This window comes from Streptomyces sp. NBC_01508, from assembly GCF_045040315.1.
Taxonomy (GTDB): Bacteria; Actinomycetota; Actinomycetes; order Streptomycetales; family Streptomycetaceae; genus Streptomyces.
The window spans coordinates 7,884,328-7,940,491 of sequence record NZ_CP109419.1 but is presented as its reverse complement, the minus strand read 5'-3'; the positions used below and the strand labels follow the sequence as shown (position 1 = coordinate 7,940,491).

General features: G+C 70.5%; 50 protein-coding genes and 2 pseudogenes (2 of these 52 running past the window's edge). 19 read left to right on the top strand and 33 right to left on the bottom strand.

The window, feature by feature from the left end:
- On the top strand, positions 1-142 hold the 3' portion of the coding sequence (locus OG700_RS36515; RefSeq protein ID WP_405621211.1) for a PRC-barrel domain containing protein. Its footprint begins 212 nt before the window's first position; 142 of the gene's 354 nt are visible here — the last part of the coding sequence; its start codon lies beyond the left edge, outside the window; it ends in the stop codon at positions 140-142.
- An 81-nt stretch (positions 143-223) separates the two neighbouring features.
- Here OG700_RS36515 and OG700_RS36510 read toward each other — a convergent pair whose 3' ends face one another.
- Complete coding sequence (locus OG700_RS36510; protein ID WP_107014974.1) at positions 224-427, bottom strand: cold-shock protein; 204 nt, start codon at positions 425-427, stop codon at positions 224-226.
- 324 nt (positions 428-751) lie between these two features.
- Between OG700_RS36510 and OG700_RS36505 the strand changes: the two genes are divergently transcribed.
- Positions 752-1,501, top strand: a complete 750-nt coding sequence (locus tag OG700_RS36505; protein WP_405621208.1) for a class I SAM-dependent methyltransferase — start codon at positions 752-754, stop codon at positions 1,499-1,501.
- Between the two features lie 12 nt (positions 1,502-1,513).
- On the opposite strand, the gene OG700_RS36500 is transcribed toward OG700_RS36505, so the two are convergent.
- From OG700_RS36500 to OG700_RS36480, 5 genes are all read right to left on the bottom strand, one after another.
- Positions 1,514-2,143, bottom strand: coding sequence for a DUF6629 family protein (locus tag OG700_RS36500; RefSeq protein ID WP_405621206.1), 630 nt, complete (start codon positions 2,141-2,143; stop codon positions 1,514-1,516).
- Between the two features lie 181 nt (positions 2,144-2,324).
- Positions 2,325-2,645 carry a hypothetical protein gene (locus OG700_RS36495; protein WP_405621204.1) on the bottom strand — a complete coding sequence of 107 codons (321 nt, stop codon included), beginning with the start codon at positions 2,643-2,645 and terminating at the stop codon, positions 2,325-2,327.
- A 65-nt stretch (positions 2,646-2,710) separates the two neighbouring features.
- Complete coding sequence (locus OG700_RS36490; RefSeq protein WP_405621202.1) at positions 2,711-4,102, bottom strand: carbohydrate-binding protein; 1,392 nt, start codon at positions 4,100-4,102, stop codon at positions 2,711-2,713.
- A 175-nt stretch (positions 4,103-4,277) separates the two neighbouring features.
- Positions 4,278-5,291, bottom strand: a complete 1,014-nt coding sequence (locus OG700_RS36485; RefSeq protein WP_405621200.1) for a LysR family transcriptional regulator — start codon at positions 5,289-5,291, stop codon at positions 4,278-4,280.
- A gap of 101 nt (positions 5,292-5,392) precedes the next feature.
- Positions 5,393-5,914 carry a GH36 C-terminal domain-containing protein gene (locus OG700_RS36480; RefSeq protein ID WP_405622236.1) on the bottom strand — a complete coding sequence of 174 codons (522 nt, stop codon included), beginning with the start codon at positions 5,912-5,914 and terminating at the stop codon, positions 5,393-5,395.
- Between OG700_RS36480 and OG700_RS36475 the strand changes: the two are divergent.
- Positions 5,804-7,037 (top strand): annotated as a pseudogene (locus OG700_RS36475) (SGNH/GDSL hydrolase family protein). The gene OG700_RS36480 and the pseudogene OG700_RS36475 sit on opposite strands and share 111 nt — an antisense overlap.
- A 19-nt stretch (positions 7,038-7,056) precedes the next feature.
- Here OG700_RS36475 and OG700_RS36470 read toward each other — a convergent pair.
- The 7 genes from OG700_RS36470 to OG700_RS36440 form a co-directional block, all read right to left on the bottom strand.
- Entirely contained in the window at positions 7,057-7,572 is a 516-nt protein-coding gene (locus OG700_RS36470) for a GNAT family N-acetyltransferase (RefSeq protein WP_405621198.1), read from the bottom strand.
- Positions 7,573-7,633: 61 nt separating this feature from the next.
- Positions 7,634-8,680 carry a cytochrome P450 gene (locus tag OG700_RS36465; RefSeq protein WP_405621196.1) on the bottom strand — a complete coding sequence of 349 codons (1,047 nt, stop codon included), beginning with the start codon at positions 8,678-8,680 and terminating at the stop codon, positions 7,634-7,636.
- 151 nt (positions 8,681-8,831) lie between these two features.
- Positions 8,832-8,912: a tryptorubin family RiPP precursor gene (locus OG700_RS36460; protein WP_405622234.1), complete on the bottom strand. Its 81-nt coding sequence runs from the start codon at positions 8,910-8,912 to the stop codon at positions 8,832-8,834.
- A 223-nt stretch (positions 8,913-9,135) separates the two neighbouring features.
- Positions 9,136-9,564: a pyridoxamine 5'-phosphate oxidase family protein gene (locus tag OG700_RS36455; protein WP_405621194.1), complete on the bottom strand. Its 429-nt coding sequence runs from the start codon at positions 9,562-9,564 to the stop codon at positions 9,136-9,138.
- A 50-nt stretch (positions 9,565-9,614) separates the two neighbouring features.
- Positions 9,615-10,607 carry an aldo/keto reductase gene (locus OG700_RS36450; RefSeq protein WP_405621192.1) on the bottom strand — a complete coding sequence of 331 codons (993 nt, stop codon included), beginning with the start codon at positions 10,605-10,607 and terminating at the stop codon, positions 9,615-9,617.
- Positions 10,608-10,667: 60 nt separating this feature from the next.
- Positions 10,668-11,030, bottom strand: a complete 363-nt coding sequence (locus OG700_RS36445) for a VOC family protein (protein WP_405621190.1) — start codon at positions 11,028-11,030, stop codon at positions 10,668-10,670.
- A 163-nt stretch (positions 11,031-11,193) separates the two neighbouring features.
- Entirely contained in the window at positions 11,194-11,949 is a 756-nt protein-coding gene (locus OG700_RS36440) for a VOC family protein (protein ID WP_405621188.1), read from the bottom strand.
- Positions 11,950-12,074: 125 nt separating this feature from the next.
- On the opposite strand from OG700_RS36440, the gene OG700_RS36435 reads away from it, so the two are divergent.
- On the top strand, positions 12,075-12,647 hold the full coding sequence (locus OG700_RS36435) for a DUF4352 domain-containing protein (RefSeq protein WP_405621186.1): 573 nt from the start codon (positions 12,075-12,077) through the stop codon (positions 12,645-12,647).
- 33 nt (positions 12,648-12,680) lie between these two features.
- Here OG700_RS36435 and OG700_RS36430 read toward each other — a convergent pair whose 3' ends face one another.
- Positions 12,681-13,202, bottom strand: coding sequence for an SRPBCC family protein (locus OG700_RS36430; RefSeq protein WP_405621184.1), 522 nt, complete (start codon positions 13,200-13,202; stop codon positions 12,681-12,683).
- A 347-nt stretch (positions 13,203-13,549) separates the two neighbouring features.
- Between OG700_RS36430 and OG700_RS36425 the strand changes: the two genes are divergently transcribed.
- The 4 genes from OG700_RS36425 (at position 13,550) to OG700_RS36410 (ending at position 17,904) form a co-directional block, all read left to right on the top strand.
- Complete coding sequence (locus tag OG700_RS36425) at positions 13,550-14,029, top strand: hypothetical protein (protein WP_405621182.1); 480 nt, start codon at positions 13,550-13,552, stop codon at positions 14,027-14,029.
- Between the two features lie 239 nt (positions 14,030-14,268).
- Positions 14,269-15,867, top strand: a complete 1,599-nt coding sequence (locus OG700_RS36420) for an aminotransferase class V-fold PLP-dependent enzyme (protein WP_405621180.1) — start codon at positions 14,269-14,271, stop codon at positions 15,865-15,867.
- A gap of 134 nt (positions 15,868-16,001) precedes the next feature.
- Entirely contained in the window at positions 16,002-16,472 is a 471-nt protein-coding gene (locus tag OG700_RS36415) for a RidA family protein (RefSeq protein ID WP_405621178.1), read from the top strand.
- 88 nt (positions 16,473-16,560) lie between these two features.
- Complete coding sequence (locus OG700_RS36410) at positions 16,561-17,904, top strand: amidohydrolase/deacetylase family metallohydrolase (RefSeq protein WP_405621176.1); 1,344 nt, start codon at positions 16,561-16,563, stop codon at positions 17,902-17,904.
- Positions 17,905-18,807: 903 nt separating this feature from the next.
- On the opposite strand, the gene OG700_RS36405 is transcribed toward OG700_RS36410, so the two are convergent.
- The 3 genes from OG700_RS36405 to OG700_RS36395 form a co-directional block, all read right to left on the bottom strand.
- A complete protein-coding gene (locus tag OG700_RS36405) occupies positions 18,808-19,755 on the bottom strand; it encodes a sugar kinase (RefSeq protein ID WP_405621174.1) in 948 nt (315 codons plus the stop codon).
- Positions 19,756-19,759: 4 nt separating this feature from the next.
- On the bottom strand, positions 19,760-20,416 hold the full coding sequence (locus OG700_RS36400; protein ID WP_405621172.1) for an RraA family protein: 657 nt from the start codon (positions 20,414-20,416) through the stop codon (positions 19,760-19,762).
- 86 nt (positions 20,417-20,502) lie between these two features.
- On the bottom strand, positions 20,503-21,843 hold the full coding sequence (locus tag OG700_RS36395) for an MFS transporter (RefSeq protein WP_405621170.1): 1,341 nt from the start codon (positions 21,841-21,843) through the stop codon (positions 20,503-20,505).
- Between the two features lie 236 nt (positions 21,844-22,079).
- Here OG700_RS36395 and OG700_RS36390 point away from each other — a divergent pair, with 236 nt between their 5' ends.
- A complete protein-coding gene (locus OG700_RS36390) occupies positions 22,080-23,012 on the top strand; it encodes a LysR family transcriptional regulator (RefSeq protein ID WP_405621168.1) in 933 nt (310 codons plus the stop codon).
- Positions 23,013-23,180: 168 nt separating this feature from the next.
- Here OG700_RS36390 and OG700_RS36385 read toward each other — a convergent pair whose 3' ends face one another.
- The 4 genes and pseudogenes from OG700_RS36385 to OG700_RS36370 form a co-directional block, all read right to left on the bottom strand.
- The gene (locus tag OG700_RS36385; RefSeq protein WP_405621166.1) at positions 23,181-24,149 is read right to left on the bottom strand and encodes a LysR family transcriptional regulator; all 969 of its coding nucleotides are present in this window, start codon (positions 24,147-24,149) and stop codon (positions 23,181-23,183) included.
- 81 nt (positions 24,150-24,230) lie between these two features.
- Positions 24,231-24,734: a 2,4'-dihydroxyacetophenone dioxygenase family protein gene (locus tag OG700_RS36380; protein ID WP_405621164.1), complete on the bottom strand. Its 504-nt coding sequence runs from the start codon at positions 24,732-24,734 to the stop codon at positions 24,231-24,233.
- A gap of 121 nt (positions 24,735-24,855) precedes the next feature.
- Entirely contained in the window at positions 24,856-25,680 is an 825-nt protein-coding gene (locus tag OG700_RS36375; RefSeq protein WP_405621163.1) for an SDR family NAD(P)-dependent oxidoreductase, read from the bottom strand.
- A gap of 73 nt (positions 25,681-25,753) precedes the next feature.
- Positions 25,754-26,194 (bottom strand): annotated as a pseudogene (locus OG700_RS36370) (hypothetical protein); the annotation flags it as partial.
- A gap of 198 nt (positions 26,195-26,392) precedes the next feature.
- Between OG700_RS36370 and OG700_RS36365 the strand changes: the two are divergent.
- Together OG700_RS36365 and OG700_RS36360 are read left to right on the top strand one after the other, a co-directional pair.
- A complete protein-coding gene (locus OG700_RS36365; RefSeq protein WP_405621376.1) occupies positions 26,393-27,559 on the top strand; it encodes an IS701 family transposase in 1,167 nt (388 codons plus the stop codon).
- 220 nt (positions 27,560-27,779) lie between these two features.
- Positions 27,780-28,946, top strand: a complete 1,167-nt coding sequence (locus tag OG700_RS36360) for an IS701 family transposase (RefSeq protein WP_405621376.1) — start codon at positions 27,780-27,782, stop codon at positions 28,944-28,946.
- A gap of 183 nt (positions 28,947-29,129) precedes the next feature.
- Here OG700_RS36360 and OG700_RS36355 read toward each other — a convergent pair whose 3' ends face one another.
- Positions 29,130-30,005 carry a family 16 glycosylhydrolase gene (locus OG700_RS36355; protein WP_405621160.1) on the bottom strand — a complete coding sequence of 292 codons (876 nt, stop codon included), beginning with the start codon at positions 30,003-30,005 and terminating at the stop codon, positions 29,130-29,132.
- A 370-nt stretch (positions 30,006-30,375) separates the two neighbouring features.
- Between OG700_RS36355 and OG700_RS36350 the strand changes: the two genes are divergently transcribed.
- The 4 genes from OG700_RS36350 to OG700_RS36335 all read left to right on the top strand — a co-directional run bounded on the left by OG700_RS36350 (position 30,376) and on the right by OG700_RS36335 (position 35,342).
- Positions 30,376-31,224 (top strand): endonuclease I family protein, encoded by an 849-nt coding sequence (locus OG700_RS36350; protein ID WP_405621158.1) that lies wholly within the window; start codon positions 30,376-30,378, stop codon positions 31,222-31,224.
- Positions 31,225-31,413: 189 nt separating this feature from the next.
- Complete coding sequence (glsA, locus tag OG700_RS36345) at positions 31,414-32,826, top strand: glutaminase A (protein WP_405621156.1); 1,413 nt, start codon at positions 31,414-31,416, stop codon at positions 32,824-32,826.
- A 379-nt stretch (positions 32,827-33,205) separates the two neighbouring features.
- On the top strand, positions 33,206-33,739 hold the full coding sequence (locus OG700_RS36340; RefSeq protein ID WP_405621154.1) for an SRPBCC family protein: 534 nt from the start codon (positions 33,206-33,208) through the stop codon (positions 33,737-33,739).
- Positions 33,740-33,926: 187 nt separating this feature from the next.
- A complete protein-coding gene (locus OG700_RS36335) occupies positions 33,927-35,342 on the top strand; it encodes a SpoIIE family protein phosphatase (protein WP_405621152.1) in 1,416 nt (471 codons plus the stop codon).
- Between the two features lie 71 nt (positions 35,343-35,413).
- On the opposite strand, the gene OG700_RS36330 is transcribed toward OG700_RS36335, so the two are convergent.
- Positions 35,414-36,904 (bottom strand): hypothetical protein, encoded by a 1,491-nt coding sequence (locus OG700_RS36330; protein ID WP_405621150.1) that lies wholly within the window; start codon positions 36,902-36,904, stop codon positions 35,414-35,416.
- A gap of 231 nt (positions 36,905-37,135) precedes the next feature.
- Here OG700_RS36330 and OG700_RS36325 point away from each other — a divergent pair, with 231 nt between their 5' ends.
- On the top strand, positions 37,136-38,254 hold the full coding sequence (locus tag OG700_RS36325) for an aminoglycoside phosphotransferase family protein (protein WP_405621148.1): 1,119 nt from the start codon (positions 37,136-37,138) through the stop codon (positions 38,252-38,254).
- 59 nt (positions 38,255-38,313) lie between these two features.
- Here OG700_RS36325 and OG700_RS36320 read toward each other — a convergent pair whose 3' ends face one another.
- The 6 genes from OG700_RS36320 to OG700_RS36295 form a co-directional block, all read right to left on the bottom strand.
- On the bottom strand, positions 38,314-41,451 hold the full coding sequence (locus OG700_RS36320; protein ID WP_405621146.1) for a ThuA domain-containing protein: 3,138 nt from the start codon (positions 41,449-41,451) through the stop codon (positions 38,314-38,316).
- Between the two features lie 42 nt (positions 41,452-41,493).
- Positions 41,494-42,375, bottom strand: a complete 882-nt coding sequence (locus OG700_RS36315; RefSeq protein ID WP_405621144.1) for a sugar phosphate isomerase/epimerase family protein — start codon at positions 42,373-42,375, stop codon at positions 41,494-41,496.
- Positions 42,375-43,601: an ABC transporter substrate-binding protein gene (locus OG700_RS36310; RefSeq protein WP_405621142.1), complete on the bottom strand. Its 1,227-nt coding sequence runs from the start codon at positions 43,599-43,601 to the stop codon at positions 42,375-42,377. Before OG700_RS36310 ends, OG700_RS36315 begins: the two co-directional genes overlap by 1 nt.
- Positions 43,598-44,701 carry an ABC transporter permease gene (locus OG700_RS36305; RefSeq protein WP_405621140.1) on the bottom strand — a complete coding sequence of 368 codons (1,104 nt, stop codon included), beginning with the start codon at positions 44,699-44,701 and terminating at the stop codon, positions 43,598-43,600. Before OG700_RS36305 ends, OG700_RS36310 begins: the two co-directional genes overlap by 4 nt.
- Positions 44,698-45,648 (bottom strand): ABC transporter permease, encoded by a 951-nt coding sequence (locus OG700_RS36300; protein ID WP_405622232.1) that lies wholly within the window; start codon positions 45,646-45,648, stop codon positions 44,698-44,700. Before OG700_RS36300 ends, OG700_RS36305 begins: the two co-directional genes overlap by 4 nt.
- A 110-nt stretch (positions 45,649-45,758) precedes the next feature.
- Positions 45,759-47,297, bottom strand: a complete 1,539-nt coding sequence (locus OG700_RS36295; RefSeq protein WP_405621138.1) for a sugar ABC transporter ATP-binding protein — start codon at positions 47,295-47,297, stop codon at positions 45,759-45,761.
- A 185-nt stretch (positions 47,298-47,482) separates the two neighbouring features.
- On the opposite strand from OG700_RS36295, the gene OG700_RS36290 reads away from it, so the two are divergent.
- Both OG700_RS36290 and OG700_RS36285 read left to right on the top strand, forming a co-directional pair.
- Positions 47,483-48,694, top strand: a complete 1,212-nt coding sequence (locus OG700_RS36290) for an ROK family protein (RefSeq protein ID WP_405621136.1) — start codon at positions 47,483-47,485, stop codon at positions 48,692-48,694.
- 373 nt (positions 48,695-49,067) lie between these two features.
- Positions 49,068-51,068 (top strand): N-acetylmuramoyl-L-alanine amidase, encoded by a 2,001-nt coding sequence (locus OG700_RS36285; RefSeq protein WP_405621134.1) that lies wholly within the window; start codon positions 49,068-49,070, stop codon positions 51,066-51,068.
- Positions 51,069-51,141: 73 nt separating this feature from the next.
- Here the strand turns inward: OG700_RS36285 and OG700_RS36280 are convergent, their stop codons facing one another.
- From OG700_RS36280 to OG700_RS36265, 4 genes are all read right to left on the bottom strand, one after another.
- On the bottom strand, positions 51,142-52,257 hold the full coding sequence (locus tag OG700_RS36280) for a chemotaxis protein (protein ID WP_405621132.1): 1,116 nt from the start codon (positions 52,255-52,257) through the stop codon (positions 51,142-51,144).
- Between the two features lie 224 nt (positions 52,258-52,481).
- On the bottom strand, positions 52,482-54,842 hold the full coding sequence (locus tag OG700_RS36275) for a glycosyl hydrolase family 95 catalytic domain-containing protein (protein WP_405622230.1): 2,361 nt from the start codon (positions 54,840-54,842) through the stop codon (positions 52,482-52,484).
- Between the two features lie 180 nt (positions 54,843-55,022).
- Positions 55,023-55,523, bottom strand: a complete 501-nt coding sequence (locus tag OG700_RS36270; protein ID WP_405621130.1) for a hypothetical protein — start codon at positions 55,521-55,523, stop codon at positions 55,023-55,025.
- An 88-nt stretch (positions 55,524-55,611) separates the two neighbouring features.
- Positions 55,612-55,854, bottom strand: a complete 243-nt coding sequence (locus tag OG700_RS36265; RefSeq protein WP_023543626.1) for a DUF397 domain-containing protein — start codon at positions 55,852-55,854, stop codon at positions 55,612-55,614.
- A gap of 296 nt (positions 55,855-56,150) precedes the next feature.
- Here OG700_RS36265 and paaK point away from each other — a divergent pair, with 296 nt between their 5' ends.
- Positions 56,151-56,164 carry the 5' portion of a phenylacetate--CoA ligase PaaK gene (paaK, locus tag OG700_RS36260; protein WP_405621127.1) on the top strand. Its footprint extends 1,273 nt past the window's final position, so only the first 14 of its 1,287 coding nucleotides appear in the window; its start codon is at positions 56,151-56,153; its stop codon lies off the right edge, out of view.

Sequence of the window (56,164 nt, the reverse complement as noted above, 5' to 3'; positions counted from 1 at the left end):
GGCCGCGCGGGTGATTGAGGTCGGCTGTACGAAGTCGACCGCGAAGGGCGCTCCGGTGTTCGAGCGCGATCACGACACCAGGGATCCGGCCTACCTCGGCGCCCTCAGCACCTACTACACCTCTTTGGTCACCGCTTCCTGACAACCCGTCGCGACGCACCGGCGCCCCGGCAGAACGGTGCCGGGGCGCTGGCGGACACGAGGTGTCCCCGGGCTGGACGTCCTAGGCGGGGACGATGTTCTCCGCCTGGGGGCCCTTCTGGCCCTGCGTGACGTCGAAGGTCACCTTCTGGCCCTCCTGGAGCTCACGGAAGCCCTGGGTGGCGATGTTGGAGTAGTGGGCGAAGACGTCGGGGCCTCCACCGTCCTGCTCAATGAATCCGAAGCCTTTTTCCGAGTTGAACCACTTGACGGTACCGCTGGCCATGTGTCCTCCAAAGGACTCATAACGGTTCCCGCACCGTGCGGGAACCGGAGGTGATCGCCCTGGTCCTCAGAGACGTTGAACAGCCGAATCGCCCGCGACTGTGATCACGGGCGACAAAGTACTTCGGAACCACGACAGCTAAGCCTGACGCTACACGTCTCCTCGCTCCCAGACCACAGAAACGATCAAGCGTGACGCCCGACAACACCCGCACAGTGCAGTGACAGTGCGCCGCGAGCCGCATTATGTCCCCCGAGAGAGGGAAGCGTCACGAATGTCCCCCCGCCGCGTCGCGTGTCGGAACTGTCGGTACGCTGACCGGTGATGTTCACCTCACAGGGCCCGACCCTTCGCGAACTGACCGTGCAGGCGCTCTCGTCGACCGAGCGCGGCTACGACCTGCTCGCGCCCAAGTTCGATCTGACCCCGTTCCGTACGCCGGACAGCGTGCTGGACGCCGTCGCCGACGCGCTCGGCCCGCTCGGCCCCTTCCGCGCCGGTCTGGACATCTGCTGCGGCACCGGAGCCGGTGTGGACGTCCTGCGGGAGGTGTGCGTCGAGCGGGTCACCGGCGTCGACTTCAGCGCGGGCATGCTCGCCACCGCCAGGTCCGCCCTGCTGCCGAAGGACGGGGCGCGCGAGGGCGGTTCGGGCGGGCCCGCGGTCGATTTCGTACGGGCCGACGCCCGCGCCCTTCCCTTCCGCGCCGCCTTCGACGTGGCCGTGAGCTTCGGCGCGTTCGGCCACTTCCTGCCGTCGGAGCGGCCCGCGCTCTTCACCCGGGTCCGTGAAGTCCTGCGGCCCGGCGGGGCTTTCGTCTTCCCGGTGCCCGCGCCGCCGCGCGTCGGCTCGCGGCTGTACTGGACTCTCTGGGGCTTCGACGCGGCGATGCGGGCGCGTAACGCCGTGTGGCGTCCGCCCTTCGTCATGTACTACCGCACCTTCCGGCTCGCCGACGTGGTGGACGAGTTGACCCGTACGGGCTTCGAGGTGGATCTCGTCGCGCTCGACGGCCTCGGGCTGCTGCCGGACGGGAGTCCGCGCTGTCGCGTGGTGGTCGCGCGCCGGCCGTGAGGCGTCGGGCCGTCAGGCGGCCGGTGAGGTCGTTGCCGTACGCCGCCGGGCCCAGCCGAGCAGGACGACGGAGGCGAGCGCCGCGAAGGCGCACCAGGTCGAAACGTACTCCAGTCGCCAGACCACCGCGCAGACCACCGCGCCGACGGCGACCAGCACACCGAGCAGCCGCACCGTCCGGTCGCCGGCGAGCAGCAGGGCCCCGACGGTCGCGAGGAGATAGCCGGCCACGACGATCGCCGGCTCCGGCAGATGGACCGCGTATCCGATGGTGTGGCCGCGGATATCGGCCGTCACGGTGCGGGTGGCGAGGTAGTACGAGAGCGCGGCGGCGGTGACGACACCGGAGGCGACGGGTACGGCGAGCCGCCGCCGGGTCCCCGGCCGCGAGGCCGACAGGACGGCCAGCGGGACCCAGAGCGCCAGCAGGGGCAGCGCGATGACGGCCCAGGCCGTGGTGGCGGGTCCCGCACCGCCGCCCGAGTCCCAGACGACGGACTCGACGATCTGATGGGCACCGAGCAGCAGGGGCAGCGCGGCGAGCGGCAGATCGCGGATCCGGCGTACGTGGGCGACGCAGGCCACTCCGATCGCTCCGACGCAGACGCCCGCGGTGAGGTCGGCGGTCGCGCTCCAGCACATCACGTCATCCAGGGACCGAAGAGGGACGGTGTTGGTGTGATCACCGCGTAACGGGTCCGATCGTACGGCCGCGAAGAGCGTCCGGGCGGGTGACACGGCTGTCACCCCGGGGCCTCGGTGACAGCGGGACGGAGGGCCGACGGCAGTCCGTCGGCCCTCCGTGGTGACGCTGTCGGCGTGGTCAGATCCGGCCGCCGGTGAGCCGGGTGAGGGGGCCGCGCCCCGCCCTGGCCGTCCGCCGGCCCAGGGCGAAGGCGGCGCCCGCCAGGGACAGGACGCCGGCGGCGGTTCCCGCCGATACGGCCTTCCGCCGCTTGATCGCGGTCCACGCGGTGGCGGCCGTGGTGGTGGCCGTGGAGGCCGCGCCCGCCGAACTCGCCTTGGCGCGGTGCGCGACGGTGCCGGTGGTCCGCCGTACCTTGGCGGCTGCCGACCTCGTGCTCGCGCCGACCGCCGTCGCCGTGCCGTTCCAGATCTTGTTCGCTTCGCTCTCCGTAGTCATCAGGTGCGTGTTACCGCTCGACGTGGTCTGAAACGCGCGGTCCTGACGACGGGGAATGCCTCGCGTCACACTTGCTGCCAGAGCGCGGGGACGTTCGGGGGCTGCCAGCCGGGCTGCGCCTGGTGGGGCTGGAGGCAGCGGTAGGTGGCTCCGCCGTAGGTGACCTGGGCGCCCGCCGCGTAGACGGTGCCGGCGGCCCATGTTCCGCCGGGCTCACCGGGATCGCCGGGGCCGGGGCCGGTGGTGGTCTTGAGGGTGAGGGCGTACGCCTGGAGCAGCGGGTTGATGGGCTGGTGGAAGGTCGTGCCGCCGGACGAGCAGTTGCCGGAGCCGCCGGAGGTGACTCCCTGGGCCTGGCTGCCGGAGATGTACGAGCCGCCCGAGTCGCCCGGTTCGGCGCAGACGGAGGTGCGGGTCACTCCGGAGATGGTGCCTTCGGGGTAGGTGACGCTGGTGTTGTGCTGCTGGATGACGCCGCAGTGCCAGCCGGTGGTGGAGCCCGAGCGGCAGACCGAGGCGCCCACGGGTGACTGGGTGGAGCCGGTGACCTGGATGTTGGCGCCGCCCTGGCCCTTGACGTACGGGGTCGAGGTCCAGTTGGTGTTGGTGGCGACCCAGGCGGTGTCGCGGCCGGGGAAGGTGGAGGCCTGGAAGGATCCCTGGGCGACCTGGTTGAAGCCGGTGGTGGTGGTGCCGGGGCGACCGCAGTGGCCGGCGGTGGCGAAGCCCTGCTGGGTCCCCTTGGTGACGGCGAAGCCTACGGAGCAGCGCCCGGAGCCGTTCATGTAGTACGCGTCGCCGCCCCGGATGTCGTAGAGCGCGCGGGGCCGGTCGGCCGATGTCTCGACGCGGACGAGGTCGCGGTCGATCCCGGCGGCGGCGAGCAGGTCGTGCGCGGCGGCGGGCCGGACGGCCTGGACGACCAGGGTGTTGGTGCGGACGTCGACGTACCGGACGGGCGCGTCGACGGCGGTGGTCCGGGCGGTGGTTCGGGCCGCGGCCCGCTCCAGTGTCCGCTGCGCCGTTTCGAGTGCGGCGAGCGTGTGCGGTACGACGGTGGCGGTGGCGCCCGTGGCCTCGATGGCCGGGACGTCGGCGGCGTCGGTGGTGGCGACGGTGAGCCGGGCGGATTCGGCGCCCTGTACCCAGGCGCCGGCGTAGCTGCGGCCGAGTTCGAGGTGGAGCCGGCCGGCGGTCGCGCCCGCCTCCGCCTCATTGACCACCCGGTGGCGGGCCTGCGCGTGGGTGAGGCCGAGGTCGCGCCGCATCGCCGTCAGCAGGGCGGGGGAGGTCTCGGCGGCGCCCAGGGTGTCGGCCGCGGAGCGGGGGGCGGCGGCGGACCCGGTGGTCTGGGCCGACGCCGTGCCCGGCAGCCCGGCCAGCACGAGTGCGCCGATGGCGGCGAGGGCGGCACACGCGCTCGCCGCGTGTCGGTGGAGCGTGGGTCTGTGGAGCATGGGGAAGTCTCCTCGGTTTCGGTGAGGGGAGCGGGCGGGGCAGTATCGAAACCGTAGGAGCGTCAACTTCCGTTCATAAGATGCCAGTTCTCCCCCTGCCCGGCGTTATGGAACGCGCCCGGCACACGGACGGCTCCGGCGCACGGGCGGCCCTGGCTCCGGGAACGCGTCCGGCTCAGGGAAGGCGCGCGGCGTCGCGAAGGCGCCCGGCGCTGTGGAGGCTGCCGGGCGGCAGGGAGGCGAGGGGGCCGCGACCGCCGTCGAGCCAGTCGGCGTAGCTCTCGCTGCGGGCCGCCGCCTGGGCGTGGGCGGTACGGGCCTGTTCGAAGACGGCGGGCGCGCTGTCGGCGGCCCGCGCCGCCGGGTGCCAGCCGAGCAGGTGGCGCCAGTTCAGTGGGCTGCCGGCCAGGGGTCTGGTGACCAGTCCGGCGGTGGTGGGGAAGGTGGCGCGGCAGAGTCCGACGGCGCGGCCGACCTGGACGAGATGGACGCAGGAGGCGGTGTCCGTCTCGTAGACGCTGCTGGGGGTGAAGCCGGCGCGGGCGCAGGCGGCGGTGAAGCAGTCGCTGAAGCAGCCGTCGCCCGGCACGTCGGTCCATGCCTCGTCGGCGAGTTCGGCGAGGCCGATCTCCTGGCGGCCGGCCAGTGGGTGGCCGGCCGCGAGCATCACGAAGACGGGGTCGCTTGCGATCTCGCGCCACTCCAGCCGTTCGCCGGCGGGCGGCGGGCTCGCTCCGCAGCAGCCGATCAGGGCGTAGTCGATCCGTCCTTCGGCGACCGACGCGGCGATCTCCCGTTCGGACCAGGAGGTGTACGTGGTGACGGGGACGCCGGGGTGGGCGGAGACGAGCCGGTCGACGAGCCCGCCGAGGAGCGGGCCGTGGGTGCCGCCGAGGCGGAAGCGGCGGGTCTCCTCCAGGGTGCGGGCGAACCGGACGGCGTCCTGCTGGAGTTCGCTCACCGCGGGCAGCACAATACGGGCGCGGGCCAGGACCAGTTCGCCGAGGGGAGTCGTACGGACACCGTGCCGTCCGCGGTCGAACAGCCGCCCGCCCAGGGCGCTTTCGATCCGCTTCAGCTGCGCGCTGAGGGCCGGCTGGGCGAGGCCGAGGACGGACGCGGCCTTGGTGAGGCTGCCCGCGTCGGCTATGGCCCGGATCGTCTTGAGATGCCGCAACTCCAGCTCCATGACGTGAGCTTGGCCGTCGGCCGGTTCGAGGGCAAGGGGCCGGTCCAGACCAATAGCGGCACCGTCCGGACCAGCCCCGGGCTGAGGCGCCGACCACGGCGTCAGGGGGACACCCGGATCAGATGGATCGCGGCGCTGGCCCAGTCCCCCGCCGGCAGGCCCAGCGGCAGTCCGTGCTCCATCAGGACGGTGGCGTGGTGCGAATCCCCGGTCGCGGCGTCCCGGTAGACCGCCGCCGGTTCGAGCCCGGCGAGGTGGACGGGCAGCTCCGGCCGCCCCCGGCGCGGCGCCCGCTGCCAGGCCAGCACCAGCGCCTGAGTGCGGTCGGCCGACGTGTACTGCACGACGGTGGGCCCGTCCTCCGCGGGCGCGCGCAGCCGGTGCTGGACGCCGTGCTGCACCAGTCGGCGGACCCGCTTGTACGTGGCCACGAACCCGGCGCCCGCGGCGAGTTCGCCGTCCGACCAGCGGGTGAGGTCACCGCCCACGGCCAGTACCCCGGCCGTCGCCACATGGAAGCGGAAGGCCAACGGCACGGTGCGCGCGCTGAGTTCGTTGGGTACGTCGGTGCCCCAGGCGGCCGTGGTCGACGCCGGGTAGAGCTGGCTGTAGCCGTGCTGGATGGCGACGCGGTCGGCCGCGTCGTCGTCACCTGGGCGGCGAGCGCGGACCGGATGGGTGACACGGTCGGCGACCGGAGTTACCGGCTGGTCGTGCGCACGAGCGTGGGCGGCACGGGACTGCGGGTCCGGGTCTCCAACGCGTTCGGCGACCGGCCCCTGGTCATCGGTCGCGCGTACGCCGGGCTCCGCGACAGCGGTGCCCGGCTGCGCCCCGGCAGCAACAAACGGCTCGCGTTCGGCGGGTCCGCCTCCGTGACCCTGGCACGGGCGAGATCCGCTACAGCGATCCGCTGCCCGGCCGGGTCGCGGCGATGAGCGATCTGGCGGTGAGTCTGTACGTGCGAGACGCGGGCGGGCCCGCGACCGGGCACGGGATGGCTCTCGCGACGTCGTACGCCACGAGCGGCGACCAGCGGCGCAAGAGGACGACGGCGCGTACACGGAGCGGCTGGGGTCGTGGTTCTACCTCGACGCGGTCACCGTGGACGCGGACCGCGGCGCGGGCGCGGTCGTGACGCGCGGGGACTCCATCACGGACGGCTGGCAGTCCAGCACCGACAAGAACCTGCGCCGGCCCGACTTTCTCGCCCGCCGGCTGCACGCTGCTACGGGCGGCACCGTGAAGGGCGTGGCGAACGCGGGGATCTCGGGCTACCAGGTGTTGGCGGACGGCGCCGCGCAGAGCGCGCTCAAGCGGCTCGACCGTGACGTGCTGTCACTGCCGGGCGTGCGGACGGTGGTGCTGTTCGAAGGCGTCAACGACATCAAGCCGCACACCGGTGTCACGGCCGCGTCCCTGACGGCGGGCTACCGCGAGATCGTCGACCGGGCGCACGCGGCGGGCCTGTGTGTCGTCGGTGCCACCGTCATGCCGTTCAAGGGCTGGTCGGAGTGGGACCCCTGGGGTGAGGCCGTGCGCACCGAGGTGAACGAGTGGATCCGCACCAGCGGGGAGGTCGACGCGGTCGTGGACTTCGACAAGGTGGTGCGCAGCCCGTACGACGCGGAGCGGATCCTGCCCACATTCGACAACGGTGACCATCTGCATCCCAACGACAAGGGCATGCAGGCGATGGCCGACTCACTCGCGCTGAAGTCCCTGGAGTGCGACGGCGGTCGGTGAGGTCTCGATCGGTCAGGTCTCAATCGGTCAGGTCGGCGGCGAGGAGGTCCATCAGGAGTCCGTCGTGCCAACTCCCGTCGGGGCCGCGCTCGTAGTCGCGCATGATCCCGACGGGCCGGAAGCCGACCTTGCCGTAGCACCTGATCGCCGCGGCGTTGTCGGCGGCCGGATCGATCACGATGCGGTGGTGGCCGAGGTCCTTGATCAGGTGCCTGGCCAGGGTCCGTACGGCGTCGGTGCCCACGCCGCGGCCGTGCGCGGCCGGGGAGACGTAGATGTCGATGTTCGCGTGCCGGTAGTCGGGTTCCTCCTCGGCGCCCCACTGGACGGCGCCGACGGTGGCGCCGTCCAGTTCGATCACCAGTGAGGTGGTGTCGGGGTCGTCGAGATCCTCGGTCACGTCCGTGAGCAGGTCGTCGCCGCCGCGCCACGTCGCGTAGACCTCGGGCGTGGCGCGGATGGTGGCGAGTGCGGGGATGTCGTCGGGGACGGCGGGGCGCAGGACCACGAGGGCGCCCTTCAGTGTCTTCTCCATGAGAGCACGCTATTGGATCAGCGGTTCGAGTTCCCGTGTTTTGTGCCCTGGGTCCGGCCGGTCACGCCGGCTTGACCAGCCGGACCTCGTCCACTCCGAGCAGCCCCAACAGCGGAACCCTGGCGGTGCGCTGCTTCGGGTCGATCACCAGGCCGGCGGTGCGGATCCGGTCGAGGAGGAGCTCTGCGAGCGGCATGACCAGGTGGCGTCCCCAGCAGCGTTCCGAGGCGTGGCCGAAGGGGAGATAGCCGGGGGTGTTGTCGGGGTCGAGTTCGTCCCAGCGTTCCGGGCGGAACTCGTCCGGGGCTTCCCACAGCGCCGGATCGCGGTGCGAGAGCAGCGGAAGCAGCAGTACGTCGTCGTCAGGACCGATACGGCTGTCGATGGCCGGGTACTCCGGCGAGGCGTTGCGCAGGAGGTTCCACGACGGAGGCAGCAGTCGCAGGGACTCGTAGATGATGTTGCGGTGGGAGGTGTCCTCGTCGAATGCGGCACCGAGCCAGAGGGCGTTCGCGACGAGCGTCGAGACGGTGAAGCAGACCGGGCTGGCGGCCCTGCGGTAGATGCCCATCGCATAGCGGCGCTCCTGGTAGCCGGTGGCTTCGGCGGCGCGTGCCGCGAGACCCGTCAGCGCGTCACCGGGCCGGGGCCAGCCGGGTAACGCGGCACCCACCGCGATCACCGACCAGGTGAGTTTGGGGGTGAGTTCGAGGTTGCGGCTCATCAGGAGGCGCAGCCGGCGCGGGTCCGCGCCGAGAATCAGGTCACGCAGGAAGAGGTGGCCGGTGAGGGGCCAGGGGCCGGTCAGGTCGACATCCTCGGGCAGGGGGCGCTTGAGGGCGTCGCGTACGTCAGCGCCGATGGTCCGCATCACGGAGGAGCCCTCCGTCCGGGAGATGGAACGCCCTTGCAGCGGTTTGAAGGTGGGCCGTTCGGTCTCCGTGGCACGCCGGGACGCCAGGATGCGGTCGGTGACTTCGGGGCCCCCGACGCCGATGGTGTCCGGTTCGAGCCGGAAGACGTCGTGGCCGACGTGGTCCCGGAGCAGGGCGGCCAGCCGCGGGGAGAGCACAGTGGTGCGGGACTGTGGCAGGGAGAGCGGAGACATGGCGTACTTCCGGAGTTCTCAAAGACGGCTCGGACGCTTCCGGGGAAGGCCCGCCTGGTTCCCGGAGGGATACGGGAGAGTTGAGACGCCCCCGTCGTACGGCGGGCGAAAAGCCACCGGCCACACGACGGGGGGTTCAGGAAGTAGCGGCCTAGTACCAGATGTACCAGGACTTCGACTTCAGGCTCTGCCGTTCGGACACCGCGTTGCGGATGGCGAAGAGAAGCTTCATCGCTAAACACCTCCTTGGGGCACGTCATCACCGAAAATGTGATGCAGTGAGGCCATTTCCCATGGCGACGCACACTCAGTCGACGGCTGTGCCCGTTCACACCAAAGAGGGTTCACCGCTCGAATGAGCTTTCCCTGACAGGGAAGTCGAGGGCGCAGGTGTACGAACACACCGGCTCACCGAAACGCCCGGTCATACCTGTCGGCGGCGGTGTCGCCCCGGTTCAGAACCCGCCGAGGTCCGACGACACCCAGCGCTGGGGCCGCATCCGGATGACGACCTGCTCGCCGTGGTCGCCGGTCGCCATGGTGACGTAGCCGTCGACCTTGTCGGCGGGCAGATAGCGGGAGGCCAGCTCGACGAGCTGGTCCCGTGTGGCGGGGATCCGTTCCGTCACCGGGCCCTCGACGGAGACGTACCGCACCGTGGGGGTCACCCGCTCGACCAGCAGCGAGAACCGGCCCGCCGACGTGATGAGCTTGTCCTTGCGGGAGTCCGCGCCGGTCATGATCCAGATGTCGCCGCCCGGCGCGTACTGGTACCAGATGGGAACGGCGAGCGGCGCCCGGTCCTCGGCGCCGGAGTCGACGGCGAGGGCCGCGATGTGCGGCTCGGCGAGGAACTGCTCGCGCTCTTCGGTGTTCAGGGCCACAGGAAGTCTCCTTCGTAGAAAGTACGGAGCACGGGTATGTCCCGTCCTCCTTACCAGCGGTGGTGGATCTCCGCACGGATGCGGCGGTCGTACAGGTCCCGCACGGCGTCCAGCGTGGCCTCGGGCAGTGGCGCGAGACGGGCCGCGGCGGCGTTGGCCCGCGCCTGCCCGACGGAGCGGGCGCCGGGGATGACGCTGCTGACACCCGGCTGCTGGATGATCCAGCGCAGCGCCGTCTGGGCCGCCGTGGCGCCTTCGGGTGCCAGCCCGGAGAACTCGGCGGCTGCCGCGAGGCCCGTGGCGTAGTCGATGCCGGAGAAGGTCTCGCCCTGGTCGAACGCCTCGCCGTGCCGGTTGAAGCTGCGGTGGTCGTCGGCGGCGAAGACCGTGTCCTTCGTGTACTTGCCGGACAGCAGACCGGAGGCGAGCGGGACGCGCGCCACGATGCCGACCCCCGCTTCCCGGGCGGCGGGCAGCACCTCTTCGAGCGGCTTGAGCCGGAAGGGGTTGAGGATGATCTGTACGGAGGCGACGCCGGGCCGGGCGATGGCGGTCAGTGCCTCGGCGCAGGTCTCGACGCTCACGGCGTAGGCCGCTGTCCGCTTCTCGGCGACCAGGGTGTCGAGCGCGTCGAAGACGGCGTCGCGGGAGTAGACGGCGGAGGGCGGGCAGTGCAGTTGCACAAGGTCCAGGGTGTCCACACCGAGGTTGGCGCGCGAACGGTCGTTCCAGGCACGGAAGTTGTCCAGGTGGTAGTTCTCGGGCCGCTGTGCGGCGCGGCGGCCCATCTTCGTCGCGACGACGACATCGGTGTCCGGGCGGTTCTTCAGGAACCGGCCGATGAGCTGTTCGCTGCGGCCGTCGCCGTACACGTCCGCCGTGTCGAAGAAGGTCACCCCCGCTTCGAGCGCCGCGTCGAGGACGGCGAAGGCGTCGGCCTCGGCGACGTCACCCCAATCGGCTCCCAGCTGCCATGTGCCCAGTCCGACGACGGAGGCCTCGCGGCCCGTTCTGCCCAGTGCGCGCTTCTCCATGCGGATCATGCTACGGCGGGCCGTGCGGCGTGACCGGGCGGGGCGGAGCGGCCCGCGAGGGCCTGAACCTCAGAGCTGCTGGGTGAGGTTGACGGTGTTGCCGTCCGGGTCCTTGATGTGGGCGACCCGCTGGCCCCACGGCATGTCGTTGGCCGGCCCGCGCACCTGTCCGCCCAGCTCCTCGACATGCCCCACCAGCTCGTTCACGTCGGCGACGGCGACGCTCAGCAGCATGCGCTGCGCCGTCCCCAGCTCGATGTCCGTGTCCGACACCAGCCCGAGATCGGAGTCGCCGACCCGCAGGTTGATGAAGAACGCGGGTCCCTCGTCGGGGGTGCGGGACGTCTCCACGGCACCGAGCAGTCCCTGGTAGAACGCCAGCAGCCGGTCGATCCCGGGGGTGATGAGCAAGGGCTGGATCGTGGCAGACATAGGTCTCCTCCTACTGATGGCCGCCCGGCTTCCCGAAGGGAGCCTCGGTGGCGGACCGTGAATGGTTTCCCTCTGGTGACCGGCGGCGGTCCCGTGAGTCATCGGTCGGCCGCCGGCCCGCTCCCCCGGTGATTCTCACCGGGCGGTGCCCACCGCGCGATCGCTACGGCGCCGTACCCACCGAGAACACCGCGCCCGCCGGGTCGGTGACAGTGGCCATCCGCGCGTACGGGGTGTCCTCGGGGTCGGTGGACGAGCCGCCGGACTCCGTGGCACGCCGCGCCACCGCGTCGGTGTCGGACACCGCGAACAGCGTCTCCCAGGCGGACGAGGGAACGCCGGGGCTGCCGATGATCCCGCCGATCTCGTGCCCGTCGGGGCGGCGCAGGAAGGTGAAGTCCAGCTCCGGCACTTCCTTGTTGCGGTCCGGCGTGAAGCCGAAAAGCGCCGTGTAGAACGCGCGGGCCCGCTCGGGGTCGGGGGTGATCAGGTCGTTGCGGATCAGCGAGTCGGGCTCGTTCACGATCTCGCTGCCGAGCCGGGAGCGGCCCTGCCACAGCCCGAACCGGGCGCCGACCGAGTCCGTCGCGACGGCCGTACGGGCGTGGTCGGCCAGGTCCGCCGGGGGCTCGATCAGCCGCCCGCCCCTCTCCGTCACGCGCCGGGCGGTGCCGTCGCAGTCGTCGGTGGCGAAGTACATGGTCCACACCGCGACGGTCCGGTCCGGGTCCGGGACGATCCCCGCGACCGGCCTGCCGCGCAGCAGACAGCGGGTCCCCTGAACGTCGCCGGTCGGGTACGGCTCGTACTCCCAGCCGAAGAGGACCTGGTAGAACGCGAGTGCGCCGGCACGGTCGGGGGTCCTGAGATCGATCCAAGTGGGGGTGCCTTCGGGCTGGTTGCCGCTGAGTACGCTCATGTTGTGCTCCTTGGTCGGGCGTCGGCGCGATGACCCCAACGTAGAGAGCGTCTAGGTCAGAAGATGTCCTAGAAACACCTGCGGATGAGCGGCGGATCCCCGATCGGGCGCTCCATCATTCGGTCATGACACGCTCATCGAGGCGCCGCCCCCTTGGCCGGACGGTTCTCGCCGTCGTCGTCGGTGCCGTGTGCACCCTCACCGGCTGCGTGGCGGCGCCGCCCGACACGGAGTCCGACGACGGGCGGACCGCCCGGACCGCGCGGCCCGCCCGGACCGCCGTACCGCTGGGCGACACCGTGCTGGTGAACCATCCGGACGGCCACGACGACGCCATGCTGGCCCTCGCGGTGACGGCCGTCGTGGACGAGGCGTCCAGGGCGAAAGGCACGGGTGCGCCGGACGGCAGGAAGTGGGTCGCCGTACTCGCCGAGGTGAACAACGCGGGCGCGCGGCCGTACGGGCACGACGTACCGCACAGCTTCACGGCCGTGGACACGCTCGGCCGCAGATATGTGCCGCTGCCCGCGTCGGCCGAGCTCACGGTGGGCCCGGTCATGACCTGGCGGGTGCCGCTCGCCGCCGGGCGGTCGGCGCGTGGGTGGCTGGTCTTCGATCTGCCGGCGGACGCGGCCCTGACCACGCTGGAGTTCGGCCGTACGCGCACGTCGGCGGCCTCGGCCGACTGGGCGCTGTGACGGATTGGTGCGGGCGGGGCGACCCGCGCCCGGCTACTCGGCCGTCAGCCCCTCGAAGTACGCCTTCTGCGCCGGGTAGTAGTCCTCGAACACGGGCCGCGGCATGCCGTCGAGGGAGGCGGCGAGCGTGTCCAGGTAGTACTCCCAGCCCGCGCCGATCTCACCGAGACCGGCCTCCGTGTCACGGTGCTGGATGAACGTCAGTTCCGTACCGCCCGCGCCGGGCGCCCCGGCGGACGTGCCCGACAGCTTCAGCTCCAGATTCCAGCTGCCCGCCTCGTCGACCGTCGAGACGGCGAGCCGGTGCGGTGCCTCGCACGCCTCGACGCGCATCTCGGTCCAGGGCTCCCGCTCCTCGAAGACCATCCGCACGCGCACGGTGCGGCCGGGGGCGCCGTCCCCCTCCCACGCACCGAACCACAGGGCGGTGCGCGCCGACTCGGTGACGGCCGCCCACACCTCTTCGACCGGGAGGCGGAATGTGCGCGTGAGGACGAGATCGACTCCGTCAGGTGTGCGCAGCAGCCTGCCGGTCGGGATCGGGATGGTGGCCATGGGGATCTCCTCCTGGGGGACGGCCGGACGGCCGGACAGGCCCGGTCTACCACCTGCCACTGACAGCGGCCGCTCGTCCGCCCCACGGCGGCCCCACGGCCGGAAGCCACTGCCGGAACAGGACGACCGGCGCCTCGCGGGAACATTCGATGACCGGTGCCCGTTGAGACGTATGTGGGTGTGGATGGAACAGTGTCCCCGGGCCCCATCAAGAAATGCCCGCAGGGAAGATCGTTCGGCTGAAGCCCTGTGGAGCCCATCGCCGCGAGGCGACCGCCGTCCGCACCCCGCACAGACGGCCCCGACCGGTCTCCCCCGTCCGGTCGGGGCTCCTTTACTGTTCAGGCATGACGGCTGAGGGGGACGCGGCACGGCCCGGCGGTTTCGCCGCCGCGACCGGTGACGGCCCGCCGTCCGCCCTCGCTCCGGACGTCCGTGCCGCCGAGGTCCGCGTCGCCTTCGGCGGCCTGGTGCAGATCCGCCGCCTCACCAACACCACCGCCGCCGATCCCGCAGCCGTACCGGCCGCCTGGGAGCGGAACCAGCCGGTCCGTGCCGTCGCCCTGGCCCTGGAGGCCGCCGCAATCGCGCCCTCCGCGCTGGACGGCGAAGGCCGGCGTACGGCCACGGGATTCCGCGTCGCCGAGGGCGAACGGCCGGGGACGGTACGGGTGGAGTGGCTGGGCCCGCACGGCAGCGGCGCCGCCCAGGACGAGGAACGCCGGCTGACCGGCTGCGCCGCCGCTCTGACCCCGCTGGGCTGGGAGGCCCTGCTCTACCGGGGCCCCCGCCGCCGACGGTTCCTGGAAGTGGAACCGGCCCCCTGACACCGCCCCTTCTCCGGGCGGCTGCATCCGGCCCCGGCGGCCGGAATCCGGGGTACTCCCCCACCCCGTACGTAATCCGGCGGAAAATTGTTCAATGCTCAGTCTGAATTATTTAAAACCGCAGGTCAGACCCCAATCCGGATAACGAATACTGTCATCTGGAAGACGGGCTTAACACTTGCCCCCCATCTCCTTACCGTGGTGCGCACATTGACTCACAAGGCGACACGGGAGCCGGAATGCCAAGTAATGCTCTTTCCCGTCGTGCGATTCTGCAACGCAGCGCGGTGGCGGGCGGTGTCCTCTCCCTGGGGCCGCTGCTCGGCGGCGCGACCGAGGCACTGGCGCAGTCCACCGGGGAGACGGCGACGGCCGCCGGCAGAGGCAAGAAGGACATCTACCGGCGGATCGGCGTACGGCCGCTGATCAACGGGCGCGGCACCTACACCATCCTCAGCGGTTCGCTGATGCTGCCCGAAGTGCGGGAAGCGATCGACGCGGCGGCGAGACAGTACGTACACCTGGACGAACTCGCCGACGCGGTGGGCAAGCGGCTGGCGAAGATAACCAAGACGGAGCACGGCCTGGTGGCGTCCGGTTGCCATGCCGCGCTCACCCACGCCGCCTCGGCGTGCGTCTCGGGCGGCAACCCCGACCTGCACGTGCGGCTGCCGGACCTGACGGGCTTCCAGAAGACCGAAGTCATCATCCCGGCCCACTCGCGCAATGTGTACGAGGCCGCGGTCAGCCTGGTCGGTCTGAAGGTCGTCGAGGTGACGACACCCGACGAACTGAAGGAGGCCATCGGCCCGCAGACCGCGCTGATCTACATCATGGCGGGGCCGCGGGTGGACGAGAGCGAACTCCCCACGGATGTCATCGCCTCGATCGCCGGCCCCAAGGACGTGCCGGTGCTGGTCGACGCCGCGGCGGAGATCCTGACCATCCCCAACGTGCACCTGGAGCGTGGCGCCGACCTCGTCGCGTACAGCGGCGGCAAGGCCATCCGCGGCCCGCAGTCGGCCGGTCTGCTGCTCGGCCGGGAGGACCTGGTACGGGCCGCGTGGGTCAGCAGCGCGCCCCACCACGGCGTCGGCCGGGGCTACAAGGTCGGCAAGGAAGAGGCCATGGGGATGCTGGCCGCGGTGGAGATGTGGGTCCAGCGCGACCACGACGCCGAGTTCGCGCGGTGGGAGTCCTGGCTGAAGACCATCGCCCGCCGGGTCTCCGCGATCGGGAGCGTGAAGACACAGGTCACACAGCCGGACAGCCTGTCGAACCGCACCCCGTCACTCTCCATCACCTGGAACGAGAAGAAGCTCGGCGTGTCCGGAGAAACGGTGATGGACACGCTGTACGACGCCGAGCCGCGTATCGCGCTCAACACCGCGGGCAGCGACGACCCGGAGCGGACGGGTGTGTCGATCACGCCGTACATGCTCCAGCCCGGCGAGGAGAAGGTCATCGCCGACGCGCTCGTGCGGATCCTCACCGACCCGCCCGCGCCGCCCGCTCCCCCGCGCCCGCCGTCGGTCGACGCGACCGGTGAGTGGACGCTCGACATCGAGTATCTGGCGGGCAGTTCGAGCGCGCACCGGCTGGAACTCACGCAGGACGGCGCCGAGATCACCGGCACCCACACCGGCGAGTACGTGTCCAGGAAGGCGACCGGATCGGTCAGCGGCAAGACGGTGACCGTGCGCAGCACCCTCAGCGAATCGTCCGGCGACTCGCTCGACTTCACGTTCACGGGGACGCTCAAGGGCGACTCGATGAGCGGCGAACTCAACATGGGCGAGTACCTGAAGGCCACGTGGAAGGCCGAGCGCGGCGGCTGAGCCGCGCGTCCAGGCCTCGGCCCAGATCTCTCAGCCCGCTCAGCCCGCTCAGCTCTCTCAACTCTCCCCAGCAGCAATCCCATTGACGTTCCGTGCCCGCGCCCGCGCGTGCGGGCACGGACGAAGGAGAACGCATGACGAACCGCAGGGACTTCATCCGCAAGGCTCCGGTCGTGGCGGCCGTGGCGGCGACCCCGGCACTGGCCGTCAAGGCCACCGAGGACCGCAAGCGCCCCAAGCCCGAGAAGGAGATCCACTACCCGGGCGGCGGCGAGCCGCCGGAGAACCCGCTGTTCAGCCCGGTCGTCAGCTACGGCGATCTGGTCTTCATCTCGGGCATCGGCGCGCATTTCGAGGGTGACATCACCGCCCACACCGAGCATGTGCTCAACGAGGTGGAGAAGTACCTCGAAGCCGCCGGGTCGTCCATGGACCGGGTGCTCAAGGTCAACGTCTACCTCAACACCCTGGACGACTACGACGGGATGAACGCCGTCTTCCTCGGCCGCTTCGGCCCCGAGCCGGGCGTACGCACGACGATCGCCGCGCAGGCCGGTATCCCCGGGGACTCGCTCGTCGAGATCGACTGCATCGCCGTGCGATGAGCCACGCCACGCGGCACACGGCCACCGCTCGTACAACATCCACATCCACCGCTCGCACTTCGCGTCACCGGACGAAATTGGGGTTGGCATGTCACTGAGATCACGGGCCCCCTGGGTCGTGCTCCCCGCGGTTCTCACCCTCGTGGTGGGGGCGTCGGCCGCCAGCAGCGCCGCCGGTCCGCCCTCGGACGACCCGGCGCCGGGCTCGGACGCCTCGGCGTCCGCCGTCACGTACGACCTGCTGCTGCGCAGGGGTCATGTCATCGACCCCAAGAACAACCGCGACAAGGCCATGGACATCGCCGTGAAGAACGGCAAGATAGCGGCGGTCGGATCGAAGATCGACCCGTCCCGTGCCAAGCAGACGATCGACGTCAAGGGGAAGTATCTGACCCCCGGTCTGATCGACATGCACACACATCTGTTCAGAGGCCCTGAGGACGCGTACTCCAACGGTGTTCTCGGCCTGCCGCCGGACGGATTCACCTTCCGGGCCGGGGTGACGACGGCGGTTGACACCGGCTCGGCCGGCTGGGAGAACTTCGACCTGTTCAAGAAGAACATCGTCGACACGTCCAAGACCCGCGTGCTGTCCATGCTGAACATCGTCGGCAAGGGCATGGCCGGCGGCGCAAAGGAGCAGGACCTCGACAACATGGACGCGGCCGAGGCCGCCAAGGTCGCCAAGAAGTACCCGGAGATCATCCGGGGCATCAAGACCGCGCACTACGAGGGCCCGTCCTGGGAGCCGGTCGAGCGCTCCGTGGAGGCCGGCAAGATCGCGGGCATCCCGGCGATGATCGACTTCGGGTCGACCACCCCGGAGCGGACCACCGAGGAACTGCTCACCAAGAAGCTGCGGGCCGGCGACATCTACTCGCACGTCTACTCGGGCTTGCGCGGCGAATTGGGCGAGGACGGCAAGCTCAATCCCGCCCTGGCGGCGGGGCGTGAGCGCGGGGTGCTCTTCGAAGTCGGCCACGGCGGCGGAAGCTTCGACTGGAACGTCGCCATGGCGGGGAAGAAGGAGGGCTTCTGGCCCGACACCATCTCCACGGACCTGCACGTGACCAGCATGAACGGGGGCATGAAGGACATGTCCAACGTCATGTCCAAGTTCCTCACGATGGACATGCCGCTGAAGGACGTCATCGAGGCGTCCACCTGGAAGCCGGCGCAGACCCTGGGCCGTAAGGACCTGGGCAATCTGTCCGTCGGGTCGCCGGCCGACATCGCGGTCTTCGGCCTGGAGAAGGGCAAGTTCGGGTACACGGACAGCTTCGGTCTGCGGGTCGACGGCAAGGAGAAGCTGGTCGCGGAGGTGACCGTGCGCGCGGGTGCGGTCGTGTGGGACCTCAACGGCAAGGCGGCGAAGCCGTGGAAGCCGGGCGCCGTGGGCAACAAGACCAACACGGAGCACGCGGCGCCGTAGGCAGGGCGCCGGAGACAACGAACAGAGCCGCTTCCGACCGTGCAGGTCGGGAGCGGCTCTGCCGGTTTCTGCCGGTTCTGCCCAACGGCCCCCTACGGGGAGGGACGGCTGCCGCAGAGGCATCCCGTACCGGTCGGTGCCGGTGACGACGCCGGGTTGCGCGGCCGGGCCGTGCTGGGGAAGCAGCGCCGTCAGCCCGCGGGGCGGGCCTCGCGCCCGCCCCGCGGGGCGGCTGATGACTCCGTCGGTGCGTGCGATCGCAAGGCGGAGGATCGGCGGTGTGGATGGCCCGGCCGTACTTGGGCGAGTCCGACAACGGAGGGGGCACCTCCCGTGCCCCCTCGGGGCTACGGAGGAGTGCGTGCCGGGGCGTCACGGGGCAGGCGGGGACTTCCAGAACACGGCCTCGTGGGCCGGGCTTGTCCTCGATCGGTGGACGGGCCGCCATCGCAGCCCGTCCGACGACTGAGGACAAGCCTGCTGCCGGACGGACCCGGTGCCGGGGCTTCACGGGACGCCGAAAGGCGTTGGACGGGCCGCGTACGCGACCCGTCCAACGCTTCGGGACAGGGTGTTCAGTGCTTGGCCGGGAACGTTGACCGGGTTGCGCGGCTCTTGGGCCGCGCCTGTCCTCAGTCGCCGGACGGGCCGCCATCGCAGCCCGTCCGGCGACTGAGGACGAACCGGCCCACCGGACCGACCACCCGGTGAACCCTTCCGGTCACAGAACTAGGCCCTGTCCGGCGGATCTTCGGGGGTCCGGGACGCCTCGCACGGCACCTCGCTTCGTTGACAGCGTTTTCGAAGGCATCCGAGTACGTCCAGTACGAGCACGATCCTCCGCCTTGCGACGCACCGCACCAGACACCCCGGGCTGATCCCCGAAGATCCGCCGGACAGGAGCTAGCGCCGGAGGTCACCCGCCTGAAGGACCGCCTCCCGGTTGGGGATGGGGCCCACCGCGCCGTGGCCCGTCGTCGTGAGCGCCGCCGCGATCACCGCGTAGCGCGCCGCCTCCAGCGGGGAGTCGCCGTCGAGCAGCCGGGCGGCGAAGGCACCGTCGAACGTGTCGCCGGCGCCCGTCGCGTCGGTGGGCACGACCCGGTGGGCCGGCACGTGGGTGGTGCGGCCCTCCTCGCCGAGCAGTACACCGTCTGCGCCCATCTTCAGGACGACGATCGCGGGTCCGCGCCCGGCGAACGCCGCGAGGACGTCTGCCGGTTCGTGCACGCCGGTGAGCAGCCGGCCCTCGTTCAGGTTGGGCAGGACGATGTCGGCCAGCTCGGCGCTGCGCATGACGATCGCGCGGGCGCGGGCCGCCGGCCACAGGGCGGGCCGGTGGTTGGGGTCGTACGACACGAGCGTGGAGTGCGCGCGGGCGGTCTCCATGGCGTGAAACGCCGCGTCGCAGGCGGACGGGCCGACGGCCTGGGTGATGCCGCTGATGTGCAGCAGCTCGGCGGCGGCCACCGCCCGCTCCGGTACGTCCGCCGGAGTCAGGCGGCTCGCCGGTGACCCGGCACGGCGGTAGGTGAAGGCGTGCTGCCCGTCGCCGTGCCGGGTGATGAAGTAGCTGCCGGTCTCGCCGCCCGGTTCGGTGACGACATGGGTGGTGTCGACGCCCTCCCGCTGCCACAGGTCGGTCAGCGCCCGGCCGAAGGCGTCGTCGCCGACGCGGGTGACGTAGCCGGTGCTCGCGCCAGAACGGCGGGCGGCGATCGCCATGTTGGAGGTGTCGCCGCCGAAGCCGGCGAGGAAGGCGGTGGAACTCTCCAGCGTTCCCTCGGCGGCGGCGTTGAATTCGAGCAGGGGCTCCCCCATGGAGAGCACCGCGGGGTCGGTGGCCGGCATCGCGTCAGATCCGGTTGTACTTGGCGAGACCGTCACGCAGCGACCCCGACGACAGGATCAGCGCGGTCTGTTCCTTCTCGCGGTTCTCGATGTCCACCGCGGTGGCGAGGACATCGTCCACAAGTGCTTGCGGTACGCGGACGACGCCGTCGCGGTCGGCGACGATCAGATCCCCCGGGCGTACGGTCACTCCGCCGAGGACGACGGGCTCGTTGAGCGAGACGGTGCGGTAGCGCCCCAGGGTGGTGGCGGGGACCGCGTGGCGGGCGTACACGGGGAAGTCGGGGAAGTCCCGGCCGATCTCGGTGACATCACGCACCCCGCCGTCCAGGACGCAGCCCGCCAGCTTCCTGGCGACGGCTCCCGCCGTCATCAGCCCGCCCCACACGGCCACGTCGGCGGCGCCCGCGTCGATGCACACCACGCTGCCGGCCGGGGACTCGTCGATGGCTGCCAGCGCGTGCACCGGCGGTTCCATCTCGGAATCCGGCACCTCACGGACCGTCACCGCCGGTCCCGCCAGTGTCCGCGCGCCCGGTACGACCTGGTGGACCGCTCCTTCGAGATAGCCGCGGACGCCGTGCTGTTCGACGGCGTCCGCGACCGACGCGGTGGCAAGGGACCTGTAGGCCTCAAGGGTCGCCTCGGGGTAGCTGGTCATAGGGGTTTCTCCAGTCTCTTTCCCGGGTTCCGGGATACGGGTTCCGGGGGAACGGGGGCGGGGCGAACGGTCAGGCGGTCAGGCCGTCAGGCGGGGCTCTTGGGCGCGGTGGGCATGCCCTTGGCGGCCTTCTTCGGCTCGGTGCCGAGCGGCACCACGTGCTTCATGACGACGCCGTACACGAGGGCGCCGAGGAGTGACACGCCGGCGGCGACGGCGAGGGGAACGAAGTACGAGCCGCCGAAGATGTCGAGCAGGACACCCACCACCACCGGACTGAGCGCGCCGGCGGTGTTGGAGGCGAAGCCCTGGATACCGGCGAGCGAACCGACGTTGGCCGGCGTCGGCGCGACATCGGCGGGCAGCGCCCACAGGCTGGACGCGGCGAAGCAGAGGGACGCCTGGGAGAGGGCGAGCAGCGCGAGCGCGAGGTAGGCGCTCTCGACCAGTCCGGCGAGCACGATCACCGAGGAGAGGATCAGCCCGATGACGATGGGGAACTTGCGGGCGTAGGTGACGGTGTGGCCCTGGTTGATCAGCCGGGTCTGCACCCAGCCGCCGAACCACTGCGCGGGCATCGAGACCAGCGCCGGGATCATCCCGAAGAAGCCGAGCTTGAGCAGGTCGAAGTCCCGCTCGTCGACCAGGTACGACGGGAACCAGGTGATGAAGAAGTACAGCACGAAGGACAGACAGAAGAAGCCCAGGACCATGCCCCACACCGTGCGGTAGCGGAACAGTTCCTTCCAGGGCATCGCGGGCACCGTCGAGCCCGCCTCGTTGGCGCCGCCCTCCCGGATGTAGGCGCGCTCCTCGGCGCTCAACTTCGGGTGCTCGTCGGGGTCGCGGTAGAACTTCAGCCAGAAGGCGGTGAAGAGGAGGCCGACGATTCCGGCTGCCACGAACGAGCCGCGCCAGCCGAGCCAGGCGATCACGACGGTGGTGATGGGCAGGGCGAAGGCGGTGCCTGCCCGCCCGCCGCTGTCGAAGATCGAGGCGGCCATGCCGCGTTCGCGCACCGGGAACCAGCGCGCCACGATCTGTGAACTGGACGGGTACGCGGGCGACTCGACGGCTCCGAGCAGCAGGCGTACGAAGAACAGCACCAGGAATCCGGTGACCGCGCCGACCAGCATGGTCGCGATCGACCAGGCGGCTATCGCGAAGGCCATCATCTTGCGCGGGCCGTAGCGGTCGACCAGCCAGCCGGCACCGGGCAGGAACGCCGCGTACGTCCAGAAGAACGCGCCGAGCAGCAGTCCGGTCGCGGTCTTGGAGAGGTCCAGGTCCTTGGTGATGTAGGGCAGTGCCACACCGAGATTGGCGCGGTCCATGTAGTTGATCGTGACGGCCCCGAAGGCCAGCCAGATCATGGTCCATCTGACGCGTCCCGCCGGACTGGCCGGGACTGGTGGGGTTGCGGTCATGAATGCTCCTCGAACGTGCGTCGTCCGTGCACGTGAGCAGTGGAAGGAGTCATCGGTCGCCGGGGCGGGAGGTGGGGGCTCCGTGGTGATCCCGGTAGTGGCGTGAGCGTATGAGCCCGTTGTCCCCGGCGTGAAGGGCGAGTTGCACATACGGGTATTCGGAAAACGGATTGCGGCTCATTCGCTTCGGTTCACGGACCTTGTTGCCCGCTGTCGGCTCGCGTACAGCAAGAGGCATGCTGCGACCAGAAGTTCGTCTCGAATGGTTTGTCTCATTCCTCGGCGTCATCGATACGGGGAGTTTCAGTGCCGCCGCCGAAGCCGTTCACCGCTCCCAGCCGCGGGTGAGCATGCATGTGGCCGCGCTGGAGCGGGAGGCCGGTGTGCCGCTCTTCGACCGGAGCAAGCGGCCGGTACGGCTGACGGAGGCGGGCGAGGTGCTCGCCGGTCACGCCCGCGCGATTCTGTACCGGCTGGCGACGGCCGAGGAGGCGATGGCCAGCCGTCGCGACTCGGCCCGGGGGGTCGTGACGCTGGGGAGCTATCCGAGCGCGAGCGCCGCGTTCGTGCCCGGTCTGCTGGAGCATCTGGCGGTGAGCCGGCCGGCGATCAAGGTGGTGCTCGTCGAACGGTCCACCCTGGAGCTGGACTCGGCGCTGTCGCACGGCGAAATAGACATCTACCTGCGGCCCATGGCTCCGCCGGTCGGTGACACGGTGCGGTTGCGGGCCCTGTGGCAGGAGTCCCTAGCGGTCGTCCTGCCACTGGGTCACCCGCTGGACAAGCTGCCGGATCCGCTTCCGGTGGCGGCCGTCGCGGCGTATCCGCTGATCACCATCGGGCGGCTCGGCTCACCGGGCGTGCCCGGATTCGAGACGTACGAGGTGTTCCGCGAGCACGGTTTCGAGCCGGAGGCCGTACAGGCGACGAACCAGCCGCAGACGCTCGTCTCGCTCGTCCGCAGCAGGCTCGGGGTGGGGGTGACCAACCATCTCGCGGTGTCGACGGCGGACACCAGGGACGTGACGGTACGGCGTCTCGACGCCCCGTGCGGGCGCCGGGTGGCGGTGCACTGGGACGCCAACCGGCCGCTGATTCCGGCGGCGCGTACGCTGTTGCGGGAAATCCTCGAAGCGCCCATTCCGCCCGGCACACAGCGCCTGTCGTAATCCGCGGGACCCCTCACGGGGCAATTCGGATTCCGGAGGCACGGCATTCGGAAAACGAATGACGGGCGTACGGCGGCGGCCGGGTGAAAGGTTTCTTCCGGAAAGGGTTGGAAGGGCCGGAAAGGGGCGGGCAGGACCGGTGGGCGGGAGCGCGGCCGGCCGGGGATTTCACCGGCCCGCCTTCTCCGCGCGCTCACTGCCGGCCTCCTCGCCCCACGGCCACTGCGGCATGGGCAGCTTCCCGACGACCTCGCGCACGGCCTCGACGGCGGGTGAGACGACGGGGCCGGCGCGCCACCAGGCGGCGACGGCGCGCTCGCACTGGGGATCGGAGATGGGGACGAGTGTCACGCCCTCGGTGTTGGCCGTCGTCATGGCGAGGCTGTTGGTGACGCCCACGCCAAGTCCGTGGCGGACCAGGGAGATGAGGGTCTGGGGCTGGTTCGTCTGGGCCGCGATGACCGGGTTGAGACCGGCGTTGGCGAAGGCGAGGTTGGTCTCGTACTGACGGGCCTGGCCCTCGCCGCTCTCGCCGATGCTGATCACCGGGAGCATGGCGGTCTGCGCGAGGCGTACGGAGCCGGCGCGCGCCAGCGGATGGTCGGCGCGGAAGACGGCGACGAGGGGTTCGCGCCAGAGCACCCGGCTGGCCACCAGGTCGGAGTTGATGAGCGGATGCAGCGGGCGTATCGCGAGGTCCAGGTCGCCGCTGACGAGGTCGGTGCCGAGCGCGACGCTCGGCCCTTCCCGCAGCACGAGCCGGACTTGGGGGTGGGTGATCCGCAGGGCGCGTACGGCCAGCGGGTAGAGGTACGACGCCGCGCTCGGGTACGCCCCGAGTCTGACCTGACCGGAAATCGTCCCTCTGGTGAGATCGCCCAGGACATTGAGCCTGCGCAGGATCTCCTCGGCGTGCGGCAGCAGTCCGCGGCCCTCGGGAGTGAGGACCGCGGGCTGTACGGAGCGGTCGAGCAGCCGGGTGCCGAGCAGCCGTTCCAGCTCGGCGACATGGCTGCTGACCCGGGGCTGTGAGCGATAGAGGGCCTTCGCCGCGGCGGAGAATCCGCCGTGGTGGGCCACGGCCACGAAGCTGGCGATCCAGTCGATCCGGTAGTGGTAGACGCTCCCGATATCCATTGAGTCCCCGTCCCTTCAACCTAGGTCTTCACCTAGGGCAGGGAGCCTACAGCGCAGGTCACGAGGGCAATAAGGGATTCCTCAGCGAATGAACCGATTCACGTAGTCGGCTCCGAGGCCATTTTCCGTGTAGTGGGCACGACACATGTCGATCTTTGTGAAGGTGTCCTCGTAGCCGGTCTGCACCCCGTTGTCGTCGACGTATGCCATCGCTCCGGTGATGTTGAAGAACGTGATCATCTCGTCGCAGTCCTCCGGTACCGCGAGGGTGTGGATCTCGCCCGGCGGCTCGTAGACGAAGTGTCCGGCCTCGGCGACCCAGTCGTGCTCGTAGTAGTGCCACTTGCCCTTGATGACGTAGCCGAACACCACGCCGGGGTGGCGGTGGCGGGAAACGATCCCCGCCGCCGTGACCTTGAGGAGATTGCACCACTGGCCGGTGACGGTGTTGAACATCAGTGGCCGGAACCAGACGTTGGGGGCCTGGGGCACCCAGATCCGGTCGTCGTCGGGCAGGGCGGCGACGGCGATCTCCTCCGGCACCATGGTGGACAGGGGGATGACGGGGCCTTGCGGGTCGGTCATGGTTCTCACTCCTCCTGGAGGTTCGGGAGTTCAGCGGAATCGGGATCCGAGGGAATCAGTGGATTCGAGGCTTCGGGGATCCGGAGCTTCGGGATCCGGGGAATCGGCGGGATTCCGGGGTTCAGGCGGCGAGGTATCCGCCGTCCACCGGGAGTACGGCTCCGGTCACGAAGCGCGCGTCCTGGCCGCAGAGGAAGGTCACGGCGCCCGCCACGTCGGCCGGTTCGCCCCAACGCCCCATCGGGGTGCGCTCGATGATCCGCCGGGCCGCCTCGTCGTTGGCCTGGAGGTCCGCAGTCAGGGCCGTACGGATCCAGCCCGGCGCGACGGCGTTGACGCGGATGCCGTCCTCGGCCCAGGCCACGGCGAGTGCCTTGGTGAGCTGCGTGATACCGCCCTTGCTGGCTGTGTAGGCGGGCACCTTGGGGCCACCGAAGAAGCTCAGCATGGAGGCGACGTTGACGATGCAGCCGCCCGAGCGGCGCAGCAGGCCGTGCGAGGCGATGCAGGCGCGCATGGTGCCGGTGAGGTTGATGTCGACGACGCGGGCGAAGATCTCGGGGTCGTACTCGCCGCCTCGGACAATCACGCCGGCCGCGTTGACGAGTACGTCGAGCCGGTCGACGCCGCCGAGGAAGTCTTCGAGTTCCCGGGCGCGGGTCAGGTCGATCTCGACGCGGCTGACCGAGTCGGGCAGTCGCCCGGCCGCGCCTGCGGCGTCGAGCCCGGCGACGATCACCCGTGCGCCGGAGGCGGCGAAGCGCTCCGCGACGGCCGCGCCGATGCCGCTGGTGCCGCCGGTGACGACGACCGTGCGCCGGTCCTCGCCGCCCGCGGCCTCCGCCGCCTCCTCCGGCGTATCCGATGGATCCGCGCGGCGCGGCCGGCGCTCTTCGTCGTGCCCTCCGCCGTCATCGACGGTTTCCGCAAGGTGGTCCTCGCTCACTGACATCCCCTCCGCACGGAATCACGACGCTACGGGTCCGATTCCAACAGCCCCGGCGGTGTGGGGCCTTCGATCATGCGCGACGAGGATGACCCCCATTCGATTCCGGCGGCCCCGGCCCGGCCGCCTGGCTCACGCCGGAGCGGGTGTCGGCCCCGCCGCCAGCGGAGGGCCGGTCGCGGTTGACCGACCAGAAGGTCAGCCGGGCGTGGTGGCGCTGCTGCGCGGAGGCGAGGATCGTGCGGAAGTCGGCGCCGGTGATGGTCTCGCCGACGTCGGTGACGCCGTTCATCGAGGAGACGCCGGTCTTGCGGTAGGCCTCGTCGTCGCCGTAGCCCGTAGGCGTTCTTGACAGCGGTCTTCAGACCCTCGGCCGCCCGGACCGCCAGCGTGCCCATGGTCTGGCCGGTGCCGAAGGTGATGTAGATCTCGATGCCGGGGTTGTTGGCCCGGATCGCCCTGAGCGCGTCCACGGTGCGCTGCTGGAAGGTGGGGGGCTGTCGTAGGGGGCTGCCACGCGGATCCAGGTTGCCCTCGGGCGCCGGGCAGGCCGGGAGGGGTGGCCTGTCCGGCACGTGGAACTTCGAACATCGGTCGTGGAACGTGGACTTGGTGCGTGGTGCGTGGTGCGTGGTACGTGGTTCGGACGGGAGTCCTAGTACTGCAACCGCGTTTGCAGTGACGACGTGACGTCGTGGTCGTTGTGCTTGTCATGGGTGGGGACCTCGAAATCGGTGACGTGCGGCGGTGGGCGGTGGGGCTGGAAGAGGTGCACGAGCGGTTTGTGCACCGTTTTCAGCGTTCGGAGCCCCGCGAGTCGGCGCTGGCTTACATGCGCGGGTTGGTGTCGTCGCTGGAGCGGAAGAACGCGTGGACGGTCGCTGAGCGCGCGGGGCATGACCGGCCGGACCGTTTGCAGAGGCTGCTCAATACGTGTGACTGGGATGCCGACGAAGTCCGCGACGATGTGCGGGAGTTCGTGATGGAACATCTCGGTGACCGGCAGGCGATCCTGGTCGTGGACGACACCGGGTTCTTGAAGAAGGGGGTCCGCTCGGCCGGTGTCCAGCGCCAGTACACGGGCACGGCGGGCCGGATCGAGAACAGCCAGGTCGGCACGTTCCTGGCCTACGCCACCGAGGTCGGCCACACGCTGATCGACCGGGAGCTGTACCTGCCCGCGTCCTGGACCGAGGACCGGGACCGCTGCCGCACCGCGGCGATCCCCGACGAGGTCACCTTCGCCACGAAGATCGAGCACGCCAAGGCCATGATCGAACGGACCCTCGCAGCCCGGGTGCCGTTCGCGTGGCTGACGGCCGACGAGGCATATGGGCAGGTCAAGGGGTTGCGCTACTGGCTGGAACAGCGTGGGGTGTTCCACGTGCTGGCCACCCGTCGGACCGACACTGTCGTAACCGCCTCCCGCATGGACCATGTCGTGGAGGAACTGGTGGCGGGCCTGCCCCGACAGGCATGGAAACGCCGCTCGTGCGGGTCGGGCGCCCACGGCGAGCGGGTCTACGACTGGGCCCGGGCACCGATCCGGCCCTGGCGTGAGGAGGGCGTCGAGCACTGGGTTCTGGCCCGTCGCAGCGTCACCGATCCCACCGGGATCGCCTACTACGTGTGCTTCGCACCCGAGGGCACCACCTTGAACACACTGCTGGTGGTGGCCGGCCGCCGGTGGACGATCGAGGAATGCTTCCAGACCGCGAAGAACGAGTGCGGCCTGGACCACTACCAGGTCCGCAAGTACCACGCCTGGTATCGGCACATCACGCTGGCCATGGCGGCCCACGCCTACCTGGCAACGGTCCGTGCGCAGGAGCTGAAAAAGGGGGCTCACGATCCGCTGACCAGTACCTTGTCCCACTGAGCCTGCCCGAAATCCGCCGCCTGACCGCCCACCTCACCGCACGCCTCCTGCCCTCACTCGCCCAGGTCCTGCACTGGTCCCACTGGCGGCGACGAGCACAGCACCGAGCACGCGTCAGCCACTACAAACGACGAGGCCACAGCCCGTGACTAAACCATCGTCACAGCTACTGCAACCGCGTTTGCAGTGACGACGTGACGTCGTGGTCGTTGTGCTTGTCATGGGTGGGGACCTCGAAATCGGTGACGTGCGGCGGTGGGCGGTGGGGCTGGAAGAGGTGCACGAGCGGTTTGTGCACCGTTTTCAGCGTTCGGAGCCCCGCGAGTCGGCGCTGGCTTACATGCGCGGGTTGGTGTCGTCGCTGGAGCGGAAGAACGCGTGGACGGTCGCTGAGCGCGCGGGGCATGACCGGCCGGACCGTTTGCAGAGGCTGCTCAATACGTGTGACTGGGATGCCGACGAAGTCCGCGACGATGTGCGGGAGTTCGTGATGGAACATCTCGGTGACCGGCAGGCGATCCTGGTCGTGGACGACACCGGGTTCTTGAAGAAGGGGGTCCGCTCGGCCGGTGTCCAGCGCCAGTACACGGGCACGGCGGGCCGGATCGAGAACAGCCAGGTCGGCACGTTCCTGGCCTACGCCACCGAGGTCGGCCACACGCTGATCGACCGGGAGCTGTACCTGCCCGCGTCCTGGACCGAGGACCGGGACCGCTGCCGCACCGCGGCGATCCCCGACGAGGTCACCTTCGCCACGAAGATCGAGCACGCCAAGGCCATGATCGAACGGACCCTCGCAGCCCGGGTGCCGTTCGCGTGGCTGACGGCCGACGAGGCATATGGGCAGGTCAAGGGGTTGCGCTACTGGCTGGAACAGCGTGGGGTGTTCCACGTGCTGGCCACCCGTCGGACCGACACTGTCGTAACCGCCTCCCGCATGGACCATGTCGTGGAGGAACTGGTGGCGGGCCTGCCCCGACAGGCATGGAAACGCCGCTCGTGCGGGTCGGGCGCCCACGGCGAGCGGGTCTACGACTGGGCCCGGGCACCGATCCGGCCCTGGCGTGAGGAGGGCGTCGAGCACTGGGTTCTGGCCCGTCGCAGCGTCACCGATCCCACCGGGATCGCCTACTACGTGTGCTTCGCACCCGAGGGCACCACCTTGAACACACTGCTGGTGGTGGCCGGCCGCCGGTGGACGATCGAGGAATGCTTCCAGACCGCGAAGAACGAGTGCGGCCTGGACCACTACCAGGTCCGCAAGTACCACGCCTGGTATCGGCACATCACGCTGGCCATGGCGGCCCACGCCTACCTGGCAACGGTCCGTGCGCAGGAGCTGAAAAAGGGGGCTCACGATCCGCTGACCAGTACCTTGTCCCACTGAGCCTGCCCGAAATCCGCCGCCTGACCGCCCACCTCACCGCACGCCTCCTGCCCTCACTCGCCCAGGTCCTGCACTGGTCCCACTGGCGGCGACGAGCACAGCACCGAGCACGCGTCAGCCACTACAAACGACGAGGCCACAGCCCGTGACTAAACCATCGTCACAGCAAACACGGTTGCAGTACTAGTCGCTGACGCGTACGTAGTCGACGACGAGTTGCTGCGGGAAGACCGTGCTGCCGTCGGGGTCGCCGGGCCAGTAGCCGCCGACGGCGAGGTTGAGGATCAGGAAGAACGGCTTGTTGAACACCCACTGGCGGCCACCGAGATCGGCGGGCGTACGGGTCTGGAAGACGTTGCCGTCGACCGACCACTTGATGGAGTCCGGCGCCCAGTCGACGGCGAAGGTGTGGAAGTTGTCCGCGAAGGCCTCGCCGTTCGGCAGGCTGTAGCCGGCGCCGATGCCGCCCTCGCCGGAGTAGCCGGGGCCGTGCAGCGTGCCGTGCACGGTGCCGGGCTCGAAGCCGACGTTCTCCATGATGTCGATCTCGCCGCTGTTGGGCCAGCCGACCTGGCCCATGTCGTTGCCGAGCGCCCAGAACGCGGGCCACATGCCCTGGCCGCGCGGGATCTTCATGCGGGCCTCGACCCGGCCGTACGCGGAGTCGAACTTGCCCGAGGTGTTCAGCCGGGACGAGGTGTACTCACATGTGCCGTACCAGCACTGGTAGTTGCCGGGGTTCTCCTTGCGGGCGGTGATGACGAGATTGCCCTGCCCGTCGAGGGCGGCGTTGTTGTTGCCGGCCGTGTAGTACTGCCGCTCGTGGTTGTTGACGTTGTCGCCGGTCTCGATCTGCCACTTGCCTCCGTCGACGCCGGCTCCGGCCGGGCCGTCGAAGTCGTCTTCGAACTTGATGGCTGCGGGGGCCGCGGCGGGGTGGGGGTCGGCCGCGGCGGAGGCTCCGGCGGGCACGGCGGCCACGGCTCCTGAGGTGCACAGAAGTGCGAGGGTGTACAGCCCCGTACGGCGCCGCCAGTCCTTGAACACGGTCACGGTCATCACATCGCTTTGCGTGGGGGGCATGCGTATGACAGGTACGGCTGAGACACGAAGCGCCTCGCCGTACTTATTTCAATGCTTGATTCAAGGCAGCCACGGGGTGCCCGTCAAGGAGTTGGTACGGACCTCAAATATCGGCGGTGTGTTTTCGGCCCATCCACGCGAACGTGCGGCGCGGCGTGCCCCACGGCAACACCCTTCGCCGACACGCCTCTTGACCTGCACATGATGAACGCGGAGCATTCACCCCAGCGTCACTGGTGCTGTGGAAGGCTCCTGCGGAAACGTCACATCGCCATGATCACCGTGTGCCCCGTCCCACCGGTCGGTTCTACGCGCGGTGATCTCGTCATCGAGAGGACACCCCCACATGTCCCGTCGTCACCATCCCGCCGTGCGGCCGGTGCTGACCCTGTGCGCCGCCGCCGCGGTGCTCGCCGGCAGCGCGACCGCCGCCCCGGCCGCCACCCCCCTCGCGGCCCCGCCGGGAACCAGCGCCGCCGGAGCCACCGCCGCGGCCGGTACCGCGGCACTGGACGACACGTACTACCAGAGCGCGCTCGGCAAGACCGGGCCCGCGCTCAAGAGCGCGCTGCACACCATCATCAGCGACCAGACGAAGCTCTCGTACAGCGCCGTCTGGGAAGCGCTCAAGGTCACCGACCAGGACCCGGCCAACTCCGCCAACGTCGTCCTCCTGTACAGCGGCACCTCGCGCTCCAAGTCGCAGAACGGCGGCGACGTCGGCGACTGGAACCGCGAGCACGTGTGGGCGCAGTCACACGGCGACTTCGGTACGTCGCAGGGCCCCGGCACCGATGTCCACCACCTGCGTCCGGAGGACGTCCAGGTCAACGGCATCCGCGGGAACAAGGACTTCGACAACGGCGGCAGCCCGGTCAGCGGCGCCCCGGGGAACCTCACCGACAGCGACTCCTACGAGCCGCGTGACGCCGTCAAGGGCGGTGTCGCCCGCATGATCCTCTACATGGCGGTCCGTTACGAGGGCACCGACTCCTTCGCCGACCTCGAACCCAACGACCGCGTCAACAACGGTTCGGCCCCCGCGATGGGACGGCTGTCCGTGCTGAAGCAGTGGAACGACGAGGACCCGCCGGACGCGTTCGAGAAGCGCCGCAACGACGTCATATTCGATCAGTTCCAGCACAACCGCAATCCGTTCATCGACCACCCCGAATGGGCCGAGTCCATTTGGTGACACCCCTGGGTGGAACGGCGCGCCCTCCCCGGGCGCGCCGGCTCCGGGTGCTTGAGTGACGGCCGTCAACTCCAAGCGCCCCATCGGGGAACGCCGGCCGGAGCCCCCGGGCGCGGATGACCGGATCCGCGCCCGGGGGCTTCGGCTTGCCCCGGCGCACTCCGCAGACAGCCCCTCTGGAGGTCGTCCGTGACACCCGTCTCGGCCACCGATGTCATCACCGACGCGCTGGTGGAACTCCAGCGGCGGGTCGCCACCCTGGACGAGGGCGAGGTCGCCTCGTACATCCCGCAGTTGGCCACCGCCGACCCCAGTACCTTCGGTATCGCGCTGACCAGCATGGGCGGCAACCACTACTGGTCGGGCGGCGTAGACACGCCGTTCACCCTCCAGTCGGTGTCGAAGCCGTTCGTCTACGCGCTGGTCCTGGCCGAGCTGGGGCTCGACGAGGTGACCCGGTGGGTCGGCGCCGAGCCCAGCGGCGAGGGGTACAACGCGATCAGTCTGGAGCCGGGCACCGGGCGGCCGGCGAACGCGATGATCAACGCCGGGGCCATCGTCACGACCGCACTCGTACCGGGCACGAACGAGGAGGAGCGGTTCCGGCGGATCCTCGACTGTCTCGGCCGGTTCGCCGGACGGCGGCTGGACGTGGACGAGGCGGTGCGCGCGTCGGAGTCCGAGACCGGCGACCGCAACCGGGCCCTGACCTATCTGATGCACGGCGCGGGGTCGCTGCCCGGCGGCCCGGACGGCGTGGAGACATACTTCCGGCAGTGTTCGGTGCGCGTGACGACGGCCGATCTGGCGGCGATGGCCGCGACGCTCGCCAACGGCGGCGTCAATCCCTCGACCGGCGAATCGGTGGTGCCCGAGCCGGTGGCGGTGCAGGTGCTCGCGGTCATGGCCTCGTGCGGGATGTACAACTCGTCGGGCGACTGGCTGCTGCGGGTCGGACTCCCGGCGAAGAGCGGGGTGTCGGGCGGGCTGATCGCCGCGAGTCCGGCCAGGTTCGGCATCGCGGTGCACAGCCCGCCGCTGGACGCCATGGGTACTCCGGTACGCGGCGTGGCCGTGCTGCGCGAACTGTCGGAGAGGTTCGGCCTGCACCTGATGCGCCGGTCGTCTCGGACGGCGCCGACCGTGAAGCTGGCGGAGACCGCGCGTACCGCTCCCTCGGACCGGCCGCGCAGCGAGGCCGAACGTGAGGTCATCGAGCGCGCGGGCGACAACGTGGCGATCGTCGCCGCCCAGGGAATCCTGGACTTCACGGAAGCGGAACGGCTGTTGCACGAACTCGGCACCGTCATCCCCGACGAGCCCGGCTGGGTGGTGCTCGATCTGGAGGACGTGTCGGAGATCAGACCGTTCGCCGAGGGCATGCTGCGCCAGGCGCTGGCCCGGCTGGCGGCGGCCGGGCACCAGGTGACGGTGGTCGGTGATCTGGCGCCGCACGCCGAGGCGTCCGGGGAAGGTGGCGAGAGCGCGTGGCGGCAGGTGCCGTCGCGTGACACGGCGGTGGCCCGGTGCGAGGACGCGCTGCTCGCGGCGGGCATCAACCGGCAGAAGGGGCAGGGCCGTTCCGGCGGCGACGGTGCGTGAGCGCCGTACGGGCTTGAAGCCGTACGGCGATTGAGGACGAGCCGGCCACCGGACGGACCCGGTGACCTTCCGGCCACCGCCCCGGCCCCGCCACCGCACTAGGGCGTGCTGCGAAAGTCCCGCCTGGCCGACGACGCCTGGCACGCTCTCCCCCGTAGCCCCGAGGGGCACGGGAGGTGCCCCCTCACCGCGTTGACAGCGTTCTCGAAGGCATCCAAGTACGGCCGGGCCATCCACAACGCCGATCCTCCGCCTTGCCATCGCACGCACCCAACGCCGTCGGCCCCGCCCTCCGGGCGGACGGCGCCACTTTCGCAACACGCCCTAGAGTCGGGGGGCCGGGCAGCCTCCGAGGTCCGGGTACAGGATCGGAGCCCCCATGCCGCGTACGTTCACCGTGTCCGACAGTGTCGTCGTCGCCGCGTCACCCGCCGCCGTCTACGAGCAGGTCAGCCGGCCCGCGCTGATGGGCCGGTGGAGCCCGGAGAATCTCGGGGCGACCGTCCGTACCGGCGCGAAGGCCGGGGACGGCGGCGCCCCGGACACGTACGTGGGGATGGTCTTCGACGGCCACAACAAGCGCGGTCCGCTGCGCTGGACGACGCGCTGCACCGTGACCGCCGCCGACCCGGGTGAGCGGTTCGCCTTCCGCGTCCACGCGATCGGGCTCAGGACCCCTCGGCTGCCCGGTCCGATCGCCACCTGGGAGTACCGCCTGGAGGCGGTCGACGGCGGCACGCGTGTCACCGAGACCTGGACGGACGACCGGCGTTCGTGGCCCGACCGGGTCGCCAACGCCTTCGACCGGGTGGCGACGCGCGGCCACACCTTCGCCGAGTTCCAGGGCAGGAACATCCACCGGACGCTGAGTAACCTCAAGCGGGCGGTCGAGGGCGCCCCGGCGTCGGACTGACGCAGCACGTCGACTCGGGGCGTCGATCGGCCGGTGACGGTAGGTCACTTGCCCGCCTATGGCATATGCCAAAAGCACCACCGGATCGAGTGTTGCCGAATCCCTTACGGCCCCTGGCAGCCTGTGCAACAGTCGTAACGATCCACCCTTCAGACCTGGCAGTGCCACGCCTGTATCGGAGTTCGAGATGCCGTCCCATCTGTTCGCGGACCGTCCCGCCCCGCAGCCACCGGAGCGGGGCGTGGTGGAGTCCCTCATCACGCGCACCCGCAGCCTGCGCGGTGACGTGGACGCCGTGCGCAGAGACGCCGTCGCTGACGAGCACGACACGCGGTGGCGCTGGCAGCGCGCGCTGTGCGACCTGGCGGTTCACCAACTGGACGATCTCGGCGCGCACTTGGGCCAGCTCAGGAACGGACTGCCCAGCGGTGAGGCCGAGTCGCCCGCCGCGGAGCCTGCGGAGGCCGGGGACCGGACCGATTCGCTGCTGAGCCGGGTCGGCAGCGCCGAGTGGAATCTCCTCACCGACGCGGTCACCTGGTCGCCGGAGCTGTACGAGATCTTCGGCTGCCCGCCCGAGAAGGGCCCGATGACCCTGGACGAACTGCCGTCCGTGATGGTCGCCGAAGACCAGAGCCTGCTCCAGACGCTGGTGACCGACTGCCTCGTCGACGGCAAGCCCATCGACGGCGAGTTCCGCGTCGTCAGGCCCGACCGCCGCGTCCGCACGGTGCACATGATGGGCGAGCCCGTGCTCGACGCCGAAGGCCGCACGGCCTCCATGTGGGCGGTGCTCCGGGACGTCAGCGCGTTACGCCACAGCCAGCGCGCCGTCCACGAGTCCGGTGACACGCTCAGGCGCCGCGAGCGGTCGGTCAGGACCGAACAGCGGCTCGTGGTCGAGTTGCAGGAGGCCGTACTGCCGTCGTGGCGCGGGTCCCTCCAGTCCCCGCAGAGCGACCCCGGCACCCTCGATCTGGCCGGCCACTATCTGCCACCGGCGGGCGGCGGACTCGTTGGCGGCGACTGGTACGACGCGCTGAAGCTGCCCGACGGGAACACCCTGCTGACGGTCGGCGACCTCACCGGCCACGGTGTGACGGCCGCCTCCACGATGGCGACGCTCCTCGGCGCCCAGCGCGGCATGGCGGTGGCGGGTATCGAGCCCGGCGCGCTGCTGGGCCATCTCAACCAACTGCTCGACACGGCCGATCAGCCCGCGCTCGGCAGTGCCGTCTGCTGCCGCTACCGCCCCGAGACCCGCACCCTCGTCTGGGCGCAGGCGGGGCACCCCGCCCCGCTGCTGTTCCGCGACGGGACGGGGCGCGCGCTGACCGAGCTGGACGGCGTCCTGCTCGGCGCGACATCGGGTGCCGCGTACGAACAGGCCGAGATCCAGCTGCTGCCCGGTGATCTGCTGGTGCTGCACACCGGCAGGCTGACGGACCGGACCGGGGTGGACCGGCTCCTGGCGCTCGGGCCCCGCCTGACCGGGGCACGCGACGCGCAGGACAGTGTCAGGACGGTCGTCGAGGAGTTCGGCGAGACCGGACGCGAGGACGACGCCTGTGTACTGGTGGCCAGGATCGGCCCCCAGGCGTAGGGACAGCCGGTGGAGACAGCCGGAGGACACCCCCGACAGCGGGCGCCGGGTAGGTACTGGACGGGGACGTACTAGGTCTCCGAGCTCCTCGGCTTCTTCGCGGGGTCCGGCAGCACCTCGTCGATCTCCTCGCGCAGCTCCTGGACCCCCGCGTGCGACGGATACTGACTCGTGAGCCGGTACATCTCCCGCAGCCGGTCCCAGGTGCGGTGCGACGAGGTCTCCCCCATCGACACGAGCGCCAATCGCGCGTAACGGTCGGCCTGTTCGGGGTCGTCCGCGATGAAGCAGGCCGAGGCCAGCGAGAGATAGTCGAAGATCATCGACCGCTGACGGCCGTTCTGCCGCAGCTCGATCGCCCGCTTGGCATGCCGTTGCGCTATGGCCGCCGCCGAGGGCTCGTGATCGGCGAGCGTACGGAAGGCCAGCGCCTCCATGCCGTGCATGTCCGCCTCGTCGAACATCTGCATCCAGCTCGGCGGTGGCACGTCGCCCTTGTCGGAGACGAACAGGTCCTCCGCCTCGCCCAGGGTCCGGCGCATGGCCTGACCGCGCCCCAGCGACGCCTGTGCCCAGGCCTCGATCGTGCAGAGCATCGCCCGGGTGCGGGGCAGCACCTCGTCCCCTGAACCGGACTTGGCCAGCTTCATCAGGTCCAGCGCCTCGTCGGGCCGTCCCAGATGAACCATCTGACGGGCGGCCCTGGAGAGCGCTTCGCCGGCCCGTGGCCGGTCGCCGCCCTCGCGCGCCGCGTGGGTGGCGATGACGAAGTACTTCTGGGCGGTGGGTTCGAGGCCGACGTCGTGCGACATCCAGCCGGCGAGCACCGCCAGGTTGGCAGCGACGCCCCACAGGCGGCGCTGGAGATGGGGAGGGTGGCGGTACGAGAGCATGCCGCCCACCTCGTTGAGCTGGCCCACCACCGCCTTGCGCTGGAGGCCGCCACCCCGGGCGGCGTCCCAGGCCCGGAACACGTCGACGGAGTGCTCCAGCGCGTCGATCTCCTGCGACCCGATGGGGGCGGCCTCGTAGCGGTCGTACCCAACGGGTTCGGCGTGCAGGGGATCGGCGCTCCGGGGGGCGTCGGCGGTCAGTGCGGGGTCGGAGTGCAGCCAGTCGTACATGGAACTGCTGAGTGCGGTGCCTGCGGTGAGCACGGCGCCCGCGCCCACCAAGCCGCGTCGGTTGAGCATGAGGTCCATTCCCGTGAATTCGGTGAGGACCAAAGCCGTCCGGCCGGGCGCCCAAGGCAGTCCGTCGGGGTGCGATGCGTTCCCGGCGTCCCGTCGTCTCCCCGCGCGTCCTTGTCGTACGAACCCGAGGTCCTCGATGGTCACGACACGACCGAGCCGCTCGGTGAACAGAGACGCCATCACCCTTGGTACCGGATCGCGGGGGATCTCCCCCATGTCGATCCAGCGTCTGACCCGCGAGGTGTCGGTGGCCAGCTGCGGGTGGCCCAGGGCCGCCGCCTGTCTGTTCACCAGCCGCGCGAGTTCGCCCTTGGACCATCCGGCCAGGCCGAACAGGTCCGACAGGCGGGTGTTGGGTTCTCCGGTCACGTCAAGCCCCCAGGTTCTCGGCTGAGTTGACAGTAACCGTCCGTCAGATGCCTGGCGACTATTCGCCAGGCTTCGCCAGGGTCCGCCAGATGGTGTGCCACCCGTGGCGGGGTGTCGGGTAGCAATGCGCCACCCCGTCCCGGCGGCCCGGCACATTCCCCAGGGTGTGGAACGGCCGCCGGGGCGGGAGACGCAGGCAACTCGTCGGTACACGAAGGGATCCGTTCGCCCATGTACACAGCGTCGTCGTACACAGCATCGACCTCCGTGTCCGCCCCGCCCCGACAGCAGCGGCCACCCGCGCCCGGCGGCGGACCGTATCTCGATCCCACCCACACCGGCCGGGGCAGGCGCTGGACGGGGGCGGCCAACGGGCCGCTCGGCGGCAGACTGGACCTGTCGGGCCCCCAGGGCGCGCAGTTGAAGACGGCCATCGCCGCGGTGCACCGGATCTGTCCGGAGTTCAACCCGGTGCAGATGCTGCGGTGCAGTGGCCGCTCGGTGCTGCTGGTCGGGACGACCGGACGGACGACCGCGGTGGCCAAGTGTCTGCTGGACAGGTCGCCCGCGTGGGCCGAGAGCTTCAGGCACGAAATAGCCACTTATCGCTCGTTCGTGCGCCACCGGCCGCCGGTGCGGGTGCCCCGGCTGATCGCCGCCGATCCCGACAACTGCACCCTGGTCGTCGAGCGGATGCCCGGACGTGCCGCGGCCCTGTCGCGCCACCCGGTCGAGGCTCCGCCGCGCGCCGACGTGCGGGCCGTGCTGGGCGCCGTGGCCCGGCTCAACACCTGGCGTCCGCCGGGCGACATGTTCGGTCCCGGTCTCGACTACGCGCGCCGGATCACCCGTTACCACGAACTCGGTCTCTTCACCGACCGGGATCTGGGGGATCTCCAGAAGCTGTTGCACGGTCTCGGCCGGCCGGGCATGCGGCAGTTCTGCCACGGTGACGCGCTCCTCTCCAACATGCTGCTGTCGCCCGCCGGACCGGTGCTGGTCGACTGGGAGCACGCCGGCTGGTATCTGCCGGGGTACGACCTGGCGACGCTGTGGATGGTGCTCGGCGACAACCCGCCGGCGCGCCGGCAGATCAACAAGCTCGCGCAGGCCAGGTGTACGGCGGACCGGGACGCCTTCCTGGTGAATCTGATGATCGTGCTGACCGGGGAGATCCGTAAGTACGAGACGGCGGTGCAGCGCACGATGCGCGAGGTGCCCGCCGGTGCGGCCCAGTCCCAGCCGGGTGCGGCGCCGACCGGCGAGGAGCAGCGGCTGCTGCTGCGGCGGCTGCACGACGACTGCGCCATGGCCCGCCGGGCGGTGCGCGCGGCGGTCGGGACACGCTGACCGTGGGGGTGTCGATCGCCGGACGGGCCTGAAGCCCGTCCGGCGACAGTCTCACGCCACTACGGCCCGAACTCGACCGTGTCCACGTCGAACGCGTTGTTCTGCGGTGACGTGAAGACGAGATAGAGCTTGTGCGTGCCGTCGTGGGCCTTCACCGGGACCGGATCGGTCTGCCGGTAGACTTCCCAGTCCCCGGTGTTGGGGATCGGGGTGGTGGCGAGCAGTTCACCGTCCGGGGAGCCGGCCCGTAGTTCGATCGCGCCGACTCCGTACGGTGAGGAGACCTGGTAGCGCACCGAGTCGATGCCCTCCACGCTCATCGGTTCGAAGGCCACCCAGTCGCCGTCGCTGACGTCGCCGACGCGTTTGCCGTTCGCTGCGCCCGCCTGGTCGACGACGCGGGTGCCGGACTGGTCGTCGTGGTACTCGGCCTGCTTGAGCTTCGGTTGCAGGACGGACCGCCCGTAGCCGGTCAGTGCCGGTGCCCCGGAGCCGCCGCCGTCGGTGTACTTGGCGTTGAGTACGTAGGTGAGGTCGGCGCCCTCGGGGTGACCGCCCAGGTTCCCGGTGTCGACCGTGCCCTCGCAGCCGGGGATGTCGCTGGTCGGGTGCTCGTGGTCGTCGTGCCCGAGTGCCGGGTTGATGGTGACCTTGGAGCAGTCGATGGTCCCGTCCTCCGGGTCGGTGACGGTGATCTTGTACGGGATCTGGTCGCCGAACTCGATGAGTTTGCCGTTGACGGGGATGTCGATGGTCACCTTCGGTGACGTGTTGCCCGCGGTGATGGGCACGTTGGCGAAGCCGGACTTCCCGGTGGAGTCGGTGACCTTCAACTGGGCGCTGAATTCGCCTCCTTCGGTGTAGGTGTGGGTGGCGTTCTCGTCGGTGGAGTCGTAGGTGCCGTCACCGTCGAAGTCCCATTCGAAGGCGAGCGCGTCGCCGTCCGGGTCGGCGCTGCCCGCGCTGGAGAAGTCGACCTTCAGCGGGAGCGGCCCGTCGGTGACGGACGCCTTCGCCTTGGCGACCGGGCTGCGCTTGCCCTGCGCGTAGTCGATGCGGTAGAGGCCGGAGTCGTTGTTGCCGCCGCCGAACTCGCTGCCCCACTCCAGGACGTACAGCGAGCCGTCGGGCCCGAAGGTCATGTCCATGGGGCTCTTGAAGGCGACCGAGTCCATGAAGTCGTTGACCTTGAGGAGCTTCTCGTCCTGGTCGAAGCGGACTTCCTTGATGTAGTTGCGGGACCATTCGTAGAGGAAGCTCGCGCCGTCGAAGTACTCGGGGAACTTCGTCTCGGAGGGGTTGTCCTCGTCGTAGCGGTAGACGGGTCCGCTCATCGGGGCCGAGCCGCCGGCGCCCATCTCCGGGAACTGCTCGGACGCGCCGTAGCCGTACCAGAGTTCGGGCAGCTGGATCGGCGGCAGCTTCTTCAGTCCGGTGTTGTTGGGCGAGGGGTTGGTGGGGTTCGCGCAGTCGAACTTCGCACCGATCTCGTCGGTGTCCGGGTTGTAGGGCGCGTACGCCTGGTTGTCGCCGTGGCAGAACGGCCAGCCGAAGTTCGCGGGCTTCTTGACGACGTTGTACTCGACCAGGCCCTCGGGGCCGCGGTCGGTGGTGGGCAGTCCGCGGTCGGGGCCGTAGTCGGCGAGGTGGACGTAGCCGGTCTCCTGGTCGACGGTGAAGCGGAACGGGTTGCGGAAGCCCATCGCGTAGATCTCGGGCCGGGTCTTGGCCGTGCCCTTGGCGAAGAGGTTGCCCTTGGGGATGGTGTAGCCGCCGGACTTCTTGGGCTTGACGCGCAGCAGCTTGCCGCGCAGGTCGTTGGTGTTGCCCGCGGTGCGCGCGGCGTCGAGCATCTCCTTGCCTTCGCGCCAGTCGATCGGCGCGTAGCCCTGCCAGTCGGGGTCGAGGTTGGGCGGTACGTCGTCGCCGACGCCGAGGTACAGGGTGCCGTCGGGGCCGAACTCGACGGCGCCGCCGGTGTGTCCGGGTTCGGTGAAGGTGCGGTCGCGGTAGGCCGGGACGTCGAGGAGTTTCTTCTCGCTGGCCAGGTCGAGGGTGTTGCCCTTGAGGGTGAATCGGGAGAGCCGGTTGACGTCCTTGGTCTCGGCGGCCGGGGCGTAGTAGAGATAGACCCAGTTGTTCTTCGCGAAGTCCGGGTCGAGTTCCATGCCGACCAGGCCGTCCTCGCCGCCGCTGTAGACGTCGAGCTTGCCGGCGGTGACGGTGGAGTGGGACGCGGGGTCGAAGATCTTCAGTTCGCCGTTGCGCTGGGCGTAGATCGCCCGGCCGTCGTCGGCGACGTCCAGCTCCATGGGGTCGGCGGTGTTGTCGTCGAGGGTGACCTTCTCGTAGGCACTCCAGTCGGTGCCGCCGCAGTCGCCCGGCTCGTCGCCTGCCGCCCACTTCAGTCCGCCGACGACATGGTCGCGGAAGGCCGCTTCGTCGTAGGCGGGGGTGTCGTGGCCCATGGCGGTGGCCCAGACCTTGCCGCCCCCCGTGTTGCGGCACCAGGAGATGGGGTGGTCGGCGCCCATGGCGTCGGGGCCGGGGTTGTACGTCGTCTCGTCGGCGGTGACCAGGACATGGACGTCACCGCGGGGGTTCTCGTCGAAGTTGTACCACTCCTCGGGGCGCTCCCAGCGCTCGGGCAGTCCCTTGGTGGAGGGGTGGACCTGGTCGGCGACCTTGGCCGTGCCCTGGAGCACGCCGGGCGAGTGGGTGGGCATGTGGGCGCCGCCGTTGATGGTCTCGTCCCACCAGGGGAACGCCTCCTCGACGCCCATGTCGAGGGTGTTGTGGATGGCGACGATGCCCTTGCCGCCCTCGACGAATGTCTTCATGGCCTCGCGCTGGGCGTCGGTCTCCCAGACCATGCCGGAGTTCTGGAGCATGACGATCGCGTCGTACTGCGCGAGGTTGTCGTCGCTGAAGACGGTTGGGTCGTCGCTCTGGACGATCTCGAAGCCGTTGTCGGCGGCCTCCTCCTCGAACATCTTGATGCCGTTCGGGATGGACCCGTGGACGTAGCCGACGGCGCGGGTGAAGAGCAGGGCCTTGAAGGCGGGTTCTTCCTTCTCGGCGGCTCCGGCGCCGGTGGGCAGGGCGGTCAGGGCGAGCAGCAGGGCGCCGGCGACGGCGACGAACCCTCTTCGGATCGCGCTCCCGCGCCGTTTGCTGTCATGTGCATGCCATTCCATGTGCCGGTCCTCTCTGGGGGGACGGGATCGGTCGGGTGGTTCTCAGGTGCCGGCCAGGACCCGGCGCAGGAACGCCAGTCCGTCGGTGGCCAGCGCGTCCTGGCTGGGTGCGAGCGGACGCCAGACGGAGGCGGCGACCGCGATCGCGTCGTTGTGCGCGGTGAAGGACTCGATACACAGCGGCCCCCGGTAGCCGGCGTGCGCGAGCGCGGTCAGGAAGCCGGGCCAGTCGAGGTGGTCGGCGCCGGGCGCGCCGCGGTCGTTGGCGCACACCTGGACATGGACGACGCGGCTGCCGGCCTCCCGTACGGCACCGGGCAGGGAGCGCTCCTCGATGTTCTGGTGGTAGACGTCGAGCGCGACGCCGATGGCCGCCGGGTCCAGTCCGTCCATCGCCGCCAGGCACTGGGCGACGGTGTTGAGCAGACTCGTCTCGTACCGGTTCAGCGGCTCGACGGCGATCGTCACCCCCGCCTCCCGCGCGTGGGCGACGACCGGGGCGATGTGCTCGCGCCATTCGGCCCATGCCTCGGTGCGTTCGGTGTCCGTCATGCGCCAGGAGCGCCCGACGGCCGTGTAGACGGGGCCGGCCACGACGGGTGCCCCGATCGTGTGGGCCGCGTCGACGCAGTGCCGCAGATAGTCCCGGGTGGCCCGCACGGTCGCGGGGTCGGTGGCCACGAGGTCGCGGCCGGGCGGCATGACGGCGACGACGGCCGCCGGGGCGAGCCCGGTCGCGGCCAGCAGCTTCGACGTCGCGGCGGGCTCCCAGTCGTGGAGCTGTTCCAGCGGGAGTTCGACGCAGTCGAAGCCCCAGGCGGCCAGGCGCGGCAGCGTCTCGGCGAGGGCTTCGCCGTCGACGGGTGAGTGCCAGATCCACGGGTTGGCGCCGAGCGCGAACGGCATCTGGGGCGGCGGGGCCATCACTTGCCGCCCCAGTCCTTCGGGAATCCGGGCATCGACTCGCAGCCGCACATCGCGTAGTGCAGCGGCGGCATTCCGGGCTTGAGGTAGTCGCCGAGGCTGTCCTGGGTGATGGTGGGCTGCGGGAGCTTCCACTCCTTGGGCACCTGCTCGCCCTTGAGGATGTCCAGCGCGGCGATGACGGGCGTACGCCACTGGAAGGTCGGGTACGCGGGCGCGATCGCCGTGAGGTCCTTGTCCTGCCACGCCTGGAGGAAGTCCTGCTGGTCCTCGCCGGTGATGGGCGGTACGTCCTTGCCCGCGTCCTCGAACGCCTCGACGGCGGCGACGGCCGTGGCGCCCGAGTCCATCCACACACCGTCGATGTCGCCGTGCCGGGTCAGCGCGTCGGTGACGACCGACTTGGCCTTCGCCGGGTCGCCGTCGGTGAACTTCACGTCCACGACGTCGAGTTCGCTCTTGTCGAAGGCGACCTTCGCGGCCGACCAGCGGGTCTCCAGGACGTCCACGCCGGGCGAGATACGCAGCGCGAGGATCTTGCCCTTCGGTTTCACCTTCTCGACGAGGAAGTCGGCCGCCACCGCGCCGTAGGCGTAGCCGCCGATGGGGTTGACGAAGGTGACGGCGCAGTCGGTGTCCACGCCCCGGTCGAAGACGATGACGGGCACCTTGCCGCAGGCCTGCTTCACGGCGGGGGTGAGGGTGGCCGTCGTGTTCGGCGAGACGATCAGCGCGTCGCAGCCGCGGCCGGACAGCTCCTGGATGTCGGAGATCTGCTTGTCGTCCTTGCCCTGGGCGTCCAGGACGGTGAACTTGGTGATCTCCTTGTGCAGTTCCACCTCGGCCCGCATGTTCTTCAGCCCCACCTGGCGCCAGGGATTGAAGACGCCCGCGTTGGAGAAGCACAGCTCGATACCGCTGGGGTCGGCCATCTTGTACTTGGCGGTGTCGACCATCTCCGGGTTGAGCATCTGCTCCCAGGGTTTGCCGTCCGGCCCCTCGGGCTTCTGGTCCGCGAGGGCCAACTGGCGGTCGTACTCGGCCTGTTCGAAGAAGGTGGACTGCTTCCCGGTGCCCGCGTCCGCGTCCGCCGTGTTCGAGCCGCCCGAGGCGGCCGGTGGCGACCCGGGTGGCGCGTCGCTCGTGCAGGAGGCGAGGAGTACGGCGCCGAGCAGCGCGGCGCCCGAGGCGAGGGCGCGCCGGCGGACGGTACGGATGACGGTCATGAGGGTGTTCCTCCCGAGGGGTGCGTACCGGTGGGGTGCGTACGGTCCGGTGGCGTGGTGCCCGGTGGCATAGGACCTGGTGGCCCGCTTCCCGGCGGCGTACGGCGGCGCAGCCGGGACCAGTCGGCGGCTCCGAGGCCGACCGCGGCGATGACGATGACTCCTTGGACGGTGGACTCCAGTGCCCCGGAGACGCCTTGGAGGTTGAGCAGCGTGAACAGGGCCTGGAGGGAGAAGGCGCCGGCCATGGCGGCGACCACCGAGCCCCGGCCGCCGCCGAGCACCACACCACCGAGGACGACGGCGGTGATGGCCTCGAACTCGTAGCCCCGGCCCGCCTGCGCGGACACCCCGGAGAAGCCGCCGACGAGGACGGCGGCGAGCGCGGCGGCGGCGCCGGAGAGGATGAAGGCGACGGTCCGTACCCGGATCACCCGCACGCCGGAGAGCGCGGCGGCGCGGTCGCTGTCGCCGGTGGCGACGAGCGTCCGGCCGAAGTCGGAGCGCGTGACCAGTACGGCGACGGCGCCGGCGACCAGGCACGCGACGACCGCCCAGGGCAGCCAGCCGAAGGCGGTGCCCCGGCCCAACTGGCGGAAGGCGGTGGGCAGTACGCCCTGCGGCGAGCCGCCGGTCCAGAAGAAGACGGCGCCTTCGAGGATGAGCATCATGCCGAGGGTGGTGATGAAGGACGGCACCCGCAGAACGGTGGTGATCAGCCCGCTCACCAGCCCGGCCAGGCCGCCGGCGACGAGCAGGACGGCGGTGATCACCAGCCAGTGGGCGTCGGGGAAGGAGCCGTACAGCTCGGCCGCGACGACCACACCCGCGGTGACGATCGCGCCGACGGACAGGTCGAACTCGCCGCTGACGATGACGAGATACTGCCCGGCGGCCAGGATCACCAGCGGCGCGGCGCGTTTGACGAAGGAGAGGAAGCTGTCGGGTTCGTAGAAGCCGGGGTCGGTGATCAGGAGCGCCAGGAGCAGGACGGCGAGAAGGATGTAGACGGGGATGCCGGTGCCCGGCGCGCGGACGAGGCGCTTGCCGGGGGCGGCCACCGGGACGGCCGCCGCTGGGGTCTCGGTCGGGGCGCTCACGCGGTCCGCCCTTCCGTCGGGGCCTTCGCCTTCGGGGTCCGGCGCGGCCGGGCGTAGAGGGCGACGGCGGCGATGATGACGACGCCGCGCACGACGTTCTTGAAGAACGGGTCGACCGCCAGCTGGTTGAACACGCTGTCCAGGACGGCGAGGACGAACACACCGCCGAGGGTGCCCGCCACTCCCCCCCGGCCGCCCGCGAGGGCCGTGCCGCCGAGGACGACGGCGGCGATCGACTCCAGGTCGTAGCGCGCCTCGGTGCCCGCCCACGGCGCGCCCGCGCCCAGTCGCGCCGCGAGGAAGAGCGCGGCGGCGCCGACGCACAGCGAGCACAGGACGTGCGCGAGGACGACGGTGCGTCCGGTCCGTACGCCGGAGAGCCGGGCGGCGTGTTCGTCCCCGCCGGTGGCGTACATGTGGTGGCCCAGGCGGGTGCGGCGGGTGATGAGCCACATCAGGGCGGCCACGGCGATGAGCAGGAACACCGAGACGGGGACGGGGCCGACGCGGTCGTAGCCCAGGCGCTGGAAGGAGACGGGCACCTCGCCGGCCGGGCCGGTGTAGTTGTCCTCGATCCAGCCGCGCAGGATGAACGCCATGCCGAGGGTCGCGATGAACGCGTTGACCTTGAGCCCGGTGACGATCAGCCCGTTGACGAGTCCGACGGCGACGGACAGCGCGAGGACGGCGAGTACGGCGGTGACGACGCCGCCGCCGGCCATGGTCTCGGCGGCGACGAGCGTGCCGAGGCTGATGAGATAGGCCACGGAGAGGTCGAGTGAGCCGGTGAGGATGACGGCGGACTGGCCGACGGCGACCAGGCCGAGCGCGACGCAGTTCTGGAGGATCGCGACGGCGTTGGTGGTGGTGAGGAAGTTGCCGCCCTGGGCGGCGACGACGATCCAGCCGAGGACGGTCACGGCGAGCGCGGCGAGCCAGACGCCGATGACGGGGTCGACGGAGGTGAGGACGGAGCGCGGCGTCCGGGTTCCGGTCCTGGACGACGACGCCGGCTTCGGTGGGGGGCCGGACGGGGCGGGAGCGGATTCGAGCGTGGTCACGCGGCACCCTCCTGTCGGTCGGGATCGGCGTGCCCGGCGTCCTGGGCGTCCTCGGCGTGTCCGCCGTCGTCCGATCCGCTCGTGGCGAGACGCATGATGCTCTCCTCCGTCGCCCCGGCGGGCAGTTGACCCACCAGCCGCCCGTCTGACATCACGAGGAGCCGGTCGCTCATCCCGATCAGCTCCGGCAGTTCGGAGGAGATGATCAGTACGGCGAGCCCCTCGCGGGCGAGTTCGCGTACGAGGGTGTGGATGGCCGCCTTGGCCCCGACGTCAACGCCCCGGGTGGGCTCGTCGAAGAGCAGCACCTGGGGGTCGGCCGCCAGCCATTTGGCGATGACGACCTTCTGCTGGTTGCCGCCGGACAGGAACTGGGCCTGCTGGTCCTCGCCGCGTGACTGGAGCCGTACGCGCCTCAGGAGTGGGGTGACCTCGCGTCCCGCCGGGGGTCTGCCGCGTACGGCGACGGCGCGGGTGACCAGCAGCGCGTTGTCCCGCACCGACTGGCGCAGGGCCAGCCCCTCGGTCTTGCGGTCCTCGGTGACCAGGGCGACGCCCGCGCGGATCGCCTCGCGCGGCCTCGACGGCCGCAGCGGTTTCCCGCCGACCGTCATGGCGCCGGTGGTGAAGGGCGCCGCGCCGAACAGGGCGCGGGCCAGCGACGTACGCCCCGCGCCCTGGAGGCCCGCGATGCCGACGACCTCGCCGGCGCGCAGCGTCAGGTCGATGTCCCTGATCCGGGCGTTGCCGCCGCCGGTGACGGTGAGCCGTACCTCGCCGATCTCCTCGGGGCGGGCGCGCGGCGGGTAGTACGCGGTCAGGTCGCGGCCGACCATCGCGCGCACGATGTCGTCGGGGGTGGTGTCGGCGGTACGTACGGTGGTGACATGGCGGCCGTCCTTGAGGACGGTGACGCGCCGCGAGAGGTCGAAGACCTCCTTGAGGCGGTGCGAGATGTACAGGATGCCGAGGCCGCGGGCGGTCAGCCGGCGCACGAGGGCGGACAGGAGCGCGACCTCGTGGTCGGCGAGCGGGGCTGTTGGCTCGTCCATGACAAGCACACGCACGTCGGAGGCGAGCGCCTTGACGATCTCGACGGTCTGCTGCCGGGCGACGGACAGGTCACGCACGAGCGTGCGCGGGGTGATGCCCGTCTCGTCTATCTCCGCGAGGAGTTCGGCGGTGCGCCGCTCCATGGCCGCTCGGTCGACCAGGCCGTAGCGGGTCGGCTCCCGGCCGAGGAACACGTTCTCGGCGACGGTGCGGTGGGCCAGGAGCGCGAACTCCTGGTGGATGATGCCGATCCCGGCGGCCTGCGCCTGGCCGGGGTGGCTGAACGTGTGCGCCGTTCCGTCGAGGGTGATCGTGCCGGTGTCGGGGGTGTGCTCGCCGGCCAGGACCTTCATCAGGGTGGATTTCCCCGCGCCGTTCTCGCCCACCAGGGCGTGGACTTCGCCGGGTTGAAGATCGAGTCCCACGTCGTGAAGCACACGCACCCCGAGAAAGCTCTTGGACACGCCCCGCATCGTCAGCATCCCCTGGCTCCCCGATCACTGTTCGATGACTCCTCGGTCGCGGTCTGCTCTGCAATGTCGTGACTGGACTTTGACCTGTCAAGGGTCCAAGCGCCTTTCATTTCAACGCAGTTGACCGAGACTTATGTCGGTCGGCGAATAAATGGCGTCTTGTGAGCAGCGGAAGTCGACCCTAAGGTGATGCCATGTCTGCGCTGCCGGATCACAGCAGTTACACCGTCTCCCGCACCCCGGGCGAGGTGCTCACGCTGATCAGTTCCGGGGCCGCCGCGACACGTGCGGATCTCTCCCGGATGACCGGTCTCGCGCGCTCCACGGTCTCCCAGCGGGTGGACGCGCTCATCGCGCACGGTTTCGTCGACGAGTCGGGGCCGGAGGCCGGCGGCTCGACGGGCGGCAGGCCGCCGCGCAGACTCCGGCTGCGTACCCGCGAGCACGCGGTGGCGGGGGTGGACCTGGGCGCCTCGCACTGCCGGGTGGCGCTGATGGACATCGGCGGTACGACCCTGGCGACGCAGGAGGATCCGCTGTCGATCGGGGACGGCCCCGACTCGGTCCTGCGCCATGTGGAGCGCACGCTGCACACCTTGCTGGAGAGGTCTCAGCGCGATCCGCGCACGCTGCGGTCCATCGGGGTGGGGGTTCCGGGGCCGGTCGAGTTCTCGACCGGGCGTCCCGTCGATCCGCCGATCATGCCCGGCTGGCACCAGTATCCGATTCCCGAATTCTTCGCCTCGCGTTTCGGCGCGCGGGCGCTGGTCGACAACGACGTGAATGTGATGGCCCTGGCCGAACAGCGACGGGCGTTTCCCGACACCCGTTTCCTGCTCTACATCAAGGTGGGTACGGGCGTCGGCTGCGGCATCGTCGCCGACGGCCGGCTGCACCGGGGCGCGCAGGGCAGCGCGGGCGACATCGGGCACATCAAGGTCGGCGACCAGGAAGACCCCTGCCGGTGCGGCAACTTCGGCTGTCTGGAGGCGGTGGCCGGCGGAGCCGCGATCGCGGCGAAGCTGGCGGGCCTCGGCCTCGACGCCGCGTCGGGCAGCGATGTCGTACGGCTGGTGAAGTCCGGCAACAGGGACGCGCTGCGCATGGTGCGCGAGGCGGGCCGCGCGGTCGGCGAAGTCCTGGCGGGGCTGGTGAACTTCTTCAATCCCGACACGGTGGTGCTCGGCGGCGCGCTGGCGGCGGTGCACGACCAGTTGCTCGCGGGCGTCCGGGAGGCGGTGTACCGGCGGTCGCACCCGCTGGCCACGCATGTGCTGCGGATCGAGCCGAGCCGTACGGGTGAGAACGCGGCGGCGATCGGCGCGGGCATCCTCGCGATCGAGCACGCCCTGTCGCCGTCGCAGGTGGACCGGCAGTTGGCGCGCGACATCACCTCGGCACGCTAGGTCCTGTCCGGCTTGGCCACCGGGTCCGCCCGGTGGCCGGGCCAACGCTCCCCGGCCACCGCACGGGACGCACATCTGACGGCTCGTCATGTCCAGAAAGAGTCAAGGTCCGTCCAACATCGTTCCAGGTCGGCCGAGTCCGCTCATTGGTTCACACCACTGACGCACCGCAGGCCCGTGGCCTGCCACTCGGGCAACTCCCCCACACACGCGCTGACGTGCGAAATCCTTGCCGCCACGCCTGATTGACGGATCGCCTTCAAGCCGATACCCCTGTACCCCTGCCCTGTACTCCACACCCGACCCGCATGACCGGTCAGGCGTGGGGTACGGCCCCGCGGGCGCTTCGCGCACCATGTCACTGGAGGCTGCATTGCAAGGATCCGCCCCCGCATCCGTCAGATCCCGCCGCGGCCGTGCGACGCGCACGGCCGGCGCCGTCGCCTCGGCCGCCCTGCTGCTGTCCCTGGTGTCGGCCGCTCCCTCCGCCACCGCCGAACAGCCGGCCGCCGGCGCGCTCCAGCGTGACTTCGCCGCGGCGGCGGCCCGATACGACGTACCGGGCAGCGTCCTGCTCGGTGTCTCCTACCTCCAGTCGCGGTGGGACACGCACGGCGGCGCGGCCAGCGTGACCGGCGGTTACGGCCCCATGCACCTCACCGACGCCCGGACCGCGATCGCCGAGGCGCCCCACCACTCGCACGGCACGGAGGACGCCCGCGGCGACACCTCCCGCCCGGTGAGAACGGGCGCCCCGGACGCGGTCCGCGAGGCCGTCGTGCCCGAGAACTCCGAGCTGCCGGCGCGGCTGCGCACCGTCGACCGGGCAGCGAAGCTCACCGGACAGTCACCGGAGCGGCTGCGGCAGGACCCCGCCGCCAACATCCTCGGCGGCGCCGCGCTACTGGCCGACGCCCAGCGCGCTCTCGGCAAGCCGCTGAGCGCCGACCCGGCCGACTGGTACGCCGCCGTCGCCCGCTTCTCCGGCGCCGACGACTCGGCCACCGCGGCGACGTACGCGAACGACGTCTACGCGGTGATCAGGGACGGCCAGCGGCGCACCACCGACAGCGGGCAGCGGGTGGCGCTGCCCGCCGCACCCGCCGTCGCCCCCGACACCTCGCAGGTGTCGAAGCTCGGACTGCGCGAGGCCGACGCCGGGAAGACCGAGTGCCCGCGCAGCGTGGCGTGCGAGTGGATCCCCGCGCCGTACGAGGAGTTCGGCGAGGGCGACTACGGCAACCACGACAAGGCCGACCGCCCCAAGGCGAAGTCCCCCGCCATCAACTCGATCGTCATCCATGACACCGAGGCGACCTGGGACACCACCCTCAAGCTCGTCCAGGACCCCACGTATGTCTCCTGGCACTACTCGCTGCGCTCGTCGGACGGGCACATCGCGCAGCACGTCCCGCTGAAGGACGTCGGCTGGCACGCGGGGAACTGGTACGTCAACTCCACCTCGGTGGGCCTGGAGCACGAGGGCTTCCTCGTCTCCCCCGACGCCTGGTACACCGAGGCGATGTACCGCACGTCGTCGCGGCTGGTGCGCTACCTGGCCGACCGGTACGACATCCCGCTGGACCGGCAGCACATCATCGGCCACGACAACGTGCCCGGCACGACCGCGTCGACCATCGCCGGGATGCACACCGATCCGGGTCCCTACTGGGACTGGGCGCACTACTTCGAGCTGCTGGGCAAGCCGTTCAAGGCGGACGGCGGGCGCGCCGCGGGCGCGGTGACGATCCGTCCCGACTACGCGTCGAACCAGCCGCTCTACACGGGCTGCGTGACGGCCGGTCAGGCGTGCGCCCCGCACGGCTCGGGGGCGGTACGGCTGCACACGGCGCCGGACGCCGGGTCGCCGCTGGTCAAGGACGTCGGTCTGCGGCCGGGCGGCGGGGACTCCACGACCGGCGTCAACGACCTGGGTGCCCGCGCCTCGACGGGCCAGCAGTTCGCCGTCGCCGGGCGCGAGGGCGACTGGACGGCGATCTGGTACCTCGGCCAGAAGGCCTGGTTCCACAATCCGCGCAAGGCGCCCACGGCCGTCAGCGCCGATGAGCGGGTGCTGACGCCGAAGGCCGGTCTCGCGGAGGTGCCGGTGTACGGCAGGGCCTACCCGGAGGCGTCGGCGTACCCGGCCGACATCCCGGTGCAGGCGATCTCGCCGTTCCCGTACAAGCTGCTCGCCGGCCAGAGGTACGTGGTCGGTGACCGGGTGCCGGGCGCGTACTACTTCGCGCCCACCTTCGACACCACCGGGCACCGCGTGGTGAGCGGCGAGGAGCAGTACTACGAGATCCAGTTCGGACACCGGGTCGCCTATGTGAAGGCGTCCGATGTCCGGGTCCTGCCCTCGGGCCGCTGAGACGCGGCTCTCGTAGGGCGACGGGCGCCACCGGCCTGTGGGGGGCCGGTGGCGCCCGGCTCGTATTTCCGCCTCAGTAGCGCAGTACCGCGGCGATCCGGTGGTGCGCGGCGAGCACGCCGTCGGCCACGAACACGACCTGTGCGCCGCCGTCCAGGGCTGTTTCGACGAGTTCGTCGACGATGTCGTCCCGCACCTCACGGCCGAGCGCCGCACCGTCCGCGCCGTCGACCGGGATCAGATGTCCCTCACTGACCCGGGCGGAACGCTGGAAGTGCTCCTCCACCGCCACCAGTGCGGCGCGCCTCTCGCGCACCGCCTCCCACACCTCGTCCAGACCGGCGGCGAAGGTACGCCTGCCCTTGGCGTCGTCCAGCCGGACCAGGACCTCCCGCTCCTCGTTGCGCGCGTACGCCTCGACGACGGGCCGGACCGCCTTGCCGAGCACATGGGCCGGGCCGTCCACCAGGCCGCCCTTGGCCAGCCGGCCGGCGGCGGACCTGGCGGTGCTGCCCGCGTCCTCCAGCAGGGCGAGCGCGGGGGCGACGCCGACCAGATGGAACGGGCGCGGGCGCGCGGCGAGCACGGCCGCGAACGCGTCGTCCACGGACCGCAGGAACTTACGGGTCTCCTCGTCCATGAAGGTGCTCGGCGTGTCGCCGATCCGCTCCTCGCGCTCAACGTCCCACGTCTCCTCGGGAGGCGTCATCGGGAAGCCGTCGGCGCGGTGCTCGTGCAGGGACTCGCCGACGCCGTTCCACAGCGTCGCGCGGTCGGCGGCGACGCTCAGCACCCAGTAGCGGTGCAGCTGGGCGGTGGCGGCCACCAGGTTGCGGGTGAGATAGGTGTCGCTGACGACGACCGACTCGGGGGTATCGCGGGGCAGGTACCAGACCTGGTGTTCCTGGGCGTCGGCGAGGATCAGCAGCCCGTCGAGCTTGTGCCGCAGGTCGACCTCGGCGACCGCCCGGTTGAGCTGGACCCTGACCGCCTGGCGTACCGCCTTCGGCACGTCCGGGTCGGCCTCCAGCCGGTGTACGGCCTCGGAGAGGACGTTGCGCAGCCGCACCGGGTCCTCGTCGTTCAGCGGCTCGTGCCGATGGGTGGGCATTGTCAGGGACACCGCCGGATACGGCCGCTGCTTGCGCAGCCTCCGCAGGACTTCGGGCGTCAGATCGTTACTGTCCATGCTGCCCCTTCGCTCGGCGGAGGTCCGACACCGGCGAGCGGCCGGCTGGAGTACCCCGGACCTGCTTCCATCTTGCGGGACTCCGCCGACATCCGCAGGGGCTCGTGGGGCCTGTCTTCTGGATCCTGCCGGGCTCACGGTCCCCGGCACGCACGCTCGCCGTCGAAACGCGGCGGAGCCTCCTCCCGGCCGCCGCCGCTGCCGGGAGGAGGTGCCTGTGAGGGTCAGTGCCGGCCGGGGCGCGGCCTGCCATGACCCGGCCGGCCGCGGCCCGCCGTGAACTCGTAGACCTGGCCGGCCCTGGCGCGGAACGTCTTCTCGCCGCCGGGCAGCAGGGTGCTGCGCAGGGTCAGCTCGCCGGTACGGCTCGCCGTGAGGACGATCCGGCTCGCCCTGCCACCGGCCCAGGTGAGGTCGAGGGTGGCCCCGCCGCGTGCTCGCAGCCCGGTGACCGAGCCGTCCGGCCAGGACGCGGGCAGGGCCGGCAGGATCTCGATCGGGCCGTGCTGGCTCTGGAGCAGCATCTCGGCGACACCGGAGGAGGCGCCGAAGTTGCCGTCGATCTGGAACGGCGGGTGGGTGTCCCAGAGATTCGGCAGGGTGGAGCTCTTCAGCTGCTCGGTGAGCATCTTGTGCGCGTGGTCGCCGTCCCGCAGCCGCGCCCAGAAGTTGATCTTCCAGGCCTTGCTCCAGCCCGTACCGCCGTCACCGCGCGCCGTGAGGGAGACCTTCGCGGCGTCGGCCCATTCGCTGCCGGCCTCGATCTGCCGGCCCGGGTGCAGGCCGAAGAGGTGCGAGACATGCCGGTGGTCGTTGTCCGGGTCGTCCAGATCCTCCTTCCACTCCTGGAGCTGTCCCCACGATCCGATGCGCAGACCGGGGTCGAGGTCGCCGAGGGCGTCCTGGAGCCGGGTGCGGAACCCGGGGTCGTCGCCCAGGGTCCGCGCGGCCTCAAGGGTGTTGGTGAACAGGTCGTGGACGATCTGCTGCGACATCGCCGCGCCCGCGGTGAAGTCGCCGTTCTCCGGCGAGTAGCTGGGGGTGACGACGAGCTTGCCGTCGCGCGGGTCGGCCCGCAGGAAGCCGAGCCAGAACTCGGCGGTCTCCTTCATCACGGGGTAGGCGGTGGAGCGCAGATAGTCGGTGGAGGCGTTGAACCGGTAGTGGTCGTACATCTGCTGGGTGAGCCAGGCGCCCGCCTCCGGGAACCAGAACGACTGCGGGTACTGGTGCAGGCCCGTGAAGCCGTACGGATTGGTCTCGTTGTTCACCACCCAGCCGGCCGTCTCGAAGATCTCCCGCGCGGTGGTGCGGCCGGGTTCGCGCATCGAGTCGACGTAGCTGTCGTACGGCACGGTGGTCTCGGCGAGGTTGGTGACCTCGGCGAGCCAGTAGTTCATCTGGAGGTTGATGTTGACGTGGTAGTCCGCGTCCCAGGGCGGGTTGGTGACGTTGTTCCAGACGCCCTGGAGGTTGGCGGGCAGCGACCCGGCCCGTGACGAGGCGACGAGCAGATAGCGGCCGTACTGGAAGTACAGCGCTTCGAGCGCCTTGTCGGCGGCGGTCGTGCCGCCGGTGTACCGGGCCAGGAGCTGGTCGGTCGGCAGGTCGGACGGTTGCTGGCCGATGTCGAGCGACACCCGCTCGAACAGCCCCTGGTAGTCGTCGACATGCTCGCCGCGCAGCTCGTCGTAGGAGCGGCCGGCCGCCCGGTCGACGGCTTCGGTGACCGCGCCGTGCGGGTCGTCGGTGCGGTAGTCGGGGTAGGTGTCGGCGTAGTCGGTGCCGGCCGCGAGGACGAACCACGCGCTGTCGGCGCCGCTGACGGTGAGGGTGCCGTTCCCGGCGGTGACGCCGCCGCCCTGGGTCCGCACCCGGATCTGGCCCTCGAAGAGCAGCCCGTTGTTCTGGAGCTTGCCCTTGACGGTGAGCCGGTCGCCGCTCGCGGTGGCCGTGAAGTCGTCGCGGGGGGAGGTGTAGCGAAGGGTGAAGCCGATCTTGCCGGGCTGGTCGGCGGTGAACCGGCCCGCGATGACCTTCCCGGGGTGGGAGGCGAAGAACTCCCGTGTGTACGTGGCGCCTTGATGGGCGTACGAGACGGTGGCGAGGGCCGAGCCGATGTCCAGGGCGCGCCGGTAGGAGGAGTCGGGGCTGCCCGGCGCTCCCGGTACGTCGATCAGCAGGTCGCCGAAGACGTTGTAGGAGCCGAAGTTGTGCTTGGGCTGGCCCAGTTCGGCCGCGACGGCCTCCGGGGTCATGGACCCCTCGGCGTCGATACGGTCCTGGACGCCGCGCAGCACGCCGGGTCTGGGGCTGGTCCAGTTGCCGTGGTCGTAGCCGGGCGCGCCGGGGCCGCCGGTCCACAGGGTCTTCTCGTTGAGGACCAGTCGTTCGGAGGCGAGGGTTCCGTAGACGCCGGCGCCGAGGGCTCCGCTGCCGATGGGGAGGCTTTCGCGCTCCCAGTCGGCGGCGGGCTTCGCGTACCAGAGCGTCAATTCATCGGAGGGGTCGGCGGCGGCGGCCCTGCCGGCCAGAGCAGGAACACCCAGCGCAAGAGCACTGGTTACGCCGAGGGCGGACTTCATCGTAGTTCTGCGGGTGATGCCCTGAGTCATGCGGCAGACGTTAAAAGTCCGATGACTGATTTGGCAAGGCACATGACAAAACCTCGCGGCAGGCAATTCTCCTGCCGCGAGGCGGTGGTGTGCGGGTGTGCCGGGGAGCGCGTCGGGGGCGGTTTTCGGCCCCGCCCTGCTCAGCCGTGCTCAGCCCTGCTGGAACAGCTCCGCGGGCAGCGGCTTCAGCAGCGCGTAGAGATCATCGGTGATCGGCCGGTCCCAGCTCGCGATGGTGACGAGGACGTTGTCGCTGCGGTCGAACTGCACGCAGGCGATACGGCTTTCGGAGAGCTTCAGCCGGCGCACGATCAGCAGGTTGTCCCCCTGCATCACCGGCACGTCCTCGCTGCTGACGACGTCGACCTGTTCCTCGTTCTCCAGGGCGATCAGCAGCTGCGCGACCTCGAACGGGATCTGGCCGTCCTCCAGCTCGCGGGCCGGGGACCCCTCGGGCAGATTGCCGATGATCATCGCCGGTCCGCGACCGCCGAACAGGTCGTACCGCAGGAAGACGCCCTGACAGCTGCCGTCGGGGGCGGGCAGCAGGCCGGCGCCCAGATTTCCGGGCCAGTCACCCGGGTCCATGGCCAGGACGTCGAAGTCCGGGCCCGCGGGTGTGGCGGAGCTGCGGCGGCGGAGGAAGGACATGTCGCCATGGTACGTCTCCGCGGGACCCCGTCGACGCGGGACCCGGGGCTCGCCGGGGGTGTGGGACGCGGGACGCGGTCCGGTCCGCTCAGGTGAGGTCGAACTCGCCGTCGCGGGCGTTGAGTACGAAGGCCCGCCACTCCGCCGGGCTGAAGATCAGCGAGGGATTCTCCGGCTTGCCGCCGTTGCGCATCGCGATGAACCCTTCGACGAAGGCGATCTGGACGTCACCCGTGCCCTGGCTGCTGGAACGCCAGTCGGCCTTGCTCAGGTCCAGCTCCGGCTTGTCCCAGCCCGCCAACGGCTGCTGGGTGGTGGTGCTCTCAGCCACGTCCCGCTCCTCCCGGTTCGTCGTCCGGGGCCACCCTATCGATCGTTTTCGGTCCCGGACAGGCCACCGCGCCCGCCGTCCCCAACCCCCTTGAGGAGCGGTGCGGTTGAGACCGGGGGGTGCGGCCGGCCGCCCCGGACGCGCCCCGAGCCTTGACGCCCGCCCGGGGGGCTGGATTACTGAGCGGGAAGAGGATCAACCGAATGATCGGTCGCCTGGCGATTCGGTCGTTCGCTCATTCGGTTGTTCGGTTGTTCGGTTGTTCGGTCGGTACGGGAAGAGTCGGAGAGTCAGCCATGACGGTTCTGCT

What these genes read in the sequence shown, in the direction of transcription:
- OG700_RS36510 (WP_107014974.1), bottom strand. Translation starts at nt 427, where the DNA reads ATGGCCAGCGGTACCGTCAAGTGGTTCAACTCGGAAAAAGGCTTCGGA.
- OG700_RS36505 (WP_405621208.1), top strand. Translation starts at nt 752, where the DNA reads ATGTTCACCTCACAGGGCCCGACCCTTCGCGAACTGACCGTGCAGGCG.
- OG700_RS36500 (WP_405621206.1), bottom strand. Translation starts at nt 2,143, where the DNA reads ATGTGCTGGAGCGCGACCGCCGACCTCACCGCGGGCGTCTGCGTCGGA.
- OG700_RS36495 (WP_405621204.1), bottom strand. Translation starts at nt 2,645, where the DNA reads ATGACTACGGAGAGCGAAGCGAACAAGATCTGGAACGGCACGGCGACG.
- OG700_RS36490 (WP_405621202.1), bottom strand. Translation starts at nt 4,102, where the DNA reads ATGCTCCACAGACCCACGCTCCACCGACACGCGGCGAGCGCGTGTGCC.
- OG700_RS36485 (WP_405621200.1), bottom strand. Translation starts at nt 5,291, where the DNA reads ATGGAGCTGGAGTTGCGGCATCTCAAGACGATCCGGGCCATAGCCGAC.
- OG700_RS36470 (WP_405621198.1), bottom strand. Translation starts at nt 7,572, where the DNA reads ATGGAGAAGACACTGAAGGGCGCCCTCGTGGTCCTGCGCCCCGCCGTC.
- OG700_RS36465 (WP_405621196.1), bottom strand. Translation starts at nt 8,680, where the DNA reads ATGTCTCCGCTCTCCCTGCCACAGTCCCGCACCACTGTGCTCTCCCCG.
- OG700_RS36460 (WP_405622234.1), bottom strand. Translation starts at nt 8,912, where the DNA reads ATGAAGCTTCTCTTCGCCATCCGCAACGCGGTGTCCGAACGGCAGAGC.
- OG700_RS36450 (WP_405621192.1), bottom strand. Translation starts at nt 10,607, where the DNA reads ATGATCCGCATGGAGAAGCGCGCACTGGGCAGAACGGGCCGCGAGGCC.
- OG700_RS36445 (WP_405621190.1), bottom strand. Translation starts at nt 11,030, where the DNA reads ATGTCTGCCACGATCCAGCCCTTGCTCATCACCCCCGGGATCGACCGG.
- OG700_RS36440 (WP_405621188.1), bottom strand. Translation starts at nt 11,949, where the DNA reads ATGAGCGTACTCAGCGGCAACCAGCCCGAAGGCACCCCCACTTGGATC.
- OG700_RS36435 (WP_405621186.1), top strand. Translation starts at nt 12,075, where the DNA reads ATGACACGCTCATCGAGGCGCCGCCCCCTTGGCCGGACGGTTCTCGCC.
- OG700_RS36430 (WP_405621184.1), bottom strand. Translation starts at nt 13,202, where the DNA reads ATGGCCACCATCCCGATCCCGACCGGCAGGCTGCTGCGCACACCTGAC.
- OG700_RS36425 (WP_405621182.1), top strand. Translation starts at nt 13,550, where the DNA reads ATGACGGCTGAGGGGGACGCGGCACGGCCCGGCGGTTTCGCCGCCGCG.
- OG700_RS36420 (WP_405621180.1), top strand. Translation starts at nt 14,269, where the DNA reads ATGCCAAGTAATGCTCTTTCCCGTCGTGCGATTCTGCAACGCAGCGCG.
- OG700_RS36415 (WP_405621178.1), top strand. Translation starts at nt 16,002, where the DNA reads ATGACGAACCGCAGGGACTTCATCCGCAAGGCTCCGGTCGTGGCGGCC.
- OG700_RS36410 (WP_405621176.1), top strand. Translation starts at nt 16,561, where the DNA reads ATGTCACTGAGATCACGGGCCCCCTGGGTCGTGCTCCCCGCGGTTCTC.
- OG700_RS36405 (WP_405621174.1), bottom strand. Translation starts at nt 19,755, where the DNA reads ATGCCGGCCACCGACCCCGCGGTGCTCTCCATGGGGGAGCCCCTGCTC.
- OG700_RS36400 (WP_405621172.1), bottom strand. Translation starts at nt 20,416, where the DNA reads ATGACCAGCTACCCCGAGGCGACCCTTGAGGCCTACAGGTCCCTTGCC.
- OG700_RS36395 (WP_405621170.1), bottom strand. Translation starts at nt 21,843, where the DNA reads ATGACCGCAACCCCACCAGTCCCGGCCAGTCCGGCGGGACGCGTCAGA.
- OG700_RS36390 (WP_405621168.1), top strand. Translation starts at nt 22,080, where the DNA reads ATGCTGCGACCAGAAGTTCGTCTCGAATGGTTTGTCTCATTCCTCGGC.
- OG700_RS36385 (WP_405621166.1), bottom strand. Translation starts at nt 24,149, where the DNA reads ATGGATATCGGGAGCGTCTACCACTACCGGATCGACTGGATCGCCAGC.
- OG700_RS36380 (WP_405621164.1), bottom strand. Translation starts at nt 24,734, where the DNA reads ATGACCGACCCGCAAGGCCCCGTCATCCCCCTGTCCACCATGGTGCCG.
- OG700_RS36365 (WP_405621376.1), top strand. Translation starts at nt 26,393, where the DNA reads ATGGGTGGGGACCTCGAAATCGGTGACGTGCGGCGGTGGGCGGTGGGG.
- OG700_RS36360 (WP_405621376.1), top strand. Translation starts at nt 27,780, where the DNA reads ATGGGTGGGGACCTCGAAATCGGTGACGTGCGGCGGTGGGCGGTGGGG.
- OG700_RS36355 (WP_405621160.1), bottom strand. Translation starts at nt 30,005, where the DNA reads ATGACCGTGACCGTGTTCAAGGACTGGCGGCGCCGTACGGGGCTGTAC.
- OG700_RS36350 (WP_405621158.1), top strand. Translation starts at nt 30,376, where the DNA reads ATGTCCCGTCGTCACCATCCCGCCGTGCGGCCGGTGCTGACCCTGTGC.
- OG700_RS36340 (WP_405621154.1), top strand. Translation starts at nt 33,206, where the DNA reads ATGCCGCGTACGTTCACCGTGTCCGACAGTGTCGTCGTCGCCGCGTCA.
- OG700_RS36335 (WP_405621152.1), top strand. Translation starts at nt 33,927, where the DNA reads ATGCCGTCCCATCTGTTCGCGGACCGTCCCGCCCCGCAGCCACCGGAG.
- OG700_RS36325 (WP_405621148.1), top strand. Translation starts at nt 37,136, where the DNA reads ATGTACACAGCGTCGTCGTACACAGCATCGACCTCCGTGTCCGCCCCG.
- OG700_RS36320 (WP_405621146.1), bottom strand. Translation starts at nt 41,451, where the DNA reads ATGGAATGGCATGCACATGACAGCAAACGGCGCGGGAGCGCGATCCGA.
- OG700_RS36315 (WP_405621144.1), bottom strand. Translation starts at nt 42,375, where the DNA reads ATGGCCCCGCCGCCCCAGATGCCGTTCGCGCTCGGCGCCAACCCGTGG.
- OG700_RS36310 (WP_405621142.1), bottom strand. Translation starts at nt 43,601, where the DNA reads ATGACCGTCATCCGTACCGTCCGCCGGCGCGCCCTCGCCTCGGGCGCC.
- OG700_RS36295 (WP_405621138.1), bottom strand. Translation starts at nt 47,297, where the DNA reads ATGCTGACGATGCGGGGCGTGTCCAAGAGCTTTCTCGGGGTGCGTGTG.
- OG700_RS36290 (WP_405621136.1), top strand. Translation starts at nt 47,483, where the DNA reads ATGTCTGCGCTGCCGGATCACAGCAGTTACACCGTCTCCCGCACCCCG.
- OG700_RS36280 (WP_405621132.1), bottom strand. Translation starts at nt 52,257, where the DNA reads ATGGACAGTAACGATCTGACGCCCGAAGTCCTGCGGAGGCTGCGCAAG.
- OG700_RS36275 (WP_405622230.1), bottom strand. Translation starts at nt 54,842, where the DNA reads ATGAAGTCCGCCCTCGGCGTAACCAGTGCTCTTGCGCTGGGTGTTCCT.
- OG700_RS36270 (WP_405621130.1), bottom strand. Translation starts at nt 55,523, where the DNA reads ATGTCCTTCCTCCGCCGCCGCAGCTCCGCCACACCCGCGGGCCCGGAC.